Here is a 56859-nt window from a genome sequence, read left to right as displayed (position 1 = left end):
ACGAGCTTCTTCATGGCAATCCCCTCTATCGGTCTTTCCGACCGCCCGAAACAATCTCCGACGATTCGGTTTGTTCCACCGCCGCACCGGTCGGACGCCAGCGCGCGGTGGCACTACTCCCTCTGCGCCGGTCGCGCCCGCGCGCGGCGCGCGACACATAGACGCGACACCCCGCGCCAGGAGACAGCGCCATGACCGCCCCCTCATCCCTGCCGCGCCGGGCCGGCGTGGCGCTCAGCGGGCTCGTCGCCGCGGTGCTGCTGCTCGACGGCGCGGTGACGCTGTTCGCGCCCGCGGTCGTCGCGCCCGAGATGACGGCGACCGGCTGGCCCGCGGCGATGGCGCCGGTGATCGGCGCGAGCGCGCTGCTCGGCGCCCTGCTCTACGCGGTGCCGCGCAGCGCGGTGATCGGCGCGATCCTGCTCACCGGCTTCCTCGGCGGCGCGATCGCCACGCACCTGCGGCTCGGCGAACTCGGCTCGCCGCCGCAGCTCGTCTGCGTCGCGCTCGGTGCCGCCGCCTGGGCCGGGCTGTGGCTGCGGCGGCGCGGCGCCGCACGGCCGCTCGATCGCGCCTGACCCGCGCCCCTGCCCGGTCGCTGCAATGAAACTGCAACCCAAATCTCAGGCTACCGTCATAATTAACCCGCACAGACCCCCGGACAATCGAGAGCTTCGGGGGACTTATGAGAGCGATGACGGCGCGCACGCGCCTCATGCTGGGGGCGACGCTGCTGTGCGTCCCGGCACTGGCACAGGCCGGACAGGTGGCGGGCACCGTCTCGGACTCGAGCGGCACGCGGACGCTGCCCTCGGCGCAGGTGTCGATCGTCGAGCTCGGCCGCTCGGTCGAGGCCGACAGCGCGGGGCAGTATCGCTTCAGCGACGTACCCGCGGGCCAGTACACGCTGCGGGTGCGCTACATCGGCGCCGAGGTGGTCGACACCGCGATCACGGTCGACGCCGCCGGCATGGTGACCCAGGACGTCGCGGTCGGCGGCGGGGGTGACATCCTCGTCACCGGCCAGCGCGCCAATCTCGCCAGCTCGCTCAGCCGCCAGCGCGGGGCCGATGGCGTCGAGAGCGTGCTGACGCGCGACTCGATCGGCCAGTTCCCCGACCAGAACGTGGCCGAGTCGGTGCGCCGCGCCCCCGGCGTCAACGTGCTCAACGACCAGGGCGAGGGCCGCTTCGTCGCGGTGCGCGGGCTCGATCCCAGCCTCAACGCCGCCTCGATCAACGGCGTGCGCGTGCCCGCGCCCGAGGCCGACACGCGCTCGGTCGCGCTCGACGTGGTCGCGTCCGAGCTGATCGAGTCGATCGAGATCAAGAAGTCGCTCACCCCCGACATGGACGGCGACACGATCGGCGCCTCGGTCGAGATCAACACCACCTCGGCGTTCGACCGCAAGAAGGACCTGCTCGCGGGCTCGATCGAGGGCTCGTACAACCATTATTCCGGCGAGGTGACGCCCAAGGGCAGCGTCAACTTCTCGAAGAAGTTCGCCGACAATCTCGGCATCTCGGGCGGCGCGTCTTATTACCTGCGCAAGTTCGAGACCGACAATATCGAGATGGACGGGTGGACCACCGACGAGGCCGGGAACGGCTTCGCCGACTCGGTCGAGTATCGCGACTATGACGTGCGCCGGCTGCGCACCGGCGGCTCGCTCTCGCTCGACTGGCAGCCCGCGCCCTCTACCCGGCTGTACGCGCGCGGCATCTACAACCGCTTCTCCGACCAGGAGGACCGCCGCCGCCTGATCTTCGAGCTGGACGCCGACCCGGCCAGCTCCACCGCCACCGGCGCCAGCTTCGACAGCGCCGACGGGCGCGTCCGCGTCGAGCGCGACCTCAAGGACCGGTTCGAGAAGCAGCTGATCCAGAGCTACTCGGTCGGCGGCGAGACCGAGACCGGGCCGTGGCGGCTGCAATATAGCGCGGCCTGGTCGCGCGCCTCGGAGCTGGAGAACGGGTCGATCGACCCGATCACCTTCCGCCGCGACTTCGACGGCGAGGACGGCGACGATCTCAGCGTCGCCTTCGACTATGGCAATTACCTGCGCCCGCGCTTCGCGGTCGGCGGTGCCAGCGCGGCCGCGTTCGACGACGCGGCCGACTATGGCTTCGACAGTTTCGACCGCACGACGCTGAGCCGCTCGGTCGACCGCGAGTGGAACGTCCGCGGCGACGTCACGCGCAGCTTCGCGCTGGCGGAGGGCACGGTCGAGCTCCAGGCCGGCGGCAAGGCGCGGCTGCGCGAGAAGACCTATGACCTCAACGTCGACACGTTCGACGGCTATGACGGCGACTTCACGCTCGGCGACGTGGTCGGGCGCCAGACCTACCGGCTCGCCGCGCTGGGCCCGGTGGTGGCGAAGAAGGGCGAGCGCGGCTTCCTCGCCGACAATGCGGCGGGCTTCGAGCGCGACGACCTCGGCTCCGACTTCGCCTCGCTGGCCGAGGATTATCGCGTCGGCGAGGACATCTACTCGGGCTATCTGCTCGGCCGCTACCAGGCCGGCCCGCTGCGGCTGATCGGCGGCGTACGCATGGAGCACACGCGCAACGACATCCGCGGCAGCACGGTGACGCTGAACGAGGACGGCGAGGAGGGCGAGCAGCTGCTCGTCACGCCCAACCGGATCCGGCGCAGCTACACCAACTGGCTGCCGAGCGCGGTGGTGCGCTACGAGGCGACGCCCGAGCTGGTGCTGCGCGCGGGCGCGTTCCGCAGCCTGGTGCGCCCGAGCATCGGCCAGCTCGCGCCGCGATTCGCGCTGGAGCGCGACGGCGACGACCTGGAGGGCGCGTTCGGCAACCCCGACCTCAAGCCCTATCGCGCCTGGAACCTAGACGCCGGCGCCGAATGGTATTTCGCCACCTCGAGCGTGCTCCAGGCCGGCTTCTTCTACAAGGACATCCAGGATTATATCACCACGGTGACGTTCGAGGACGACGACGCGCCCTTTGACGGCGTGTACCGCGGGATCGCCTTCACCGAGGCGGACATCCCGCTCAACAGCGGCAGAGCGACCATCCGCGGCGTCGAGCTCGGCTTCTCGCAGCTCTTCACGATGCTGCCCGCGCCGTTCGACGGGCTGCTGACCAACCTCAACTACACCTTCACCGACGCCGATGGCGAGACCTTCGACGGCGACACCGACGGCCTGCGCAAGATCCCACTGCCGGCCTCGTCGCGCCACACGTTCAACGCGGTGCTCGGTTACGAGAAGGGGCCGGTCAGCGTCCGCCTCGCGGGGACCTATCGCGACAGATACCTCGATGAGGTGCAGGCGGTGGCCGACGAGGACCGCTACGTCCGCCAGCATTTCCAGCTCGACGCCAGCGCGCGCTACCGCATCACGCCCAACCTCCAGCTCTTCGGCGAGTGGGTGAACATCAACGACGCCAAATATGTCGCCTATCAGAACGCGCCGGTGACGCGCCGCCTGCTGCAATATGAGGAATATGGCTACACGCTGAAGTTCGGCGTGCGGGCGAACTTCTGATGCGCGCGCTGCTCTTTCTCGCCGCCGCGCTCGCCGCCGCCCCGGCGCTCGCCCAAGCCCCCGCGACGCCCGCCGCGGTGCCGCTCCCGCGCACGCCGGGCACGCCCTATGCGCCGCGCTCGATCCCCGACCGGATCGTGCTGACCGCGGGCGCCGACCCGTCGCGCGAGATGGCGGTCGCCTTCCGCACCGACCGCGCGCAGGCGAGCGCGGCGGCGCAGATCGTGCGCGCGGTCGACGGGCCGACGCTCGAGCGCGAGGCGCGCACCGTCACCGGTACGACGCGCGCGATCGAGAGCGCCAACGGCAGCGCCAACTACCATCAGGTGCGCTTCACCGGGCTCGAGCCGGACCGAGTCTACGCCTATCGCGTCCGGGGCGCGGCGGGATGGAGCGAGTGGTTCCAGTTCCGCACCGCCGCTCAGGGCTTCCGCCCGTTCCGCTTCCTGTACCTGGGGGACACGCAGAACGGCATCCTCACCTACGCCTCGCGCGTGATCCGCCAGGGTTTCATGGCGGGGCAGGTGGCGCTGACGGTCCATGCCGGCGACCTCGCCGCGCAGCGCGACGACCTCGACCACGACGACGAGTGGGGCGAGTGGAACCAGGCGGGCGGCTACAATTATGCCTCGACCCCGCAGCTGCCCGCGACCGGCAACCACGAATATGTCGACACCATGCTCCCCGACGGGCGCGAGAGCCGGAAGCTCGGTCCCTATTGGCCGCTCCAGTTCGCGCTGCCGGGCAACGGCGCCGATTCGGTCAAGGCGACGAGCTACTACGTCGACTATCAGGGGGTGCGCTTCGTCGTGCTCGACGGCACCGCCGCGCTCGACCTCGGCGCGCTCGACGCGCAGACGAAGTGGCTCGACTCGACGCTCGCGGCGAGCACCGCGCGGTGGAACGTGGTGCTCTTCCATCAGCCGATCTTCACCTGCGCGCGGCCCAAGGACACCGCGGTGCTCAAGGCGGCGTGGAAGCCGATCTTCGAGGCGCGCCGCGTCGACCTGGTGCTCCAGGGGCACGACCATTGCTACAGCCGGCTGACCGCCGAGGCGGGGCGCGACGCGGCGCGTGCGACGCATGCCCAGGGCGCGGTGCAGGGGCCGGTGTATCTCGTCTCGGTGACCGGCTCGAAGATGTACGGCCTCAACGACCGCGCGCTCAAGCAGCCCGACCGGGTCGCCGAGGCCACAGAGCTGTTCCAGATCGTCGACGTGGCGGCGCAGCGGCTGAGCTTCCGCACCTATACCGCGAGCGGGACGCTGTACGACGGCTTCGACCTGGAGCGCGGCGCCGACGGGCGCAACCGGCTACGCGAGCTGGGCGTGGCGCTGCCCGCGGAGCGCGTGTGCCGCGGCGAGGTGGGGCCGGATGGCGGGGCGTGCGTGTCGCGGGAGAAATAGCGGTCTCCATCCTCCCCGGCACGGGGAGGGGGACCGCCCGGCGCAGCCGGGTGGTGGAGGGGGCTCTCCTCGCGGCGCAGCCTGCGGCAACCCCCCTCCACCGCCGGCCTGCGGCCGGCGGTCCCCCTCCCCGCGAGCGGGGAGGATCCGCGCCCGCTACGCCGCCGCCTCCACCCGCCCGCCGAGCAGCGCCGCGAGCGCGCCCGCCGGCACCGCGGCGGAGAAGAGGAAGCCCTGCAGCTCGTCGCACCCGGCATGCTCGAGGAAGGCGCGCTGCTCGCGCGTCTCGACTCCCTCGGCGCTCACCGCCAGCCCCATCGCCTGCCCGAGTCGTACCACCGCCTGGATGATCGCGGCGGCGTCGTCGCTCTCGCCCAGCCGGCGCGTGAAGCTCCGGTCGATCTTGATCTTGTCCACCTCGAACTTGCTGAGATAGCCGAGGCTGGAATAGCCCGTGCCGAAATCGTCGAGCGCGATGCGGAAGCCCGCCGCGCGCAGCGCCGCCAGGGCGTCGCGCACGCCCTCGTCGTCGTCGAGCAGGATGCTCTCGGTCACCTCCAGCTCGATCTGCTGCGGGCGCGCGCCGGCGCGGCGCACGATGTCGATGAGCTCCGCCGCCACGCCGCGCGCGCGGAACTGCACCGGCGAGAGGTTGACCGCGATCGACAGCGACGGCCAGGCGCGCGCCACCGCGCAGGCGTCGCGCAGCACCCAGGCGCCGAGCTCGCGGATCAGCCCGGTCTCCTCCGCGATCGCGACGAAGGCGTCGGGGGCGAGCAGCCCGCGCTGGGGGTGATGCCAGCGCACCAGCGCCTCCAGCCCGATCACGCGCGTGCCGCCCGCGTTCATGCGCGGCTGATAATGGACCATCAGCTCGCGCCGCGTCGCGATCGCGCGGCGCAGGTCGTGCTCGATCGCGCGCCGCGTCTTGACGCTCTCGTCCATGTCCTCGGTGAAGAAGCGGTGGCCGTCGCGCCCCTCCGCCTTGGCGCGGTACATCGCGATATCGGCCATCCGCATCAGCTCGGAGCGGTCGCTGCCGCAGCGCGGGTGACAGGCGATGCCGATGCTCGCGCCGATGAAGACGTGCGTGCCCAGCACCGTGAACGGCTCGCGCAGCGCCGCCACCATCGCGCCGGCGAGCGCGCCGACCGCGGCCTCGTCGCCGCGCGCGCCGACCAGCACCGCGAACTCGTCGCCGCCGAGCCGCGCCACCACGTCGCCCGCGCCGACGAGCGCCTGCAGCCGCGCCGCGACGAGCTGGATCAGTTGGTCCCCGCCGAGATGGCCGAGCGTGTCGTTGACCTGCTTGAAGCGGTCGAGATCGATCAGCAGCACCGCGCGCACCCCCGCGGCGGGCGCGTGCGCGAACAGTTGGTCGCCCGCCTGGTTGAAGGCGGCGCGGTTGGGCAGGCCGGTCAGCGGGTCGTGATAGGCGAGGTGGTGCGCCTGCGCCTCCTTCGCCTGGAGCGCGAGATGCGCCGCGTTGAGCCGCGCGAGCGTGCGCGCGTCGCTGCGCACCAGCTTGAACACGCCGGCGATCAGCGCGGCGAGCGTCGCCAGCAGCGCGACCAGCGCGGCGAGCGCGCTCGGCGCCATCGTGCGCCACACCGCCGCGCCGGGCCGGTCGGGGCGCCACAGCAGATAGCCGACGCGCTGGCCGCGACTCGACACCAGCGCCAGCGCCTGCTCGTCGAGAGCGCGGTGCGGCGACGCGCTCAGCCGCGCGCCGGCGACGAGCTGGACTCGCGCCAGCCGCTCGACGAAGCCGGTGTCGAGGTAGCGCGCGCTCACCAGCAGCGGCTCGTGCCCCGCGGGATCGGGCGGGGTGCCCAGCTCGGGGATGATCCGCATCACGCTCATGATCGCGGGGCGGCCGCCGATCGCGACCAGGTCGGTGGCGTGGCGCGCGCGCGCCGAGGTGCGCACGGTCGAGCCGGCGGGCAGCGCGTGGCCGGGCAGGCGCTCGTGCGGGTTGGGCGCGGCGTCGCCGCGGCCGCGCACCGCGCGGATCAGCGGTGCCGCCGCGGCGCGCAGCACCGCATAGTCGGCGGCGCCGCGGCGCCGGCCGCCCCGCATCACGTAGCGCGCGCGCCCGTCGGCGGCGAGGATGGCGTCGGCGTCGTGCGCGTAGACGCCGCTCAGCCACTCGCCGACATTGTCGTCGACCCAGGTCCAGTTCGGCGTGGGACGGCGCAGCTCGAGCACCAGCGGCGTCCAGATCGCGACGCCCGCCTGGCTCTGCGCCAGTTCGTCGAGCGCGGCGTCGACCGCGAGCTGCACCTCGCGCTCCTGCCGCTCGACCGACACCCGATCGGCCTGTGTCGCGGCCGAGCGCAGCGCCGACGCGGCGAAGCCGGTGAGGCCGAGCGCGAGCAGCAGCACGGGGGCGAGTACCGCGGCGATGAAGCGCGGCCCGAGATGCCGTTCACGGCGGGAAGACGAGGGAAGATCGCGTGACGGCACTGCGCAGCTCCTCGCCCCGCCCTAGCGCCAGTATCATCGATAAACTGTTAACACGCATCAGGGATGCGGACCTAAGAAACTGGTTTTACTTCCACTTTGGGGTGATCACGGGGCGCTAAAGGCGCGGAACGGCGCGGCGCCTGTCCCGTTCGTCGGGGGATCGCACGGGGGAAAGCGGATGAGCACGGGCGCACGGCTGACGACATTGACGCGGGCGGGCTTCGCGGTACGCGGCGCGCTCTACATCGTGATCGCGTTTCTGATCCTGCGCGCCGGCCGCGCCGAGGATCCCGCCGGCGCGCTGGCCTATCTCGGCGAGGGCGGGGGGCGGCTGCTGCTCGGCCTGATGGCGGCGGGGCTGCTCGGCTATGGCATCTGGCGGCTCGCCGACGCCGCGCTGGACATCGAGCGCCACGGCAGCGACGGCAAGGGCGTGTTCGAGCGGCTCGGCGCGGCGGCGAGCGGCGCGGTGCACCTGTTCCTCGCCTGGCAGGCGGTGCGGCTGATCCAGGGCGTGGCGCTCGCGGGCGACGGGGCCGAGCGCGGCGCGCGCACCGCGCTGGCGCTGCCCGGCGGCAGCGCCCTGGTGATGCTCGGCGGCGCGCTGCTCGCCGCGGTCGGCGCGGTGCAGCTGGCGAAGGCGGCCAAGGGCAGTTTCCTGCGCTACCTCGATCCGGCGGTCGCGTCGCGGCCCTGGGCGCGCTGGAGCGGGCGCGCGGGCTATGCCGCGCGGGGCGCGGTGTTCCTGATCAGCGCCTGGTTCCTGGTGCGCGCCGGGTTCGAGGCGCGCGCCAGCGCCGCGGGCGGCATGGCCGAGGTGCTCGCCTGGCTGGAGCGGCCGTTCGACGTGATCGTGGCGCTCGGGCTGTTCGCCTTCGGGCTGTTCGGGCTGATCGAGGCGCGCTTCCGCCGCCTCCACGACGTGCCCGTGGACGGGCTGGTGCGCCGCGCCACCTCTCGCTGAGGCACGCTCGACTCTCCCGCCGAGTGGTGTGGCGGCGAACGGCGCGGCCGGGTGATCAGTCGAGCCGGCGCAGCGTCGCGTGGAGCAGGTCGATCCCGCGCCGCGCGCGCGCCAGCTGCGCCTCCAGCTCGCGCTCATAGGCGGCGAGCTCCGCCACCGAGCGGCGATCGTGCAGCATGGTCGCGACGCGGCGGACTCGGCGCAGCTCGCGGTCGAGCAGCGCGCCGGCGGCGAGCGCGTCGCGGGTGGGGACGGGGAGAGTAAGGGCGGGCACGTCGGGGTCTCGCATCGGGGGCCCGTCCGTCCTGGACCGCCTATGATGCGCGCGGATGGCGCTTTGTTGCAGCTTTGTCGCGCGATTGTCGCAGCCGACCCGTTGCGGCGATCCGCGCCGCCCGCCATCATGCGCGCTCCGGCGGCGGGAGCGAGGGCGATGGAGACGATCGGGCGCGACCTGCGCGAGATGCAGCGCGTGCCGCTCCACCCCGAGCATGTCGCCGCGATCCGCGCGGCCGGGCACGAGCGAGTCTATCCCGCGGGCACCGAGCTGGTCCGCCCCGGCGACGCGGTGGAGAGCTTCGTCTACGTCGAGGACGGCGAGATCGAGGTCGTCAACAGCTTCACCGGCGAGCGCCACCTGCCCTCCACGCTGGGGCCGACGCAGTTCATGGCCGAGATCGCCTTCCTCAGCGGCGGGAGCTGGTCGATGGCGATGCGCGCGGCGCGCGACACGCGCGTGGTGGAGGTGCCGCGCGCGCGCATGCTCGAGCTGATGGCGCGGGTGCCCGAGATGTCGGACATCATCATCACCGTGCTGGCGGCGCGGCGTCGGCGCCAGCTCGAGTCACACGACAGCTCGCTGGTGCTGCTCGGCGAGGAGCAGGACCGCGGGGTGCGCCGCGTCGCCGAGTTCGCCGCGCGCAACCGCATCCCCTACACCAGCCACGCGCTCGGCACCGCCGACGCCGCGACGGTGGCGACCAGCTGCGCGGTCGACGCCGACCGGCCCGCGGTGATCTTCGGGCGCGACCGCGTCGTCGCCGATCCCACGCCCGAGAAGGTGGCACGGCTGCTCGGGCTCAGCCGCGAGTTCGTCGACGACGAGGAGGTCGACGTGCTGGTGGTCGGCGCCGGGCCGGCGGGCACCGCGGCGGGGGTCTATGCGGGCGCCGAGGGGCTGGGCGCGCTGGTGGTGGAGGACACCGCGATCGGGGGCCAGGCGGGCACGTCGAGCCGGATCGAGAATTACATGGGCTTCCCGACCGGCATCTCGGGCGCGGACCTGGTGTGGCGCGGCGAGGTGCAGGCGATGAAGTTCGGCACGCGCTTCGCCATGCCGCTGCGGGTGGCCGCGCTCGACCGGCTCGACGACGGCCAGTTCTGCGCCACCTTCGACAACGGCCAGCGCGTCCGCGCGCGCGCGGTGGTGGTGGCGACCGGGGTGCAGTATCGCCGCCTGCCGATCGATCGGCTCGGCGACTTCGAGGGCAACGGCATCTATTATGCCGCGACCGAGAACGAGGCGCGCTTCTGCCGCGAGGCCGAGGCGATCGTGATCGGCGGGGGCAATTCGGCGGGGCAGGCGGCGATGTACCTCAGCCGAGTCGCGCGCCACGTCCGGCTGCTGGTGCGCGGGCGCTCGCTCGCCACCTCGATGTCCAACTATCTCACCAGCCGGCTCGACGCCGACCCGAAGATCTCGATCGACTATGGCGCCGAGATGGTGGCGGTGCACGGCGACCGCGCATTGGAGGCGGTGACGATCCGCCAGGACGGCGCCGAGCGTGTGATCGACACCTGCGCCGCCTTCGTGATGGTGGGCGCGGCGCCCAACACCGCCTGGCTCGAGGGCCTGGTCGCGCTCGACGACAAGGGCTTCGTGCTGACCGGCCGCGCGGCGGGAGGCGCGAGTTCCTACGCGACCTCCTGCCCCGGCGTGTACGCGGTGGGCGACGTGCGCGCCGGGTCGGTGAAGCGCGTCGCCTCGTCGGTGGGGGAGGGCTCGGTGGTGATCTCGCAGGTGTGGGCGCATCTCAACGGCTGACTGGTGAGCCGCTCTTCTCGATACCGCCCCCGCGACGGCCGGGGCCCGGGTGGGAAGGCCATCGTGGGACCCCCCGGCGTCCCCCCGGGCGTTCGCCGGAATGGACGCATCTCAGCCACGGCCACTCATCCCGATGCCCCGCTCACCCCGCGGCGCCGTCCCCCGCCACGCATGCCCGCAGCTGCTCCACCCGGTCGCCCCCGATGTCGCGGGTGAGCACCGAGAGCGCGCGGCAGGTGCGCGCGCCGTCCGGCTCGGCCGCGCCCGCGACCACGAAGCCGTGGGCGCCGCCGGGTTGCTGCCACTCGGTCATCGCGCCGCTGCGCAGTGCCGCCGCGACCGCCGCGGCGCGGGTCGCCGGGGCAGGGAGGCTCGGGGCGGGGAGCATCTCCGCCGCGGCCTCGTACGCGGGGCTCGGGCTCGCGCGTGGCGCGGGGGCGGCGTGGCGCACCGCGTGCGGCGCGGGGGTCGCCGGCGGGGCCGGCGCGGTGACGCGCTCGGGCACGGGCACGCTCACCGAGTAGCTCGCGCGCGGCGGCAGCCTGGTCGCGGCGACCGCGAGCCCGCCCACGCTGGTCGCGGCCGTCACGGCGAGCAGCGCGGGCCACAGCCGGCGGCGCGGGCGCACCAGCGCGGGCAGCGTCGTCGGCAGCGTCGACAGCGCGACCTCAAGCGTGATGCGCAGCGGCCCCAGCTCGATCGTGGTGCGCCGCACCAGCCCGGTCATCGTCGTCGGGGCGTGTCGCCAGTGAGGGTCGTGTGCCATCGCGCCACCATCGCGCGGTGCCGCCGCGGTGGCAAGCCGGACCGGCTCGGCCGCGGCGCGCGCGACAGCCCCCGCGCGGCTCAGCCGCGGCGCGCGCGATAGGCCTTGTACCACTCCACCCATCTGGGAATGCCGACCGCGATGGGCGTGGTCGGGCGGAAGCCGAGGTCGTCGCGGATCGCGGTAAGGTCGGCGTAGGTGGCGGGCACGTCGCCGGGCTGCATCCCCTTGTCGACGCGGATCGCCTTCTCGCCGCACGCCGCCTCGATCAGCGCGATCAGCGTCTCCAGCTCCTCGGCCTTGTTGTTCCCAATATTGTAGATGCGGTGCGGCGAGACGCTGCCGCCCGCCTTGACCTGGCCGTCGTCCGCGGGCGCCTCGTCCAGCGCGGCGACGATGCCGGTGACGATGTCGTCGATATAGGTGAAGTCGCGCCGCATGTTGCCGCCGTTGTAGACCTCGATCGGCACCCCCGAGAGGATCTTCTCGGTGAAGCCCCACACCGCCATGTCGGGCCGGCCCCACGGCCCGTAGACGGTGAAGAAGCGCAGCCCGGTCTGCGGGATGCGATAGAGATGCGCGTAGGTCTCGCTCATCAGCTCGTCCGCCTTCTTGGTGGCGGCGTAGAGCGAGATCGGGAAATCGACGCGCTGCTCGACGCGGAACGGCAGGTCGGGGCTGGTGCCGTACACCGACGACGACGAGGCATAGACCATCTGGTCGACCCGGCGCGCGCGCGCCAGCTCGAGCATGTTGACGTGGCCGGCGAGGTTGGACGCGACATAGGCGCGCGGGTTGCTCAGCGAGTAGCGCACGCCCGCCTGCGCGCCGAGATGGACGATGCGCTCGATATCGGTGGTGCCGAGCGCGGCGTCGATCGCCTCATGGTCGCTGAAGTCGAGGTGGTGGAAGGTGAAGCGTTCGCCACCACCGTCCGCCACGATCGCCTCGAGCCGGTCGCGCTTGAGCTGGACCGGGTTGTAGTCGTTGAGATTGTCGATCCCGACCACGGTGTCGCCGCGCGCGAGCAGCCGCCGCGCGACATGGCTGCCGATGAAGCCGGCGACGCCGGTGACCAGAACCTGCATGATCGTCCCCCAGAGACGTGTCGACGTGACCCGCGGCTGCCTTCACCGATAATCGGGCGGCTAGCAACTGCCCAGGAGGAGGACGCAAAAGAGAGGACCGGGCCGGCACGTGCCGACCCGGTCTCCCCCCCTCTCAGCGCGATCGGCTCACACGAAGTGGAAGCCGGTGTCGGTCTTGAGCAGGTGTGCCATGTCGAGCCCCTCGAGCAGCACCGAACTGCCTGAGTCGATCGTCACGAGCACGCCGTCATGGTCCTGCGCCACGGTCGCGACCTTGCCGCCCTTGAGCAGCGCGACGAGGTCGAGCGTGTCGCCGGCGCCGAAGTCGGTGATCGTGGCGTGGCCGGCCTTGGTGAAGACGAACGTGTCGCTGCCGCCCCCGCCGGTGAGCACGTCGGCGCCGCCCATGCCGTTGAGCACATTGTTGCCGCTGTTGCCGATCAGCGTGTTGGCCTGGCTGTTGCCGGTGGCGTTGATGTTGGCGGTGCCGGTGAGCGCCAGCGTCTCGACGAAGGTGGCGGCCAGATTGTAGCTCACCGAGGCGTAGACCGTGTCGTTGCCCTGCGCCTTGCCCTGCAGCTCGACCACCTTGTCGCCGACATGGTCGACATAATAAGTGTCGTTGCCCGCGCCGCCGGTCATCACGTCGGCGCCGCCGCGGCCGTCGAGCACGTTGTTGCCGGCGTTGCCGAACAGCGAGTCGGCACCGGCGCCGCCGAAGCCCGAGAGATCGGCCTTGCCGGTGAGGCGCAGCGTCTCGACGTTGGTGCCGGCGAGGTCGAAGGTGACCGAGGCGTAGACGGTGTCGTTGCCCTCGCCGACATTCTCGACGACGCGGTCGCCGAGGTGATCGACGTAATAGGTATCGTTGCCGAGCCCGCCCGCCATCAGGTCGGCGCCCGCCTTGCCGTCGAGCACGTTGTTGCCCGCGTTGCCGTACAGGGCGTTGTCCTGGCCGTTGCCGGTGGCGTCCAGGTCGGCGGTGCCGGTGAGGTGCAGCGCCTCCACGAAGGTGCCGGCGAGACTGTAGCTCACCGAGGCGTAGATCGTGTCGTTACCCTCGTACTGCGCCTCGATCACCTTGTCGCCGACGCTGTCGACGTAATAGGTGTCGTCGCCGAGGCCACCCGCCATCGTGTCGGCGCCGCCGCGACCGTCGATCACGTTGTTACCGGCATTGCCGGTGATCGTGTCGGCGCCGACGCTGCCATAGGCCTTGAGGTCGGCGGTGCCGGTGAGGCGCAGCGCCTCGACGTTGAGCCCCGCCAGGTCGAAGTCGATCGACGCCTCCACGGTGTCATAACCCTCGCCGGCCTTCTCGATCACCTTGTCGCCGACATGGTCGACTCGATAGGTGTCGTCGCCGGTGCCGCCGGTCATCACGTCGGCGCCCGTGCCACCGTCGAGCAGGTCGTTGCCCGCGCCGCCGTTGAGCACGTCGTTGCCGGCGCGGCCGTGGAGGAAGTCGTTGCCCGCGCCGCCCGAGAGCGTGTCGTTGCCGGCATGGCCGATCAGCATGTCGACGCCGCTGCCGCCGCTGCGGTTCACCACCGTCGTGTCGTTGGCGAAGGGATCGACGCCCTCACCGAAGATCGCCTGGAAGACCTTGCCCGCGTTCGGATACTGGCCGTCGGAGAGGCGACCCTTGAAGTCGGCGTTCGAGTTCCAGTAATTCTGGTAGGTGATATTGTGGTCCTCGAACCACTGCGCCGCCATCTCGATGAACGCGCCCGACGTGTCGGAGTTGACGCCCCACTCGCCGATCGCGGTGGGCTTGCCGTGCGCGTCGGCGAAGTCCTGCTGCCACTGCAGGCCATAGGGCTGGTTGACGAAATAGTTGAACGCCGCGACCGGGTCCTTGGGATCCCACTGCGTGTTGTAGTAGAAGTCGAGGCCGATCACGTCGACGTATTTGTCGCCCGGGTAGACCGAGGCGACGTCCATCCCCTGGCTGCCGATATTGGGCGTCCACTCGAACACGAACTTGTCCGAGACCGAGCGGAAGGTGTCGACGAACTGCTGGAACGCGCCGACATAGGCCTTCTCATGGCCGTTGGCCGACCAGGGGAACCAGCCGTTGCCGTTCATCTCCCAGCCGAGTCGCACGTAGATCTTGTCGTCGCCGCCGGCGTTCGCCACCATGTCCTTGGCGAGGACGAGATAGTTGCCGTTGTACTGACCCTTCGCGGCATTCTCCAGCGTGGCGCCCCAAGGGATGAGGCCGATCGACCATTTGATGTCGACGTCGGCACCGGCGACCTGCTGCGCGATCCACTTGGGCGATTCATTGAAGTCCCACCAGCTGCCGAAGCCGCCGACCAGCTGTATCGCGTCGAGGTGACTGTTGAGCCAGGCCGCGTTCTGCGTGACCGAGTTCATGCTGTTGTCGATGTACACGGAGTTCTGCATTGCCGTCGCCCAATCCAGAGGTGATCTGATGGGCTGGCTATTACGGGACAAGCTGGGAAGGCTTCGTCACCGAACGCGGTTAAGTGCAGATTATTGGTGAACGAGCGTCAATATCTGACGTTCGACTTCGTGACGTTAGTGCAACGGTGAGGGTCCGTCCAGCAGGAGGTGACCCGACGTGACGATCCGACCTCGGTCTTCTCAGATCACGTCACCGGCATAGAACAGGATGCCGATGCTGCTGGCCAACAGGAAGGCGAGATAGATCAGGCCGCCGCGGATCTTCACGCCCGACTTGCCGAAGGTCTGGTCGCCGTTGTCGTCGTGCCTCATGGTCGCTCTCCCGCGCCGGTTCGGCCTCGTAACTCGCTGTACGCGCTATCGATCCGTTCGGAGGGCAGCGGTGTGCAGCACGACGAAGCCGGCCACGCCCGCCAGCAGCGAGCCCGCCAGCACCCCCAGCTTGGCCTCGGCCTGGAGCAGCGGCGCGTCGGCGAAGGCCAGCAGGGTGATGAAGATGCTCATCGTGAAGCCGATCCCGCAGAGCAGCGCGACGCCGAGCAGCTGCGTCCAGCCGGCGTGCGCCGGGAGCTCGGCGAGGCGCAGCCGGATCGCCAGCGCCGAGAAGCCGAACACGCCCACCACCTTGCCGAGCAGCAGCCCGGCCGCGACCCCGAGCGTCACCGGCGCGGCGAGCGCGCCGGGCGGCAGACCGAGGACCGGCACCGCGGCGTTGGCGAGCGCGAACAGCGGCAGGATCACGAACGCGACCGGGGCGTGCAGCGCGTGCTCGAGCCGGTACAGCGGGCCGCGCTCATGCCCCGCGGCGGCGGGGATGGTGAAGGCCAGCATCACCCCGGCGAGCGTGGCGTGCACGCCCGAGCGCAGCACCAGCCACCACAGCAGCACCCCCAGCAGGAGATAGGGCGAGAGCCGGGTCACGCCGGCGCGGTTGAGCATCGCCAGCAGCGCCAGCACCGCGCCCGCCCCGGCGAGATACGGAAGCGCCAGCGCGCCGGTGTAGAAGAGCGCGATGATCAGCACCGCGCCGAGGTCGTCGATGATCGCCAGCGCGGCGAGGAAGACGCGCAGCGATGCCGGCACGCGCTCGCCGAGCAGCGCGACGACGCCGAGCGCGAAGGCGATGTCGGTCGCCGCCGGGATCGCCCAGCCCTGGGTCGCGCCGCCGCGGTTGACCGCCAGGTACAGCAGCGCCGGCGCCGCCATCCCGCCGGCCGCGGCGATACCGGGCAGCAGCCGCCGCGGCCAGGAGGCGAGCCGGCCGTGCAGCGTCTCGCGCTTGATCTCCAGTCCGACGAGCAGGAAGAACACCGCCATCAGCGCGTCGTTGACCCACGCCTCCAGCGCGAGTGGTCCCAGCCGGCGGTGGAGCAGCGCGGTATAGCCGGGGGCGAGCGGCGAGTTGGCGAGCAGCAGCGCGAGCGCGGCGGCAGCGATCAGCACCGTGCCGCCGGCGGCCTGGCTGGTCAGGAAGCGGCGCAGCGCGCTGGCGCGCGGGCGGGGCGGGTGCGGCGCGTGGGTGATGGCTCGGGCTCCGGGCAGGCGTCGGTGCGCTGGCGGCCCGACCAGCACCACACCCTGCCCGCACGCCGAACGGCGCGGGCACCCGCGGCGGGTATCGCATCGGGGGCGCGTCGGAGCAAGGGCGGGGTGAGGAGTGGGGCGAGGCGGGGTCGGGGCGAGGCAGGGTCGGGTCACTCGCGCCGTGGCCCGGCGATCGCCGGAGCCCAGGTGGCGCGGCCGCGCTCCGCGCGTGGCGCCGGCCTCCTGCGCGCGCGGGAGCACGTCGATGGCATCGACGAGATGATCGAGCGGCGACGGGCGCGGCGCTCTCTTCCTCTTCCGTCATGGATGGGGTCCGGGATCCAGCGGGCCGCAAACTCTTGGCCGGGTGCTCGTTGCACGGTGGATCGTGAGACGAGCTCGGGATGACGGCCGTAGGAGGAGCCGACGCGCCCCGGCTCCTCATGCCCGCTCAGGCGATCGCGGACACGAGCGCCTCGCCCGCCAGCCACGCGTCCAAGTTCGCCAGCACCAGCGCCTCCATCGCCGCGCGCGCCTCGCGCGTGGCGCTGCCCTGGTGCGGCGCCAGCACCACCTGCGGCAGCGCGCGCAGCGCCGCGGGAACGCGCGGCTCGTCGGCGAAGACGTCGAGCCCGGCGCCCGCGATCGTGCCGCGCTCCAGCGCCGCGACGAGCGCGGGCTCGTCGACCAGGCTGCCCCGCGCCACGTTGACCAGCACGCCTCCCGCGCCGAGCGCGTCCAGGACCGCGGCGTCGACCACCCGCTCGGTCGCGGCGCCGCCCGGCGCGGCCAGGATCAGCACGTCGCTCGCCGCCGCCAGCGCGGCGATGTCGGGCAGCCGCTCGTACGGCACGTCCTTCGCCGAGCGCGCGCAATAGCCGATCCAGCCGGCGAAGGGCGCCGCGCGCGCCGCGATCGCGCCGCCGATCTGGCCGAAGCCGAAGATGCCCACGCGCCGCCCCGTCGCGCGACGCGCCAGCGGCACCGCCCAGCCGCCGTCGCGCACCGCTCGGTCGTTGGCCACCACCGCGCGCTCCACCGCGAGCCACAGCGCCAGCGCGAGGTCCGCGACATCGTCGGTCAGCACGTCGGGCGTGGTCGTCACGCGCACGCCGCGCGCGCGGGCGGCGCCGAGGTCGACGCCGTCGTGGCCCACGCCGTGGATCGCGACGATCTCGAGCGCGGGCAGCCGGTCGCACGCCGCCGCGTCCCAGCGCAGCGAGCCGCCGCCCACGACCGCGCGCGTCGTCGTCGGCGCGGTGCCGCGGTGGAGCGTGAAGCGCTCGGCCAGCGCCGCCTCCAGCGTGGGTGACTGCGGTTGCGCGAGGAACAGGTCGGGGTTGGTCATGACGGCCGCGATAGCCGCTATCGATCGCCGCCGCAGCCCGCTCCCGCCTCCGCGGGCGGCCAGGATCGACGAAGCGTGCTGCCCACGACCCTTAAGGGCGCCCGCGCGCGCAGGAGTCCTTCAGCCGGCTCAGCCGCGCCGTCGCAGGCCCTGGCACGCCCGGCGGTATCTTTGCGGGCGCCGCCGCGCTAACGCGATCAGCGCATGATCTCCGCCCTCTACCGTGACCCGGCCGAGCTGCCCGCGGCGCTGCGCTTCCTCGCCGGGGGCGGGCGCGCGACCGAGCTGATCCTCGCGCGCGACTGGACCGACCACCCGCTCGGCGGCCCCGCCGACTGGCCCGAGGCGCTCAAGGCGACGCTGAGCACCGTCCTCAACTCGCCCGAGTCGATGATCCTGTGCTGGGGCGCGGAGGAGCTCACCTTCTTCTTCAACGAGACCTATTTCCCGCTGCTGGGCCCGCGCGTGAGCTGGGCCATGGGCGCGCCGTTCCGCACCGTCTGGGCCGACGCCTGGGCGCAGGCGCGGCCGATCATCGAGGAGGCCTTCGCCGGGCGCAGCCAGCGCTTCACCGACCTGCCGTGGAAGCTCGACACCGATCGCGGCCAGGCCGACACCTGGTTCACCTTCTCCTACTCGCGCGTGCTCGACTCGAGCGGCGCGGTGGCGGGGCTGTTCATCTTCACCAACGAGACCACCGAGCGCGTGCTCGGCGACGCCGCGCTGCGCCAGAGCGAGGAGCGGCTGCGCCTGGTGATCGAGGGCGCGAAGGATCACGTCATCTTCACCGCCGACCCCGGCGGCGTGATCACGAGCTGGTCGGCGGGCGCGCAGGCGGTGCTGGGCTGGGCGCCCGAGGAGGCGATCGGCCGGCCCGCGGCGATGATCTTCACCGCCGAGGACCGCGCCGTCGGCGCCGACGTGCGCGAGATCATCGGCGCCGCGCGCGACGGCTGTGCCCCCGACGAGCGCTGGCACCTGCGTCGCGACGGCACGCGCGTGTTCCTCAACGGCTCGGTCCACCCGCTGCCCGCCGACGCGCAGGGGCGCGAGCGCGGCTTCATCAAGATCGCGCGCGACGAGACCGCGCGCTGGCAGGCGCAGCAGGAGCTGGAGCGGCTCAACGCGACGCTCGAGCAGGAGGTCGCGGCGCGCACCGCCGACCGCAACCGGCTCTGGCAATTGTCGTCCGACATCATGCTCGTCGCCGGCTTCGACGGCACGATCGAGGCGGTCAACCCGGCCTGGACGCGGGTGTTGGGCTGGGCCGAGTTCGAGCTGCTCGGCCGCCCGATCTTCGGGTTCGTCCACCCCGACGACCTCGACGAGACGCGCGCCGCCGCGGCGGGGATCGGCGCCGGCCAGGCGTTCGCGCGCTTCGGCAACCGCTATCGCCACCGCGACGGCAGCTACCGCGACATCGTCTGGGCGGCGGGTCCGGGCGACGGCAAGATCATCGCGGTCGGTCGCGACGCCACCGAGGAGAAAGCGCAGGCCGCCGCGCTCGTGCTCGCCGAGGGGCAGCTGCGCCAGGCGCAGAAGATGGAGGCGGTGGGCCAGCTCACCGGCGGTCTGGCGCACGATTTCAACAACCTGCTCACCGGCGTGATGGGCAATCTGGAGCTCGTCCAGGCGCGGCTGGCGCGCGGGCGGCACGACGATCTGGAGCGTTTCGTCCTCGCCGCGCAGGGGGCGAGTCGCCGCGCCGCGTCGCTCACGCAGCGGCTGCTGGCCTTCTCGCGCCGCCAGACGCTCGACCCGCGGCCGACCGACGTCAACCGGCTGATCGCGGGGATGGAGGAGCTGCTGCGGCGCTCGATCGGCCCGACCAGCGCGATCGAGGTGGTGCCCGCACCGGGCCTGTGGACCGCGATGATCGACGCCACCCAGCTGGAGAGCGCGATCCTCAACCTCGGCATCAACGCGCGCGACGCCATGCCCGAGGGCGGGCGCGTGACGATCGCGACCGCCAACCGCTGGATCGACGAGTCGGACGCGCGCGAGCTCGAGCTGGCGCCCGGCCCGTATCTCAGCGTCGCGGTGAGCGACACCGGCACCGGCATGGCGCCGGAGACGGTGGAGCGCGCCTTCGAGCCGTTCTTCACCACCAAGCCGATCGGGCAGGGCACGGGGCTGGGGCTGTCGATGATCTACGGCTTCGCGCGCCAGTCGGGCGGGCAGGTGCGGATCGAGTCGGTGCCGGGCGCGGGCACCACGATCACCATCTACCTGCCGCGCCACGCCGGCGCCGCGCACGGCAGCGAGGAGGAACAGGTCGCCGACGCCGCCGCGGCGGTGCGCGGCGCGACCGTGCTGGTGGTCGACGACGAGACCACGATCCGCCACCTGATCGACGAGGTGCTGGAGGAGGTGGGCTATACGGTGATCGGCGCGGCCGACGGCGCGGCGGGGCTGAAGGTGCTCGGTTCGGACGCGCCGATCGACCTGCTGATCACCGACGTCGGCCTCCCGGGTGGGCTCAACGGTCGCCAGGTGGCGGACGCCGCGCGCGCGCTGCGCCCCGGGCTCAAGGTCCTCTTCGTGACGGGCTATGCCGAGAACGTCGCGGTCGGCGGGGGGCATCTGGAGCCCGGCATGGAGCTGCTGACCAAGCCCTTCACGATGCACGCGCTCACCGTGAAGGTGGCGGAGATGCTGGGCGCCATGGGCTGAGCGGATCGCGGACGGTGCCGGCCCGAGCCGCTCGCTATCACGGGTAGCGATGCGGCAAGCGCGGGGTTGATCCGCGAGGCCACAGGCGTATGGGCCACGCCATCGCGCGCCGCCGCGCGACTCGGAGAAACGCCCACCGATGCCACGATCTAGTCCCTTGTCCGACGACGGAGACAGTCGAAGCACCCGCTTCGCCGTCACCGCACGTCAGTGCACGGGGCCGTCGGTGGCTCGCGGGGTCGGCACGCGCTGACCTGAGCCGACCGCCGCCGGGTCCCGTCACCGGAACCCCGATGGAGGTCGCCATGACCCAGCATGACCCGCGCGCCGCCGCGCGCGCCAGAGAGTTCGATCCGTTCTCCGCCACGGCCCAGCGCGCTCCGGCGCACGCAGCAGCCCAGGGCCACGACCGTCATCCTCGCGGCCCTGGGCTCCGGCGTCCGCCGGCGCACGGCGCGGTCGCGATCGAGCAGGGGCCGGCGGTTCAGGCGCCGGACCAGCGCCTGCTCGACCTCCGCGCCGCCGCCCGCGCGCGCGGCGTCCGCGCGACGCTCGCCGCCGTCCCGCTCCATCGCGCGCGGCTGTTGCGCGCGATGGTCGCCGGCCGTCGCGCCGCCTGACCGGGAGCGGCGCATGATCCACCTCCCGCTCGGCCGCCCCACCACGCCGCCGGGGACCCGCCGGGTCGCGCTCGGCTGGCCCGACGTCGCGCTGTTCGCCCTGCTCGCCGGCGCGGGCGCGGCGGTGGCGGCGGGCGCGCACGACGCGGTCGAGCCGCTGCGTCGGCTCCAGCTCGAGCCGATCACGCTCGACCCGCGTGCGCTGCCCTATTACGCGCTGCTCACCACGCTGCGGCTGTTCGCCGCGCTGGCCGCCTCGCTGCTGTTCAGCGTGGTGGTCGCCACCGCCGCGGCCAAGAGCCGCCGCGCCGAGCTGGTGATCGTCCCCGCGCTCGACATCCTCCAGTCGGTGCCGGTGCTGGGCTTCCTCACCTTCACCGTCACCGCCTTCATGGGGCTGTTCCCCGGCAGCCGACTCGGCGTGGAGTGCGCCGCGATCTTCGCGATCTTCACCAGCCAGGCGTGGAACATCGCGCTGAGCCTCTACCAGTCGCTGCGCCAGGTACCCGACGACCTCGCCGAGGTGGCGCGCGGTTTCGGCCTGTCGCCGCTGCGCCGGCTGCTGCGAGTCGAGCTGCCCTTCGCCGCGCCGGGGCTGGTGTGGAACGCGATGCTGTCGATGTCGGGCGGCTGGTTCTTCGTCGTCGCCTCGGAGGCGATCAGCGTCGGGCGGACCCAGGTGATGCTGCCCGGCATCGGCTCGTGGCTCGGGCTGGCGATCGAGCGGCGTGATCTGAGCGCGGTGGCGCTGGCGGTGGCGGTGATGGCGGCCGTGATCCTGCTCTACGACCAGCTCGTGTTCCGCCCCGCGATCGCCTGGGCCGACCGGTTCCGCGTCGAGCAGACCGCGAGTGTCGCGCCGCCGCGCTCCTGGCTGTTCGAGCTGCTGCGGCGCGCGCGGCTGCTCCCCGCGCTGGTGGCGCCGTGGCGCGCGCTGGCGGGGGCGGTGCTGCTGCTCGATCCCGCGCCGCGCGCCGTCGCGCCGTGCCGCGCGTTCGGCGAGGGCGACGCGACCGAGCGCCGCGCCGCCCGGTCGCGGCGCGCGTGGCAGGTCGCGGTCGCGCTCGCCGCGATGGGTGCCGCGCTGCTGGCGGCGCGCTATCTGGCGGCGCGACTGAGCCTGGGCGACGCGCTGCTGGTCGTGCGGCTCGCTCTCTATACGCTGGTGCGGGTCGCGGTGCTGATCGCCGCGGCGAGCCTCGTGTGGGTGCCCGTCGGCGTGTGGATCGGGCTCCGCCCGCGCTGGACCGCGCGCGCGCAGCCGGTGGCGCAGTTCCTCGCGGCCTTCCCCGCCAACGTGCTGTTCCCGGTGGCGGTGGTGCTGATCGTGCATTGGCACGCCGACCCGGACATCTGGCTGACCCCGCTGATCGGGCTCGGCACGCAATGGTACATATTGTTCAACGTCATCGCCGGCGCCAGCGCGGTGCCGAGCGACCTGCGCGAGGCGGCGCGGCTGTTCGGGCTGCGCGGCTGGGCGTGGTGGCGGCGGCTGATCCTGCCCGCGATCTTCCCTTACTACGTCACCGGCGCGCTCACCGCGAGCGGGGGCTCGTGGAACGCCAGCATCGTCGCCGAGGCGGTGAGCTGGGGCGACACCCGGCTGACCGCGGCGGGGCTGGGCAGCTATATCGCCGAGGCCACCGCGGCGGGCGACGAGGCGCGCGTGCTGCTCGGCATCCTGGTGATGTCGGCGCTGGTGATCGCGATCAATCGGGCGCTGTTCCGCCCGCTCTACCGGCTGGCCGAGCGCCGGCTGCGGCTCTCGTGAAGGAGGCGCGCATGGCGCAGCAGACCCCCCCGCTCGTCACCGTCGAGGCGCTGAGCCACCGCTATGGCGGGAGCGAGGGGCCGCCGATCCTCGACGAGGTCGCGCTGACCGTCCACGAGCGCGAGGTGGTGGCGCTGCTCGGCCGCTCGGGATCGGGCAAGTCGACGCTGCTGCGCTCGATCGCCGGGCTGGTGACGCCGGACACGGGCACGCTGCGCTTCACCCCCGGCGCGGACGGACGCGCGCGCTCGGTGGCGATGGTGTTCCAGTCGTTCGCGCTGATGCCGTGGCTCACCGTGCTGCAGAACGTCGAGCTCGGGCTCGAGGCCAAGAAGGTGCCCGCGGCCGAGCGGCGCCGCCGCGCGCTCGCCGCGATCGACCTGATCGGGCTCGACGGCTTCGAGAACGCCTTCCCGCGCGAGCTGTCGGGGGGCATGCGCCAGCGCGTCGGGCTGGCGCGCGCCCTCGTGGTGGAGCCCTCGCTGCTGCTGATGGACGAGCCCTTCTCCGCGCTCGACGTGCTCACCGCGGAGACGCTGCGCAGCGACCTGATCGAATGGTGGGGCGACGGGCGGCTCGGCATCGCCGCGGTGCTGATCGTCACGCACAATATCGAGGAGGCGGTGCTGATGAGCGACCGCGTGCTGGTGCTCTCCTCCAACCCCGGCCGCATCGTCGCCGAGTTCCGCGTCGATCTGCCGCAGCCGCGCGACCGGCTCGATCCCGCGTTCCGCGACCTGGTCGAGCGCATCTACGCGCGCATGACGCAGCGCGTCGCTCCCGCGGCGGAGGAGGCGCACGCGCCCCCGCCGGCGCTCGGCCGCCCGCTCCAGCCGGTGTCGGTCACCGCGCTTGCCGGGCTGATCGAGGAGGTGGAGGCCGCGCCGTTCGAGGGCCGCGCGCCACTCGCCGACCTGGGCGACACGCTCCAGCTCGAGGTCGACGAGCTGTTCCCGATCGTCGAGACGCTCCAGCAGCTCGGCTTCGTGGCGCTGGCGGAGGGCGAGGTGGCGCTCACCGCGGCGGGCGCGGCCTTCGCGCAGGAGGACGTCGACCAACGCAAGGCGATGTTCCGCGCGGCGCTGCTCGCCCATGTGCCGCTGGCGGGCGCGATCCGCGCCGCGCTCGACTCGCGCGCCGGCCACCAGGCGCCGGCACGGCTGTTCCGCGAGGAGCTGGAGGAGGGGCTGTCGCCCGACTTCGCCGACGACACGCTGCGCGCGGTGACCGAATGGGGCCGCTACGCCGAGCTGTTCGCCTATGACGAGGCGGGTGACCTGTTCACGCTCGACGACCCGGGCTGAGTCACTTCAGCAGCGCGTCGACCGCCTTGGCGTAGATCAGCGCGAGCTTGCCCTGGCCGCCCGCGCCGTTGGCGCCGCCGTCGGTGGGGTGGAGCCCGTCCTTGTAGAGCGCCTTGTCGAGCGGCGCGGTGTCGGGGCCCATCACCGGGTCGGCGGCGAAGTCGATCACCGCGTCGATCTCATGGCCGACCGCGGCGCGCAGCTCGGCGTTGACGGTCTGGCGCCGCTCGTTGTGGAGGCTGGTGTAGCGCGGCTGGTCGGGCATGTTGACCGGCAGCAAGGTGCCCACCGCCACCGTGACGCCGGCGGCCTTGAAGCGCGCGGTGTAGCGGAACAGCTGCTCCAGCCAGGCGCGCGCGCCGCTGGCCGCCTGGAGATCGTTGGCGCCGATCAGCACGGTGAGCAGCCGCGGGTGGAGCGCGAGGTCGGCGTCGGCGCGCGCCTCCAGGTCGTTGACGCCCGAGCCGCCGACCGCCTTGCCGTAGAAGGTCACCTTGGGATGCGCCGCGGCGTAGAGGCCGGTGTGGCTGCCGCCCCAGAGGACCGAGATCGAGTCGCCCTCCGACAGCACGCCGCTGCCGCCGGTGGCGGGCGTCGGGGCCGGCGTCGGGGCCGGGCTCGGCATCGACGCGGGCTCGGTGACCGCCGAAGAGACCGGCACCGCGCTGGGTGACGCGCTCGGCGCGGGAGCGAGGGTCGGGCTGGGGAGCGGCGCCGCGACCACCGCCACCGGCGCGGCGAGCGAGGCGGCCGCCGCGCTGCCACCGCCGCCGCCGCAGGCCGAGAGCGACGCGACGGTGAGCAGCGCGGCGACGCGGCGGAGGGGGCGGCTGGCGGCGGGCGACGTCGCGATCGTCATGGCAAACTCTCTCCTGCGCCGCGCCGCGGCCGTCGGGCGACTGGTTACCGGCTCGTGGTTGACGAGAGGTAAATGGTTCGAGTCGTCATCGCGCCGTTACCGCCACGGTGGGGCACACCATCTCTGTCCAAAACTGGAGCAGATTGTACATTAAAGCAAATGTAAGCCGCTTCGTGCGAGGGTCGGCACGGTGATACGAATCGGTCTGCCGCCAGCGGAGTCTCTCATGATTGCGCCGGCCGCGCGGGGGACTGTAGCGAGCGGGGGCGACAACTTGGCGAGAGGTGACGGCGCGCCCGGCGCGCCGGTGGGACATATCGCGCCGCTCGACGGCATCCGCGCCTGCGCGGTGGCGATCGTGATGCTGTCGCACGCCGGGCTCGAGCGGATCGTGCCGGGCGGGCTGGGAGTCTCCGCCTTCTTCTTCCTGTCGGGCTATCTCATCACCACGCTGATGCGGGTCGAGCAGACGCGCACCATGGCGGTGAGCCTGCGCGGCTTCTACGCGCGGCGCGTGCTGCGGATCGTGCCGCCGATGTGGATCACGCTGGGGCTGGGGCTGCTGCTGGTGCTCGCCGGCGTGCTGCCCGCGAGCGGCGGCGCCGGGCTCGACGCGCGCGCGCTCGCCGCGCAGTTCCTGTTCCTCAACAACTACACCGACAGCTTCGGGCTGAGCGGCGCGGTGCCGGGGATGCCGGTCTGGTCGCTCGCGGTGGAGGAACATTACTACCTCGCCTTCCCGCTGCTGTACGTCGCGGTGCTGCGGCGGCTGCCCAACGCGCGCGCGGCGCAGCTGTGCCTGGGGCTCTGCGTGCTGGTGCTGCTGGTCCGCGGCGCGCACGCGCTCGCCGGCGACCCGATCGACCAGCTCTATTACTGGTCGCACACCCGCATCGACAGCATCCTGGCGGGCTCGTGCCTGGCGCTCCACCGCAACCCGGTGCTCGACCGCGCCGCGGCGTGGCGCCCGCGGCGGCGCGAGACTGTCCTGGCGGCGGCGCTGCTGCTGGCCACGCTGGCGATCCGCGACGAGCTGTTCCGCCAGACGATCCGCTACTCGCTCCAGTCGCTCGCCTTCTTCGTGCTGTTCGCGGCGGTGCTGCAGTCGCGCGGGCGCGTGGCGCGCTGGCTCTCCTCGGCGCCGATGAAGCTGGTCGGCGACTATTCGTACAGCCTGTATCTCTCGCACCTGCTGCTGCTCACGCTGGTGATGGCGCTGAGCGGTAGCGCGAGCCGCGGCGCGGCGGCGGTGGTCGCCTACCCGCTCGCCTTCGTCTATGCCGCGGCGATGTATCGCTGGGTCGACCAGCCGCTGGCGCGGGTGCGGCGCGCGCTCCACCGCGGCGGTTACCGCTTCCGCCCGACGGCGGCGCGCGCCGTGGTGGTGTGAGGGGTGGTGTGAGGGGATAGCCGATCCTCTCCGCGAGCGCGGCGGGAGGCCGACGCCGCGGGCCGGCGGTGGCGGCGGCTCTCCTCGCGGCGCAGCGCCCGCGGAAAGCCCCCTCCACCAGCCTGCGGCTGGTCCCCCTCCCCGTGCCGGGGAGGATGGGGCGGGCTGACCGAGATCCGCCTCACTTCGCCTTCTTCGCCGCGGTCGCGGGCACCACCAGCTTGACCACGTCGTCGGGCGCGTCGTGCAGCTTGAGGTACAGCGCGCCGCCGACCGGGTGCGGCACCGCCAGCTCGCCGGCGACGAAGCCGAGCGGCACGTTCTGCGCCTTGGCGAAGGCCGCGTCGTCGGCCACCTGCGCGATCAGGAACAGCTCCTGCCCGCGCAGGGTGCAGGTCGCGCCGTCGCAGCGCAGCTCGCTCAGCTCGGGCAGCCGCACCACGCGCGCCAGCGGCTGCCAGTCGCCGACCAGCTCGCCCTGCACCAGCCGCATCTTGAGCGGCCCCGTCGCCGCCGCGCCGAGCGCCTCGCGCGGGGTGAGGCTGGCGACCGCGACGTCGCCGCCGATCAGCTGGAGCTTGCCGCTCGCCACGCTGAGCTTGGCGCTGGCGCCGTCGTCGGCGGTGGCCACCTCGATCAGGTCGCCCGCGCTCAGCCGCGTGTTCACCGCGCGCGCCGAGAAGGTGAGCGTCGCCTCGGGCGCCAGCGCGAACTCGGGCAGCTCGAGCGCGAGCCGGTCGGGCACCGCGGGCGACGCGACGCTGCGGCTGACCAGCTCGAGCCGCGGCCGCGGCGGCGTGATCGTGGCGCGCACCGCGGTGGTCCGCCCGTCCTTGAGCGTCACCTTGGCGTCGCTCGTCCCGGTCGGCACCGTCTCGGTGTTGGCCTCGGTGGTGAGCGCGAGCCGGTCGCCCCCGCCCATGTCGCGCGTCAGCGCGCCCGCGGTGAAGGTGAGCCCCGCGACCTCGAGTGACGCGACCTGGTCGAGCCGCGCGCCGACCAGCCGCCCCTCCCTGTCGCCGGTGTAGAGCGTGAAACCCTCCAGCCGGCTGGCCTCGCTCTGGCCCTTGAGCGTCAGCTGCGCGGGCGCGCTGGCGCCGTAATGCGACACCAGCAGGGTGAGGTCGCCCGGGCGCGCGCGCTGGAGCGGCAGCGTCGCGGTGATCTCGTCGGGCGCGCTGGCCTTCCACTCGACCGGCCTGATCGTGCCCGAGCGGTCGCGCAGCGCGACCTGCTCGACGCAGGCGGCGGCGCCGCCGCGCAGCGTCAGCGGCGCGTCGCGGCCTACCACCACCGTGTCGTCGGGCCGCGGCTGCCACGCCGCGGGCGCGCCGTTCTGGAGCGGGAAGCGCGGGCCGGTGAAGCTCGCGAAGCCCCAGCGCCCGGTGAGCGTCGCCTCGCCGATCGCGCTGGCGCCCAGCTTCTGCGCGTCGGGCCCGACCACCAGGCCGCCGCGCTCGGCGTCGGCGGTGACGGGCAGCTCCACCGTGCGGCCGTCGGCGAGCGCGAGCCGCAGCGTCAGCGCGCGCGCATAGTCGGTTGCGAACACCAGCGGCGCGTCCTCGAGCGGCAGCACCAGGCCCGGCTTGGCGAGGCACACCGCGTCCTTGAGCGCGGCGCGCAGCGGCGGGGGCGCCGCCGCACCGATGGGGGGCAGCGGTGCGACCAGCACCGACTTGGGGTTCTGGAACGAGGGCGGCGTGTTGAGCTGGAGCCGCAGCCGCTCGTTCTGCCCCACCGCCAGCGCGGGGGCATATTGATAGTCGGCGCTGCGGAACACGCCGAACAGCCGCGCGAAGTCGCGCGCCAGCGAGATATAGGGGCTGAACTCGCCCGCGCCGCCCTCCTTGGTGGCGGCGAGGCTGTAGGCGAACTGGGTGGTGGTGCCGCCGATCACGTCGATCAGCGAGGCCGCGCCGCCGCCGGTCTGGAGCACCATGCCGTCGCGGTTCTGCGTCAGGCACGAGGCCTGGAGCGCGCGACTGCGCGCGAGACAGTCGGCGTTGAGCTTGATCCCCAGCGTGCCGGCGAGCGCGGTCGAGACCGGGACGAGCCGCTCGGGCGCGCTCTCCTCGACGCGCGCGACGCCGTTGATGAAGGTCTCCAGCCGGGCGCGGTCGAGCGAGGCCTGGTAGAGGTCCTGCGCGGCGCGGACGAACACGCCGGGGCGGCCGCGCACCGCCTTCACCAGCGCATTATAGCCCCCGCCGGTCTCGGGCGCCATCAGCGCGATCGCCTGCTGCGCGCCCTCGGGCACCTTGACGCTGAGCGTCGCTTTCTTCGGGTTCCACGTCTCGGCCTCGTAGAACCAGTTCTTGGGCGGCGGGTTGGTCGCGCCGCGCAGGAAGACGAGGACGAGCAGGTAGCGCGCCGCCTGGTCGGCGGGCAGGTCCGCCCTGAGCTCGAGCTGGTCGCCGACGCGTAAGGAGGGCACCTGGCCGATCGGCAGCGTCACCTTCTCGCGGGTCACCGACATGGTCAGCGCCGGGCCGGCGAGATCGAAGCTGTTGCCCTGCGCGCTCGCCACGACCGGCGAGAGCAGCAGCGAGGAGAGCGCCAGCAGCGCCAGCAAGCGTTGGAGAAGAAGCCGCATCACCCCTCGCTATAGCCCAGCCGCGCGCGCCCGCGCCACCGCCCGTTGGGTGGCGTGCGATCTGGGCGAGGATGCGGCGGCGGGGTGGGGATGATGGGGCGAGCGCGCCGGGTGGGAGGGGGCGAACGTTGAGGAATGTTGGAGCGAATGTTGCGAATGTTGAGCCGCCGGCGGGGTGCATCAGTGATGTCGAGGTATGACGCGAGGCGTATAGGCAGGTCAGGCGCACGGACACATGCAGCACTTGTTCCATAAACGCTTGATGTAGGACAGGGCAGAACCGTCCCCAAAGTTTTGATGTCTGGATGGCGAGGCGACCTCGCCATCCAGGGCGGCGTCAGTCAAAAGTCTTGCAATCACACTAAAAAAACAACCTGAACAACGGAAGAATGAGAAGATTGAAGGAGTATAAATATGTTACCGCCAAGTCCATGGGGAGATGGAAGGTACATCATGTCAAGCGGCTTTAATTTAGTTCGTAACATAACAATCAAACCACTTTTATGGAACAGGCTGAGTTTATACTCATTACCCTCATAAGTTACGGCGGCGAAGCTATTTCTTGCATAGGGTACACTAATTGGCTCACATAGCGCGTCATATGGTCTAGCGGTGGCTAAAGAAAAAGCGCTACACCTAGTCTTTATCCTGACATAATCGGCGCTGACAGGAACATACGTGGCGCCGTTTTTCTCATATCGTACCCCGGCCTGTGTGGTGAAGCCGGAGACGGACAGAGAAGCCTCCTCGATTGCGCATCCAGTAATAATTTGTTCTGCACTTTGTAGGCGGATTGTGGAAGTGCTTGTTTGAAGCGAGGCGTAGCTGCTAATATGTTCACGTAAATCAATAGAGTAAGCAGACTTATTAGAACAACTTGAGTTTTGTGCGTTCGCAGGATTTGCAAAAAGTGCTATAAGACCCAGAGAAAACGGCAGCATTGCTGTCTGCAACACCGAAGTCCGGCAGCAGCTTTTATGTAATATATATTTACGCATACAAATTCAGGGTGCCTCCAACCTTAGTCGTTTCAGTAGGCGATGGATTGACTGAAGCAGATGATGTAACTGCATTTCCATCGTATCCATAGGTCGGACTTGACAATGGTTTGAGGCCGACATCATCTTCGATTGCTTTGGCCAGAGAGTTAGCCAGAACTTCGTTCCCCAAATAGTATCCGTCTGCATCGTTTGTCCCGTTTTTTGTTTGCCATTCGTTTTCCGCTTTGCCCGCTTCTGTGTTATGCGCAAGTTCGTGCAAAATTAGGTAGTCAAATGACTTGTCCTTTTCTGAGCTGTCAGGGCTTCTTGCCTGATAGCCTGTAAGTGTGTCCATTGAAAAATGGGTCACTCCGTTAGCATCGGTTGACGCGCCATTTTTTTTACCATTTGGGTATGTCGTTCCTGGCTTATCAATCTGAAATTCATTGAGGCCCAGAGACTTTTTACCTCGGCTCCTGTAACATTCTTTTATGTTCCATCTGATATCTTGACTTTAAACACCTTTTCGTCTTTTATATTTTTTAAAGACTTATCAATCGCGTTTACCCTATCTCTAAGTTCTTTTACGGCGTCGGCTTGCTCCTTGTTAGGATATTCAACCATCGTCTTGACCTTGCTGACTGTCGCTCCTCCCGGCTTCTTAGGCGGATCGTCAGGGAACGTTTGACCTGTCGATGGGGGTACATTCGATCCCGGGGATGGATCCGCCCCATCGGTGGGCGGGCGCTTGCCGGTCACCGTAACCTCAGTGCCCGAGGGTGAGTCATCAGAATCCGCTGTTGGGCGGAGCATACGGCTGTTTAGCAACGCGTTACCGCTAAGTGATGAGGTCGAGGATAAGGTAGTCGTCATAATAGATCTCCCTGTACGATACGGTGAACTGCGGATCGTACATTCATATTTTAGATAAAAATGGGAGATTGAGCTGACGGAATCCTAGAAATGATCTTGTCTGATTTGGGATTTGACCTCGGTGTCGGTTACTGAGTTGCGGTGTGGTCCACAGCCAAAATCCCGGCTTATAAAGTAATTCCTCATTTTGTAATTTCTGACGGCGCACCCGTCGTTAACCACCCCTCAACCAAATTCCGTCATCCCCTCGCCATCACGGGTCACAGGATCGGGCGAGGGTGATGACGGCGATCGGCGCGACTTCTGCGGCACAGGCGGGCGAGACGGTGGACGTCGCGATCATCGGCGCGGGCCCGGCGGGGCTCACCGCCGCCTATCTGCTCACCCAGGCGGGCTATAGCGTCGCGGTGCTGGAGAAGGACCGGCGCTACGTCGGCGGGATCAGCCGCACCGTCGAGCACCAGGGCTTCCGCTTCGACATCGGCGGGCACCGCTTCTTCTCCAAGTCGAAGGACGTGGTGGATCTCTGGAACGAGATCCTGCCGCACGACTTCATCGAGCGCCCGCGGATGAGCCGCATCTATTACGAGGGCAAATTCTACAGCTACCCGCTGCGCGCGTTCGAGGCGCTGGGGCATCTCGGCATCGTCCGCTCGACTTTGTGCATGGCCAGCTTCGCCAAGGCGCGGCTGCTGCCGCGGCGCCGCGTGCGCAGCTTCGAGGACTGGACCGTCAACGCCTTCGGCCACAAGCTCTACTCGATCTTCTTCAAGACCTATACCGAGAAGGTATGGGGCATGCCGTGCGACGAGATGAGCGCCGACTGGGCGGCGCAGCGGATCAAGGGCCTGTCGCTCGGCAAGGCCGTGATCGACGGGGTCAAGCGCTCGCTCGGGCTCAACAAGCGCCCCAACGACGGGATGCAGGCCAAGACGCTGCTCGAGAACTTCCGCTACCCGCGGCTCGGGCCGGGGATGATGTGGGAGGCGGCGCGCGACCGCGTCGTCGAGCGCGGCGGCAAGGTGCTGATGGGCCACGCGCTGCGCCAGCTCCACCACCACGCCGCGACCGGCCGCTGGACGGTGAGCGCCACCACCGACGCGGGCATCGCCACGCTCGACGCCGCGCACGTGATCTCCTCGGCGCCGATGCGCGAGCTGGCCAGCCGGCTCCACCCGCTGCCCGCCGCGCTGCCCGAGGCGGCCAACCTCAAGTACCGCGACTTCCTCACCGTCGCGCTGATGATCCGCGCGCCCGAGCTGTTCCCGGACAATTGGATCTACATCCACGATCCCAAGGTGAAGGTGGGGCGGATCCAGAACTTCCGCTCCTGGTCGCCCGAGATGGTGCCCGATCCCGCGATCGCCTGCGTCGGGCTCGAGTATTTCTGCTTCGAGGGCGACGGGCTGTGGACGTCGAGCGACGAGCAGCTGGTCGCGCTGGCGACGCGCGAGATGGCGGCGCTGGGCCTGTGCGACCCGTCGCACGTCGTCGGCGGCACCGTGGTGCGCCAGGAGAAGGCCTATCCGGTCTACGACGAGGATTACGCGCAGAACGTCGACATGCTGCGGCGCGAGCTGGAGGGGCGCTACCCCACGCTCCACTGCGTCGGGCGCAACGGCATGCACCGCTACAACAACCAGGACCACGCGATGATGACCGCGATGCTGACGGTCCGCAACATCCAGGCCGGCGCGCGCGTGTACGATACCTGGGCGGTCAACGAGGACGCCGAGTATCACGAGAGCGGGCGCGAGGGCGAGGCCGCGGCGCTGTCCAGCCTGCGCCAGGTGCCCGGGCGGATCGGCGCGGACGTGCGCCGCGCGGCGTGACCCGATGACCCTGCGGCGGCATCCCGCCGCGGCGGTGCTCGCGGGCTGGCTGCTGACGTCGCTGCTGCTGGTGGCGGCGAGCTGGGACGCGATCCGCGTCCGGCTGTTCCTCGACGCCGACGACGCGATGCGGCTGCTCGAGGTGCGCGACTGGCTCGGCGGCCAGGGCTGGTTCGACGTCGCGCAGCACCGGCTCAACCGCGGCGACTTCCCGATGCACTGGTCGCGGCTGGTCGACCTGCCGCTGGCGGGCGCGATGCTGGCGCTGCGCCCGCTGCTGGGCGCAAGCGGCGCCGAGCGGGCGGCGCTGGTGCTGGTGCCGCTGCTGACGCTGCTGGCGGTGACCGCGCTCGCCGCGCTGCTGACGCGGCGGCTCGCCGGGCGCGCGCGCGTGCCCTACGCGGTGCTGCTGGTGGCACTCGCCTCGCCGCTGCTGTTCCAGCTGCGCCCGCTGCGGATCGACCATCACGGCTGGCAGGTCGCCGCCGCGCTCGCCGCCGCCGCCGCGCTGCTCGCGCCGCCGACGCGGCGGAGCGGCGCGCTCGCGGGTGCGGCGCTGGCGGTGCTGCTGACGATCTCGCTCGAGGGGCTGCCGATCGCCGCCGCCACCGCCGCGATCGCCGCGCTCGGCTGGGCGTGGCGGCCCGCGCGCGGGGCGATGGTGGTGGCGCTCGGCTGGACGCTGGCGGGCGGCGCGACCGCGCTCCACCTCGCCACGCGCGGGCCGCTGTGGGCGCAGCCGGCGTGCGACGCGATGGCGCCGGCGTGGCTCGCACTGCTGTGGGTCGCGGCGGCGGGGCTGACGGCGGCGGTGGCGATGGGGCGCGTAATGGGGAGCGGGGCGCTCGCCTCTCCCCCTCCGTCGTCCCGCACGTCCGGGATCCACGGTGCCGCGACCGCTCAGACGGCGAGAAGCGCGGCCGTATGGGCGTCGGAACCCGTCCGGGGTGACGGGGAGGATGACGAGCCGCCCCGTCCCGGCGGTGCTCCTGCGCGCGCGGGAGCCCGGCGTCACCACGCGCACCGCTCGCTGCCCTGGGTTCCCGCGTTCGCAGGAACACCGACGCGACTTGCCCTGCGCCTCCTGCTCCTCGCGCTCGCCGGCGCCGCCGCCGCGGCGACGCTGCTCGCGCTCGCCCCCGGCTGCCTCGCCGGGCCGTTCGCGACGCTGCCGCCGCTGGTCTATCGCTGGTGGTATCTCAGCGTGCTCGAGGGGCGTCCGCTGTGGGACCAGCCGCCCGCGCTCGCCGCCGCCGCCATCGGGCTGCCGCTCGCCGGGCTCGCCGGCACCGCGCTGCACCTGCGCCGGCTGCCGCCGCGCACGCTGGCCGACGCGGCGCGTGATCGCTGGTGGCTGTACCTGCTGCTGCTGCTCGCCGCGACCGCGATCGCGCTGTGGGTGAGTCGTGCCGCCGCCACCGCCAACGCGCTCGCGGTACCCGGTGCCGCGGTGTTGCTGGCGACGCTGCTGGCGCGCGCGCGCCGGCTGACCGCGCCGCTACCGCGCACGCTCGCCACGCTCGGCGCGCTGCTGCTCGCCTCGCCGGGTCAGGTCGCCGCGGCGGCGCTGCTGCTGGTGCCCGGCCCGGTCGAGCGCGCGCGCGACGACTCGCGCCGCCCGAGCTGCGCCGCCGCGACCGACGTGCGCGCGCTCGCCGCGCTGCCGCCGGGCATCGTCTTCGCCCCGCTCGACGTCACCCCCGAGCTGCTGGTGAGCACGCGCCACCGCGCGATCGCGGGCGGCTATCACCGCGGCGCGCGCGCGATGGAGCAGGTGCTGCTCGGCCTCACGCTGCCGCCAGACCGCGCGCGCGCGGCGGTGGTGGCGAGCGGCGCCGACTATCTGATCGCCTGCCCCGGCCTGCCCGAGCTGGCGCAGTATCGCGCCGCCGCGCCCCACGGCCTGTGGGCGCGGCTGGAGCGCGGCGAGCGGGTCGACTGGCTCGCGCCGCTGCCGGTGCGCGGGCCGGTGCTGGCGTGGCGGGTGGTGCGCGACCCCTTGCCCGCGGGGGCCGCGCGCCCGTAAGGCGCTCGCGATGCAGGCAGAGCGGCTCCATTGGTGGCAGACGCGGTGGTTCGTGCTCGCCGCCATGCTGGCGGCGTGCGTGCCGCTGCTGTGGCCCGACATCCCCCCGATCGTCGACCTGCCCGGTCACATGGGGCGCTACCGCGTCCAGCTCGACCGCGGCGCGCACCCCTGGCTGAGCGACTGGTACCAGTTCCGCTGGTCGCTGATCGGCAATCTCGGGGTCGACCTGCTGATCGAGCCGCTCGCGCCGCTGATCGGGCTGGAGCCCGCGGTCAAGCTGATCATCCTCACCATCCCCGCGCTCACTGTCGGCGGGCTGCTGTGGATCGCGCGCGAGGTGCACGGGCGCATCCCGCCGACCGCGCTGTTCGCGCTGCCGCTCGCCTACGGCTATCCGTTCCAGTTCGGCTTCGTGAACTTCGCGCTGTCCATGGCCTGGACGTTGTGCCTGTTCGGCCTGTGGCTGCGCTTGGCGCGGCTGGGGCGGCTGAGACTGCGCGCCGTGCTGTTCGTGCCGCTCTCGTGCGTCCTGTGGGTGTGCCACACCTTCGGCTGGGGCGTGCTGGGTGTGCTGGCCTTCTCGAGCGAGCTGATCCGCCAGCACGACCTGCGCCGCACGGGCGGCGGCGGCTGGCTGGAGACCTGGGTGCGCGCCGGGCTCGGCTGCGTGCCGCTGGCGCTGCCGATGCTGCTGATGGTGGCGTGGCGCTCGGGCGCGGACGTCACCGGCCAGACCGCCGACTTCTTCTTCTGGAACACCAAGATCGCCTGGATCGTGATGGCGCTCCGCGATCGCTGGATGTGGTTCGACGTCGCCAGCGTCGCGGTGATCTACCTCGTGCTGTTCAAGGCGGTGCGCGACCCGCGGATCGGCTACTCGCGCCACCTCGGCCTGTCGGCGCTGCTGATGCTGCTGGTGTACATCCTGCTGCCGCGGATCGTCTTCGGTTCGGCCTATGCCGACATGCGGATGGCGCCCTTCATGGTCGCGGTGGCGGTGATCGCGATCCGGCCCAAGCCGGGCGCCGACCTGCGCCACGCCGCGCTGCTCGCCGCCGCGGGGCTGAGCTTCTACGCGGTGCGCCTCGCCGCGACCACGATCAGCTTCGCGCGCTTCGACGCCGACTATGACGCGGAGCTCGCCGCGCTGCCGCACGTGCCGATCGGCGCGCGGCTGATCAGCTTCGTCGGCCACAATTGCTCGAACGCCTGGCGCATGTCGCGGCTGGAGCATCTGCCCGCGATCGCGCTGGAGCGGCGGCTGGCCTATACCGACGACCAATGGTCGATGGCGGGGGCGCAGCTGCTCACCGTCCACTATGGCGACGCCGGACCCTATGCGCACGACCCGACGCAGATCGTCACCTCGGTCAAATGCCCGTACGAATGGTGGCGCCCGGCCAATTACGCGCTGGCGCGCTTCCCGCGCGACGCCTTCGACTATGTCTGGCTGATCCGCCCGCCGGCGTACAACCCGCGCTTCACCGCCGGGCTGGTGCCGGTGTGGCGCTCGCCGACGAGCAACTCGATGCTGTTCCGCGTCGACCATGACGCGCCGATGATCGACGCGACCGACGAGGAGCTGGGCGTGCCGCGCTGGCTGATCGAGCGGATGCGCCGCCGCAGCGCACGGCTCGAGCGGCTGCGCGAGCGGCAGGAGCGCGAGCAGGAGCGGCTCGAGCGGCTGCGCGTCGAGCAGGAGCGCTGACCCTATGATCCTTCTCTGGAAGGGGAGGTGGCGCGCGCAGCGCGACGGAGGGGTGTCGCCGTTGGTGGGTCCATCGACACTCGCCGGCCGGATCACCCCTCCGTCAGTCCTGCGGCCTGCCACCTCCCCTGCAAGGGGAGGATTCGAACCAGTCACCCCCGGCGGAACGGGGTGAGCTCGCCGAGGAACTCCTGTTCCTGCACCACCGCGGCGCGCTCGCGCACGAGGAAGTCGGCCACCGCGCGGCGGAACGAGGCGTCGGGGATGTAATGCGCCGACCAGGTCGGCACCGGGACATAGCCGCGCGCCAGCTTGTGCTCGCCCTGCGCGCCGGCCTCCACCGTCCTCAGGCCGCGCGCGATCGCGGCGTCGATCGCCTGATAATAGCACAGCTCGAAGTGGAGAAAGGGCACCTCCTCGGTGCAGCCCCAGTAGCGGCCGTAGAGCGCGTCGTCCCCGATCAGGTTGAGCGCGCCCGCGATCGGCACGCCGTCGCGCTCGGCCAGGATCAGCAGCACGCGCTCCCCCAGCGCCTCCCCCAGCAGCGGGAAGAAGGTGCGCGTCAGATAGGGCCTGCCCCATTTGCGGCTGCCGGTGTCCTGGTAGAAGCGCCAGAAGGCGTCCCACTCGCGCCGCCCGATCGCGGCGCCGCTGAGATGGCGGATCGTCAGCCCCTCGACCGCGGCGGCGCGCTCCTTGCGGATCGCCTTGCGCTTGCGGCTGGCGAGTGCGCCGAGGAAGTCGTCGAAGGTCGCGTAGCCCTGGTTCTGCCAGTGATATTGCGTGCCCTCGCGGATCAGCCACCCGGCGCGCTCGAACGCCGCGATCTGGTCGGGCGCGACGAAGGTGGCGTGCGCGGAGGAGAGGTCGTGGCGGTCGGTCACCGCCTCCAGCGCGGCGATCAGCGCGGGCGCGGCATCGGGGTCGCGCAGCAGCAGCCGCGCGCCCGGCACCGGCGTGAACGGCACCGCGACCTGGAGCTTGGGATAATAGCTGCCGCCGGCGCGCTCCCAGGCGTCGGCCCAGCCGTGGTCGAAGACGTATTCGCCCTGGCTGTGGCTCTTGGCATAAGCGGGCGCGATGGCGGCGGGGGCGCCGTCGGCGCCGTCCACCACGACCGGGATCGGCTGCCAGCCGCTGCGCCCGCCGACGCTGCCTGACTCCTCCAGCGCGGCGAGGAAGGCGTGGCCGAGAAAGGGGTTGGCGGGGCCGGCGCAGGCGTCCCACTGGTCGGCGGGGATCGCGCCGACCCCATCGGCGATTCGCGCGGTGAGCGAGGTCATCGCGGCCTAGGTAGGGCGAGCCGGGCGGGGGTTAAAGGACGGAGCGGCGCCGCGCGCGGTTTCCGGGGATACGGCCGCTGGGTTCCGCACGATCTGCCTGCCTCCGCCGGCCCGTCCGTGTTCCGGGGGTCAGTGCGGCGTGCGCACCGCGGTACGGGCATGCGGCCCCGTGGCTTCCGGACCGAGGCCGGGATGACGGAGGGTAGCCGGACGAAGGCGTCGCGCTCCGGCCAGCCCCGCGTCAGAGCGAGGCGGCGACCTCGACGATCGCGTCGACCTCGACCGCGGCGCCGAGCGGCAGCGCCGCCACGCCCACCGCCGAGCGCGCGTGGCGCCCCGCGTCGCCGAACAGCTTGACCATCAGCTCGCTGGCGCCGTTGGCCACCTTGGGCTGGTCGGTGAAATCGGCGGTGGAGTTGACGAACACGCCGAGCTTCACGATCCGCGTGACCTGCTCGAGCGTGCCGAGATGCGCCCTGAGCTGCGCCACCAGCATCAGCGCGCAGCGCTGCGCCGCGTCCTGCCCCTGCTCGAGGCTCACGTCGTCGCCGAGCCGCCCGGTGACGACCGCGCCGTCCTTGAACGGCAGCTGGCCCGAGACGTGGAGCAGCCCGCCCGCGGCGACGACGGGGACATAGGCGGCCACCGGGGCGGCGGCCTGGGGCAGCGTCAGGCCGAGCTCGGCGAGCGCGCGGTCGATACGATCGGTCATGCGCTCCCCCTGCGGCGCGTTCCCGCGCCGGTCAAGCCTGAGGCGGCGCGTTCCCGCGCCGGTCAAGCCTGAGGCGGCGCGTTCCCGCGCCGGTCAAGCCTCGGCCGGCGTCGCCTCGACCGCGGGTGCGGGCACGCCGTCTTCGAAGCGCGCCGCGATCCACGCCTCGGCCGCGGGCCAGTCGTCGATGCGCGCGTGCGCCCGGGGCGCGGGGGGGACGCCCGCGGCGAGCGCGGGCTCGGCGATCATGTGGAGCCGCCACACGCCGGGCGCGTGCTGCGCCACCGATTCATGGTGGTGCGGCAGATCGTCGACGAAGACGGTGACGGGGTCGCCGTATTCGGCCACCAGCCGCGCCACCGGCGCGCCCTTGCCGCCCTGGTTGCACTCGACGCGGTGCGCGATGCCGAACCGCTCGAGCTGCGCCACCCGGTGCGTGCGGCACTGGTCCTCGAGGTTGGTGAGGATGACGATGTCGGCGCGCTCGGCCAGCCGCGCCAGCGCCGCGCCGGCGTGCGGCACCAGCGTCTGGCGCGCCATCTCGGCCGGGAAGAAGCCGCCGAGATAGCCGAACATCTCCGCCTGGGTCAGCGGCGCGCCGCCGCGCCGACGCATGTTCTTGGCCAATTCCCAGCTATCGTAGCGGAACTCGATGTCGTGCGCTTCGTCGAGCCAGGTGGCGAAGTGGCGCACCATGTGGAGTAAGACCTCGTCGCAGTCGCTGATCAGCAGCGGTCGAGTCATCGTGGCGCTTCCTCCAGTCGGGCGCGTGCCGCGACGAGCGCGGCGGGCGTGGTGCCGATCGCCGCGGCGCAGGCGAGGAGATCGGGCTCGTGCGCCTCGAGGAAGGCGAGGCACGCGGCCAGGACGGCGGGTTCGCGCAGGCGCGCGCGCAGATCGTCGGGTGCGAGCCCCGTCACGCCGATAAGTCGTTCGGCGCGCAACGGTTCGTTAAGCGTCCAGGCGAGAGCGTCGAGCGCGATCGTGGTCGCGTCGGACTGGTTTGGATCGGTTCGGACCATTATCTGTCGATGCGTCAGAGGAGAAAGTGGCGCGTGGCCAAACGGGTGCTCGTTGTCGAGGACAATGAACTCAATCTCAAGCTGTTCTGTGACCTGTTGCGGGCGCACGACTTCGCCGTCGAGCCGGTGCGCGACGGGCGCGAGGCGGTGGAGCGCACCCGCGCGTTCATGCCCGACCTGATCGTGATGGACATACAGATGCCGCACGTGACGGGCTATGAGCTGATCCTCGAGCTCAAGGCCGACGCGGCACTGCGCCACATCCCGGTGATGGCGGTGACCGCCTATGCGGGGCGCGAGGACGAGGAGCGGATCCGCGCCGCGGGGGCGGACGCCTATATCTCCAAGCCGATCACGCTGGCGCGCTTCATCACCGCGGTGGGGTCGCTGGTGTGAGCAGCGGCGCGGTGCCGCTCGCCCGCGGCTGAGCGATAGCGCCTGCCTCTTGCCTGTTCCCCAACGGACGCCGGGGCCCAGTTGGGGGACGCTGGCGAGACCCACCGCCGCTCTCTCACCTGGACCCCGGCTTCCGCCGGGGAACAGGGTCGTGAGGGAGGGTCGAGGTCCACGACCGCCCGCCATCGTCCCTACCCTATAGGTCGAGCGCCCAGCCGTCGCGCCCGCGCGGGTCGGGGGCCTGTTCGGGGACGTGGCGGGTCGCGCCCGCGGCCAGCCGCAGGATCGTCCAGTCGCCGCGGCGGTCGACCGCCTCCAACGCGCAGCCGAAGCGCTCGAACGCCGCCACCACCTCGGCGCGCTGCGTCTCGAGCAGTCCGGCGAGCACGATCGCGGCGCGCGGCGCGGCGATCGCCGCCACCTCGGGCGCCATCGAGATCAGCGGCCCGGCCAGGATGTTGGCGATCACCAGGTCGTAGGGCGCGCGCGCCGCGATCGACTCGGCCAGCGCGCCGTCGGCGACCACCAGCGCGATGCCGTCGACCGCGTTGGCCGCCATGTTCGCGCGGGTCACCTCGATCGCGGCTGGGTCGATGTCGGTCGCGGTCACCCGCGCGGCGGGCCAGAGGTGGCGCGCGGCGAAGGCGAGCAGCCCGGTGCCGGTGCCGAGGTCGATCGCGTTGTCCACCGCGCGGTCGGCGAGCGAGTCGAGCATGGCGAGGCAGCCCGAGGTGGTGGCGTGATGACCGGTGCCGAACGCCTGGCCCGCGTCGATCAGGAAGGCGCGCCCGCCCGGCGGTGCCTCCGCCGGGTGCGCGCTGGTGTGGACGACGAAGCGCCCCTCGCTGATCGGCTCCAGCCCGGCCTGGCTCAGCGTCACCCAGTCCTGCGCGGTGAGCGCGGTCACCGCCGGCTCGGTCCCCCCCGCGCTCGGCACCAGCGCGCGCAGCGCCGCGAGCATCGCCGAGTCGGGCGCGTGCTCCATATAGGCGTCGAGCCGCCAGCGCTCGCGATCGTCCTCGACCTCCTCGCTGGTCATCAGCACCGCGTCGATCGCGAGATCGTCGGCGGCGTCGATCGCCTCGGCTTCGGCGCGGGTGCAGGGCAGGGTGACGCGCCAGCTGTCGATCGCCTCAGCGGACATAGCTGGCCCCGTTCACGTCGAGCACCGCGCCGGTCATCGACGCCGGCGCCTCGAGCGCGAGGAAGCGTGCCACCGCGGCCACCTCCTCGGGCTGGGCGACGCGACCGAGCGGGATGTCGGCGAGGAGCTTGTCGCCGCCACGGCTGGCGAGATAGTCCTCGGCCATGCCGGTCATGGTGAAGCCCGGGCAGATCGCGAAGGCGAGGATCTCGTCGCGGGCATAGCCGCGCGCGATCGTCTTGGTCATCGCCACCATGCCCGCCTTGGCGGCGGCATAGTGCCAGTGCGCCGGGCTGTCGCCGCGATAGGCGGCGCGACTGGCGACGTTGACCAGCCGGCCGCCGCGCCCGCCCGCCTGCCAGTGGCGCACCGCCAGCCGGCTCAGCTCGGCCGCGGCGGTGAGGTTGATCCGCAGCGTGCGCTCCCAGCCGGCGACCCAGTCGTCCGAGTCGAGCGGGTTGGCCTCGAACACGCCGGCGTTGTTGATCAGCACGTCGACGCGGCCGCCGAGCCGGTCGAGCGCGGCGTCCCATAGGAGCGCGGGCGCGGCGGGGTCGGCGAAGTCGGCGGCGAGGCCGCTCGCGGTGGCGTGGCGCGCGAGCGTGACGCCGGGGGCGGCGTCGAGCGCGGCGGCGACGGCGGCGCCGATGCCGCGGCTCGCCCCGGTGAGGAGGATGTTGACCATGCGCGCCGCGATAGGACGGGAGCGGGCGCTGGGCCAGAGGCGTCGCGTGGAGGTGGTCCGACCGGCGGGTCGCTCACGCCTCATCCGCCCCTCGCGGTGGAGGATCGCGATCGAGAGAGCCGCAGGGAAAGCGCGCCGCGACCCCGCCCGCTCCCGCTCCGCTCATCCCTCGCTCGCGGAGAAGCTCTCCGCCGAGGCGCGCAGCGTGTCGAACCGGTCGCCGATCTGCTCGAAGGCGTGGCCGAGCGACTCGATCTCGCCGGTGACGTCGTTGGTGTCCTCGCGGATCGCCGCGATGGTGTGCGACATCGAGTCGGCCGCCAGCGCGGTCTCGTCGACCGCGGCGGTGATCGCGGTGACGGTCTGCGCCTGCAGCTGCATCGCCGCGGTGACCTGCACCGCCGAGCGCCGCACCTTGCCCACCGTGTCCTTGATCGAGGCCGAGGTGTCGACCGTGACCCGCGTGGCGGCCTGGATCGCGGCGATCTTGGCGGCGATGTCGTCGGTGGCGCGCGCGGTCTGGCTGGCGAGGCTCTTCACCTCCTGCGCCACCACCGCGAAGCCGCGCCCGGCGTCGCCCGCGCGCGCCGCCTCGATCGTGGCGTTGAGCGCGAGCAGGTTGGTCTGGCCCGCGATGTCGCGGATCAGCCCCAGGATCGACTCGATCGACTTGGCATGGTCGCTCAGCGCCGCGCTGGCGCTCACCGCGTCCTCGGCCTGCGCGTTCGCGTCCTCCAGCGTGGTGGTGCAGGCGCGCATGTCGCTCTGCACCGAATCGATCGCGCGGATCAGCCCCGCCGCGGTGGAGGCGGCGTCGCGCATCGCCACGGCGGACTGTTCGGCCGCGGTGGCGACCTCGCTCGTCTTGTCGAGCATGCCGCGGGTCGAGCCCGCCACGGCGCGCGCCTTGTCGCGCACGACCTGGCCGCGAGTCGCGATCACGCCGATGCCGTCGCTGATGCTGGTGCGGAACGCCGCCGCACGCTCGGCGCGCACCGCGCGTGTCGCGCCCAGCGACAGCTCGCCGAGCCGCGACGCCATCAGGTCCGATTCCATCATCGCCAGCCGCAGCACGACGTTGCTCAGTCGCTGCAGCCTCGCGGCGTCGCCCGCGCAGCCGGTGCCGAGCAGCTCCAGCGTGTGGCCGTGCGCGCGCGTCAGCGCGGCGAGCAGCAGCGTCAGCGGCACGCCATTGGCCTGCGAGACGTCGACCTGGCCGATCACCATCGCGTGCCAGCGCGCGCTGAACGGCTCGGTGTAGCGCAGCCGCATGTAATGGGTCGCGCGGCCGAGCTGGTCGGCGAGCCGCTCCGCGCCGATGCCGCGCGTCGCCGCGGGCAGCGTCGGCAGCGCGAGCAGATGGTCCCAGAAGGTCTGCGCCACCTGGCGCCAGCCGTCGGCGGCGTCGAGCAGCGCGGCGATCTCCCCGCACGCCGGCAGGATGCCGCCGTCCCAGTCGAAGTCGCCGACGCGGTCGGTCAGGCCGCGCTCATCGTGGTGCACCATCCGCATCGACGCTCACTCGCACCCGAAGGAAAAGATCAGGCCGCGACCTTGCTGGCGAAGTCGCCGGCGTGGCCGTCCAGCGCGCCGAGACGGCCAGCCAGCGAGTCGAAGCCCGCCCCGAGCCGGTCGATCTCGGTCGCCACCGTCTCGGTGTCCTCGCGGATCGCGGCGATCGTGTGCGACATCGAGTCGGCCGCCAGCGCGGTCTCGTCCACCGCCGCGGTGATCGCGGTGACGGTCTGCGCCTGCGACTCCATCGCGTGGCGGATCCGCGTCGCCGAATCCTGCACCTCGGCGACGGTGGTGCGGATCGAGGCCGAGGTGTCGACCGTGACCCGCGTGGCGGCCTGGATCGCGGCGATCTTGGCGGCGATGTCGTCGGTGGCGCGCGCGGTCTGGCTGGCGAGGCTCTTCACCTCCTGCGCCACCACCGCGAAGCCGCGCCCGGCGTCGCCCGCGCGCGCCGCCTCGATCGTGGCGTTGAGCGCGAGCAGGTTGGTCTGGCCCGCGATGTCGCGGATCAGCCCCAGGATCGACTCGATCGACTTGGCATGGTCGCTCAGCGCGCCCGAGACGTTGACCGCGTCGCCCGCCTGGCCGGCGGCGCGCGTGGCGATATCGGCGGCGACCTCGACCTCGGCGCGCGCGTCCTCGATCGCGCGGATCAGCCCCGCCGCGGTGGAGGCGGCGTCGCGCATCGCCACCGCCGACTGTTCCGCCGCGGCGGCGACCTCGCTGGTCTTGCCCAGCATGCCGCGCGCCGCCGAGGACGCGTGGGAGGCCTGGGCGCGGAGGTTGTCGCCCTCGCGCGTGGTGTCCTCCACCGTCACCGCGATGCCGTCGCGGAACTCGGCGGCGAGCCGGTCGCGCGCCACCTGCGCGCGGTGCTCGCGGTAGGAGGCGTACATCTCGACCGTGATCTCCCCCTCCAGCGCGGACAGGCGCATCAGCGTGTCGACCAGCTCGGGCAGCCGCGGATCGTCGCGCGCCACCGTCGCCATCAGCACGTCGAGCGCGGCGCGGTCGCTCGCGCTGATCATCGACAGGAGCGCCATCGGCGTGACGTCGGCGGCATAGGCGCCGGCGACCGAGCGCTCGATCGACTCGATCCAGGCGCGCTCGCGGGTGCGCAGGAAGCGGTTCTCGAGGAAGGTGCAGCCCAGGTCGATCATCCGCTCGGTCTCGTGCGTCGCCCACGAGCGGCGGTCGGCGAAGCAGCGCTGCCACTGCTCCCAATAGGCGTGCGCGATCTCCCGGACGCGCGGTGCCAGCGCCTCCCACACGTCGCGCGACGCCTGGGTCAGCCGGCCGTCGACGTCGAACACGCGGAAGCGGGCGGTGAGGTCGAAGGTAGCGGCGACCGATCCGATCGGCGGCAGGTCGTGGGGCAAGGAGCGGCTCCCGGGATGGTCAGAGTCGACGCTCTAGCTAGCGCTCCCGGGTTAACAGTGGGTTAGGCAACGCTCGCCGATTCGACGCCGCGCACCCGGCACCAAGCTTGCATCACGCCGCGGCTGGACGCATAGACCGCGCCAAATCTGTCCGCCGTATCGTCACCCGAGGAACCCAGCGCTTGGCCTCCAAACCCGCCCGCCCGCGCAGCCCGCATCTGTTCAGCGGCCCGCTGCGGCTGCACTATCGCTGGTCGCCGGCGATGACCGCCTCGATCTTCCACCGCGTCACCGGCGACGGCATGGCGACGGTGGGGACGCTGCTGCTGGTGTGGTGGCTCGCCGCGATCGCCGCCGGACCGCAGGCGTACGGCGTGTTCCTCGACGTGTTCACCACCGCGAGCGGGGCGCTCAACCCGCTCGGCTGGATCGTCGGCGTCGGGCTCACCTGGTCGCTGTTCCAGCACATGATGAGCGGCATCCGCCATCTCATCCTCGACACCGGCGCGGCGTTCGAGCTGAAGGTCAACCGCACGCTGGCGCTGCTCACCTTCGTCCTGTCGGTGCTGCTCACCGCCGGCTTCTGGTTTCTCCTCCTGGGGCTCAAGTAATGACGACCGAGATCGGCCGCGTCCGCGGGCTGGGCAGCGCGCACGCCGGGGCGCATCACTGGTGGCACCACAAGATCACCGCGGGCACCAATTTCCTGCTGCTGGTGTGGTTCCTGGCGTCGATCGCGATGCTGCCCTCCTATGACCACACCACCGTGCGGCTGTGGCTCTCCTCGGCCTGGGCGGCGGTGCCGATGGCGCTGCTGATCGCCTCGGTCTTCTATCACTTCCGCCTCGGGCTGCAGGTGGTGATCGAGGATTACTCGCACAAAGAGAACCGCTTCGTGCTGACGATCCTGCTCAACCTGTTCACCGCCGCGACCGCCGGGGTCGCCATCTTCTCGATCCTCAAGGTCGCCTTCGGAGCCGCCGCCTGATGTCCGACGCGTACAAGATCATCGACCACACCTATGACGCGGTGGTCGTCGGCGCGGGCGGCTCGGGGCTGCGCGCGACCATGGGGATCGCCGAGAGCGGGCTGAAGACCGCCTGCATCACCAAGGTGTTCCCGACGCGCAGCCACACCGTCGCGGCGCAGGGCGGGATCGCCGCCTCGCTCGGCAACAACTCGCCCGACCATTGGTCGTGGCACATGTTCGACACCGTCAAGGGCTCCGACTGGCTCGGCGACCAGGACGCGATCGAGTATATGGTGCGCGAGGCGCCGGCCGCGGTCTACGAGCTGGAACATGCCGGCGTGCCGTTCAGCCGCAACGACAACGGCACGATCTACCAGCGCCCGTTCGGCGGCCACATGCAGAACATGGGCGAGGGCCCGCCGGTGCAGCGCACCTGCGCCGCGGCGGACCGCACCGGCCACGCCATGCTCCACGCGCTGTACCAGCAGAGCCTGAAGTATGACGCCGACTTCTACGTCGAATATTTCGCGCTCGACCTGATCATGGAGAACGGCGCCTGCCGCGGCGTGATCGCTCTGTGCATGGAGGACGGCTCGATTCACCGCTTCCGCGCGCACGCGGTGGTGCTCGCCACCGGGGGCGGCGGGCGCGTCTACCAGTCGGCCACCTCGGCGCATACCTGCACCGGGGACGGCAACGGCATGGCGCTGCGCGCCGGCCTGCCGCTGCAGGACATGGAGTTCGTCCAGTTCCACCCGACCGGCATCTACGGCGCGGGCGTGCTGATCACCGAGGGCGCGCGCGGCGAGGGCGGTTACCTCACCAACTCCGAGGGCGAGCGCTTCATGGAGCGCTACGCCCCCAGCGCCAAGGACCTCGCCAGCCGCGACGTGGTGGCGCGCTCGATGGCGATGGAGATGCGCGAGGGCCGCGGCGTCGGCAAGGAGAAGGACCATATCTTCCTCCACCTCGACCATATCGACCCCAAGGTGCTGCACGAGCGGCTGCCCGGGATCACCGAGACGGGCAAGATCTTCGCCGGCGTCGACCTGACGCGCCAGCCGCTGCCGGTGACCCCGACGGTCCATTACAACATGGGCGGCGTGCCGTGTAACTATCACGGCGAGGTCGTGCGGCTGAGGGACGGCGACCCTGACTCGGTCGTCCCCGGGCTGTTCGCGGTCGGCGAGGCGGCCTGCGTCTCGGTCCACGGCGCCAACCGGCTCGGCTCCAACTCGCTGATCGACCTCGTCGTGTTCGGCCGCGCCACTGGGCTGCGGCTGAAGGAGACGCTCAAGCCCAACACGCCGCACAACCCGCTGCCCGCGGGCTCGGAGGAGATGGCGCTGAGCCGGCTCGATCATTTCCGCCACGCGAGCGGCGGTACGCCGACCGCCAAGCTGCGCGGCGAGATGCAGCGGACGATGCAGCGCCACTGCGCGGTGTTCCGCGACTCGGCGCTGCTCGCCGAGGGCGTCGAGAAGATCGAGGCGATCTACCAGGGCGTGCAGGACGTCGGCGTGACCGACCGCTCGCTCGTCTGGAACACCGACCTGATCGAGACGCTCGAGCTCGACAACCTCATCGGCCAGGCGGTGGTGACGATGAAGAGCGCGGCCAACCGCAAGGAGAGCCGCGGCGCGCACATGCACGAGGACTTCCCGGAGCGCGACGACGCCAACTGGATGAAGCACACGATCACCACGTTCGAGGGCTGGGGCGGCAAGAGCGGCGCCACCGCGATCGACTATCGCCCGGTCCACGACTACACGCTCACCGACGACGTCGAGTACATCAAGCCGAAGAAGCGCGTCTACTGATCAGCGGACCTCGACCAGGCGCTCGCCGGCGGCAAGGGCCTGGTCGATCATCGGCCAACGCGGTGTCAGCCAGGCCACGAGGCCACGGTTGCTGGCATTTCCGACGCGAAGCCACAGTAGGGCGAAGCGATCGGGCAGGCGAAGGTAGCGGAAGTCCTCGTCCTTGGTGACGAGCACCGCCTGGATCCGCTCGGCTTCCCTCGCGATGACGGCGTCGGGCGCGGCGGCAAGACCCTGGTCGCTGACATGGTGAGCGATGTGATCGCGCACCCGGAGGAAGTCGCACAGCCGCGGCGGCAGCTGCGCGTCGACCAGGAAGATCATCCCTTCGCGGTAACGACCGGGTGGTCCGTGTCGCGCGCGGCGAAGGCGAGCGCGGCGGCGACGTCCTCGGCGCTGACATAGGGGAAGTCGGCGACGATCTCACCGACGCTCGCCCCGCCCGCTAGCATGTCGAGCACGTCGCTGACCCGCACGCGTGTGCCCGCGATGACGGGGCGTCCGCCGCAGACCGCCGGATCGACGCTGACGCGCGGATGAATGAGCGAGGCCATGGCGGCCAAGATCGGGCGCCGCGACAGAGCGGTCAAGCGGGCATCGACTTTATCGACCCACGACAGGGAACCCTCCTCCTCCCTGTCGCTTACCGCCGCCATGACCGACAGCAACGCGGCCCGCTACCCGCTCCTCGCCAACCCGCACATCCAGCTCCACGGCACCGTGGACGATTCCATGTACGCGCGGTTCAAAGAGCAACTCGCGCTGGCTCCGGCCGACGGCCCGATCGTCGTCTCGCTCACGACGCTCGGCGGCGACCCCGAGATGGCGCGCGCGATGGGCGACTCGATCCGCCTGCTACGCGAGTATACAGGCCGCGAGGCGCTGTTCCTCGGCAAGGTCGCTGTCTATTCGGCCGGAAGCACCTTCATGTCCGCCTTCCCGGTCGAGTGCCGCTTCCTCACGCGCAACTCCCGGCTGATGATCCACGAGCGCAGCATGACCAGCACGCTCCAGCTCTCCGGCCCGCTCAACACCATCCCGCCCGTGCTGAAGGCCAAGCTCAACGAGATCGCCGACTCGATCCGAATCCAGGAGGAGGGGTTCGCCGACCTCGTCCGCGGCAGCCGGGTGACCCTGGACGAACTGAAGCGCCGCGCCCCTGACAATTGGTACATCGAGGCGAACGAGGCGCGCGAACTCGGGCTCGTCCTCGACGTCATATGACGCCCGCGCCGCGCCGTCAGCCCCCGCGCTGACCCGTCCCGGCGAGCGTCAGGCGAAGGCCGGCGCCTGGCGGAGCTGGTGGTAGGCGCCGATCACCTTGGCCAGCATCGCCTCGTGGCTGCGATCGCCGCCGTTGCGGTCGGGATGGTAGCGGCGCACCAGCTCGGAATAGCGGCGGCGCAGCGCGGCGCGATCGGCGTCCGCCGCCAACCCGAGCGTCTCGAGGTTGCGCCGGTCCTCGCCCGACAGCGGCCTGCCGTCCGCCCGCTCGGGCGCGGCGGTGCGGCGGAAGCGCGCACCGATCGCGTCGAGCGGGTCGGTGAAGTCGGCCCAGCGCGGGCCCTGGTCGCCCGCGGCGGCGCGCGCGAAGGCGCGGGTCTCGCGCTCCCACCCCGCCAGCGGGCGCTGCGCGTGGTGGATCTCCTCCGCGGTCATGCCGTCGAAATAATTGTAGCCCGCGTTGAACGCGCGGATATGGTCGAGGCAGAACCAGCGGAAGCGCGGCGGCCCCTCGGCGTTGGCGGGGCCCTCCAGCGGCGGCGCGCGGAACTCGCCCGCCTCGGCGCAGCCGGGATGCGCGCATTCCTGGGCCGCGCCCTCCACGCGGCCGTGGAAACGCGTCTGTGGTCGATCCTTGTTGAGCTTCACTGGACTGCCGTCGCTTCCCCGACAAAGCGCTGTATATGGGGTGGATGACCGACGCTTCCACCGGGCCGATCGCGGCCGAGATCACCGCCCGTCTCACCGCCGCGCTCGCCCCGTCGCACCTCGAGGTGATCAACGAGAGCGCGCTCCACCGCGGCCATGCCGGCGACGACGGCAGCGGCGAGAGCCATTTCCGCGTGCTGGTCGAGAGCCCCGCCTTCGCCGGCCGGTCGCGGGTCGAGCGGCAGCGCCTCGTCAACCGCGCGCTCGCCGCGCTGCTCGCCGACCATGTCCACGCGCTGGCGATCCGCGCCACCGCGCCGGGCGAGCCGGCGTGAGCGGCGTCTACAAGCTATGGTATTGGCCGACGATCCAGGGGCGCGGCGAGTTCGTCCGGCTCGCGCTGGAGGCGGGCGGGATCGACTATGAGGACAGCGCGCGCGTCCACGGCGTGGAGGCGATGCTGGCGGACATGACGGCGCGCCAGCCGCGCGCGCCGTTCGCGCCGCCCTATCTCGCGCTCGACGGCCACGCGGTGGCGCAGGTGGCGGACATCCTGCTGTACCTCGGCGACCGTCACGGGCTGGCGCCCTCCAGCATCGCCGAGCGCTACTGGGTCCACCAGCTGCAGCTCACCGTCGCGGACCTGGTCGCCGAGGCGCACAACGTCCACCACCCCGTCGCAGCGATGGCCTATTACGAGGAGCAGAGACCCGAGGCGGCGCGCGCCGCGGCGCCGTTCCGCGACGAGCGGCTCCCCAAGTTCCTCGACCATTTCGAGGCGGCGACTCGCGCCTCCAGCGGCGAGTGGGTCACGGGCGGTCGCTGGAGCTACGTCGACACCTCGCTGTTCCAGGTGATGGCGGGCCTGCGCTACGCCTTCCCGCGGCGGATGGCGACGCTGGCGCCGCGCTACCCCGGGCTGGCGGCGCTGCACGACTCGGTCGCCGCGCTCGCCGGGGTGAGCACCTACCTCGCCGGCGCGCGGCGGCTGCCGTTCGGCGAGGAGGGCATCTTCCGCCACTATCCCGAGCTCGACGCGGCGTAGGGCGATCCTCGCCGGCACGGGAAGGGGGACCCGCCGCAGGCTGGTGGAGGGGGCGCCCCGCGAACGCCGCGCCCGCGGGGAGAACCACTCCACCACCAGTCCCGCCGAGCGGGATGGGGCCAGCCCCTCAGTCGCGCAGCGACGCTGGCACGGTGCCGCCGTTCTTCTCCAGCTCGCGCATCACCGCGCGGTGGAGCCAGATGTTCATCTCGGCCGAGCCGTCGAGCGGGCCGGTATAACCGAGCTCGGTGGCGAGCTCCTTGCGGTTGGACAGGTTCGAGTCGATGTCGAGCAGCTTCATCAGGTCGACGATCGAGGTGCGCCAGTTGAGGTCGGGGTTGCCCTTGCGCTGCTGGATGCCGGTGAGCACCTGCTCGACGTCGACCGGGGCGGCGGGCGCCGCGGGAGCGGCCGGTGCACCGGGCGTCGCCGGTGTCGCGGGAGTCGCCGGAGTCGCGGGCGGTGCGCCCGGGGCAGGGGACGGTGCGGCGCCCGCGGGGGCGTCCTTGTGCCCGCCGAACTGGCCGCCGAGCGGGCCCTTGTCGCCGAAGATCGCCTTCTTGATCGCGCCGAAGATGCTCATCTCATCGTCTCCCATCGTGTCCGGATCGTCCCCGGCAACGTCGCGCCGCGGCGAAGGTTCACCCGTGCACTCGATCATGAAGGCGGCGGTGTCGTCGGCCTCGTCGTCCCACGTGTCCGCCTCCTGCCACAGCGCCCAGGCGCTCTCCTCCTGCGGCGACCGCGGCGCACGCGCGGCGACCCGCAGCCGGTGGAGCAGCTCGATGCTCGCCGGCCCGAGCGGCTTCCCGCCGCGGCGCGCGTCCCACGCGCCCGCGGCCTGCTCGGCATGGGTGCTGCGCGCGGTCGGCGGGGCGGGGACGTCGGCGCGCGCGGCCGCGGCGGTGAACCAGGCGTCGCGCGCCTCGACCAGCGAGTCCCACTCGTCGTCGCCGATCCGGTCCGGCCCGGGCCCCATCACGCGCGCCTCCGCCGGGGTGAGCGCGCGCGCATAGGCGCGGTCGCCGGGGACGCCCTGTTCCTCGCCGGAGAAAGCGTAGGGCGGCGGGAAATGCGTGCGCCAGTCGCGCGCCCCCGCGTCCCACCACACGCCCGAACGTTGCGAATGTTGAGCCTCGGGCGACGTCTCCGCCGATGTCGGATCGGGCGCGGGCGGGGCGAGCACCACCAGCCCGGCCGCCTCGGCGCGCGCCCATTGCGCCGCGCTCCACGCGTGGCGCGCCGCGGCGTCGAGGTCGGCGACGTCGACCTCCGCGGCGCGCGCGGCGCCGCCCTCGGCCGCGACGAGGTCGAGGAAGGCGTCGAACTCCTGCGCGACCAGCCGCGCCGCCTGCGCGTCCGCCTCGGGCGCGGACTCGACCTGGCGGTCGAGCCGGTGGAGCAGCCCGAGCGCGAGCCGGTTGTCGTGGCGGTGGCGCGTGACGGTGGAGCCGTCGGCGCGGACATAGGTGTCGGTCTGGCCCTCGATCGCGCGCGCCATCAGCGTCTCGGCGACGGTCTCGCGCGCGACCAGGGTGGCGGCGCGCCAGCCGAGCGCGAAGGCGCTGCCCTTGGCCGAGCGGCGGAAGGCGAAGGCCGAGGTGGCGGAGAGGCCGACGCGCGCGGCGGCGCGTTCGACGCCATGGCCCTCCGCGATGGCTTCGAGGAAGGCGCGCTGGCGCTCGGCGGACCAGCCGTCGGCGCGGCGCGAGGGGATGAACGGGGTGGCGAGCGGGTCGGGGGCGGGGGTGGGGGGCGTCTCGGCCCGGCGTGCGGGGGCGGTGATGCCTTCCATCGGTGACATGACGGTCATGGGGCGCGGCTCGCTGCGGCTAGGGGAGGCGGCGAGGGTGCGCGGTGTTGGACGGTGTAGGACAGGGGGGCGCGCGCCGGCTGACCGGAGGAGCGTCGCCGCTCGCCAGATCGGGTCAGCGCGGACGATGGCAGGCGGACGGCACCGCGCTACGTTAAAGGCGGCGGTCTTGCCTCGATTGCCCCCTCAGCCGGAGCGAAACGCAAGATGGGCTGCTGCCGCGGGGTTGGCGGTCATCCTGACACCCGAAAACCGCCACTCTCACCCGAGATGCTACTCAGAGCGCTGTTGTATAAGTGCTGACAAAATAGAGCGTTGGCTGCTCGTAATTTCATGTAATTCGCGTTCAACGACGACAAGTCGCGCCTCTACGTTACGTTCATAACGTTCGAGAACCGCAGCCATACGGCTGACCGCATTGTCTAACTTCAAATCCGCCTGTTTTGTTAAGCTGCAGTCGTCTCCATTTGCAAGCGCGCGTTCTGCAGCTTCCCTCATACGAAGGGAGACCCAGCTGCCGATTTTCATTCCTTCCTTATTTGCCGCCGATCGCATTAGCGTGACTGTCTCGGCTTCTATGCCTTTGACGGTATACTGGCGCTTCTCGGGGGACCGATCGTCCCCATGATCGTATGTCCCAACGCCCGTACCCCCCGAGCCTGCGTGAAACATGTGATTCTCCCAGATACAAAAACGCGAGCTGACGCAATCAACGCCAACCCAACGAGATTGTTTACCTATGGGCATCCTATTGGGGTCCAGTGTCAACGTTATCGCCGGGCGTTCTGCGTCGAATGGAGCGTGAGGAGCGGCAAACCGAAGGTTGGAACTTCTTTGGCACGGTTGCGACAGGAGTGCTTAACGGGTACCTAAGGATCCCGAGGGAGGCCGGGGACAAACATTTGAACAGGGGGCTTTATGCCGGTCAGTGAGACATTCCCGGACGTTCAGATTGACCTACTGGGTCGCCTTGAGGATGGGGCAGCGAAAGCGTGCGCCAAGCTCACGAGTTACACCTGCGGCGATGGTGCGCACGCTGCCGAGTTAAATGGCAAATTCTACGATGCAGTCGCAAGCGTCGGTTCTGTGACGATCAAGTCGCTCGCCGCATCTGCTGGCGCGTTTATGCTCAACGGCGGCGTTCTGGCGATTGACGAAGAGCCAGTATCCCGCATTCTTAGTGCTGTCGTAGAGGTTGTGCGGCGAGAGTTCGACGAACGGGGTGAGGTCTTGGACGTATCCGAGTTACCTGCCTTGCTGGAAAGAGTGTTCGTCACTTATCTGTTTCACGAGATCCGCCACACCTCGCAAGGCCTTTCACTCCATGGGAACGTGAAGGAGCTCAAAAGTATAGCTGGTCCAAGCGTCATGGCCGAGTATGACGCTTTGGCCGACCGCGATGCCGCACTCGCGTTCTCCGCCATCTATGCGGAGAGTGATACGCGCGAAAGTCTCCTTGCTACTCTTCGCGAGGCTCTATTTTACTCTACTCAGTTTTTCTTCCGGGCTTTTCCTGTTCCGGAAAATAGGCCGGACAAGATAGCGCGTGCGATGGCTGTGCTCTTCATGGCGGCACGCTTAGTCGACGAGAAATCTTCCGGGATCCCTGAGGAGAATAGCGAGTTTCCGCTTGATTCGCCCTTATATGTAACGCTCTCAGCGTGCAGGCGGAAACTCGCAATTCACCGCGGCGAACCGTTTAAAACCCTTATTGGCTTTGCGAACGACGAAGAGGGGGTGAGCGCTCTCTCTTCTCATATTTGCAAGGGTGAAATGGTAGCGGCTCTCGCATTGGCTACTGAGATAATGAAGAAGGTAGAGTTCGAGACAGCATAAGCTATTCTGACTGTCTACCTCACTCCGCCGCCTCGGCCTCCGCCTTCACGGCCACCCCGCGCTTCCCCAGCAGCGGCGCGAGATACCGCCCCGTATAGCTCCGCGTCTCCTTCACCACCTGCTCCGGCGTGCCCTCGGCGACGATCTCGCCGCCCTTGACGCCGCCCTCCGGCCCCAGGTCGATGATCCAGTCGGCGGTCTTGATCACGTCGAGGTTGTGCTCGATCACCACCACGGTGTTGCCCTGCTCCACCAGAGCGTGAAGCACCTCGAGCAGCTTGCGCACGTCCTCGAAGTGCAGCCCGGTCGTCGGCTCGTCGAGGATGTACAACGTGTTCCCCGTCGCGCGGCGCGACAGTTCCTTGGCGAGCTTGACGCGCTGCGCCTCGCCGCCCGACAACGTCGTCGCCTGCTGGCCGACCTTGACGTAGCCGAGCCCGACCTCGACCAGCATCGCCATCTTGTCGCGGATCGGCGGCACGTTGGCGAAGAAGCCCGCGGCGTCCTCCACCGTCATGTCGAGCACGTCGGCGATCGAGTGGCCCTTGAACTTCACCTCCAGCGTCTCGCGGTTGTAGCGCGCGCCGTGGCACACGTCGCAGGTGACGTAGACGTCGGGGAGGAAGTGCATCTCGATCTTGAGCACGCCGTCGCCCTGGCACGCCTCGCAGCGCCCGCCCTTGACGTTGAAGCTGAACCGGCCGGGCTTGTAGCCGCGCGCGAGCGATTCCGGCAGCCCGGCGAACCAGTCGCGGATCTGGGTGAAGGCGCCCGTGTACGTCGCCGGGTTCGAGCGCGGGGTGCGGCCGATCGGCGACTGGTCGATGTCGATCACCTTGTCGAGGTGCTGCAGCCCGGTGATCTTGTCGTGCTTGCCCGCCAGCACGCGCGCGCCGTTGAGCTGGCGCGCCGCCCCCGCGAACAGCGTGTCGATGGTGAAGCTCGACTTGCCCGAGCCCGACACGCCGGTCACGCAGGTGAAGGTGCCGAGCGGGATCGACGCGGTCACGCCGGTGAGGTTGTTGGCGCGCGCGTTGTGCACCGTCAGCTTCTTGCCCGAGCCCTTGCGGCGCTTGGGCGGCACCGGCACCGCGCGCACGCCGTTGAGATAGTCGGCGGTCACCGAGCCGGTGCTGGCGAGCAGCTCGGGCAGCGTCCCCTGCGCCACCACCTCGCCGCCGCGCACGCCCGCGCCCGGCCCCATGTCGATGACGTAATCGGCGGTGCGGATCGCGTCCTCGTCATGCTCGACCACCAGCACGGTGTTGCCGAGGTCGCGCAGCCGGCGCAGCGTGGCGAGCAGCATGTCGTTGTCGCGCTGGTGCAGCCCGATCGAGGGCTCGTCGAGCACGTACAGCACCCCCGACAGCCCGCTGCCGATCTGCGAGGCGAGGCGGATGCGCTGGCTCTCGCCGCCCGAGAGCGTGCCCGAGGTGCGGTCGAGGTTGAGATAGTCGAGCCCGACGTTGTTGAGGAAGCCGAGCCGCTCGATGATCTCCTTGAGGATCCGCTCGGCGATCGCGCGCTGCTGGTCGCCGAGATGGTTCGGCAGGTCGGTGAAGAAGGCGAGCGCGTCGACCACGCTCAGCCGCGTGGCGTGGCTGATGTCCTCGTTCGCGATCTTCACCGCGAGCGCCTCGGGCTTGAGCCGCGCGCCGTGGCAGGTCTCGCACGGCTGCGACGACTGATACTTGCCCAGCTCCTCCTTGATCCACGCGCTCTCGGTGGAGAGCATGCGGCGGTTGAGGTTGCCGATCACGCCCTCGAACGGCTTCCTGACGTCGTAGCTCTTCTTGCCGTCGATGAAGGTCAGCGTCACCGGCTGCCCCTCGGTGCCGTAGAGGATCTTGTCCGCCACCTCGGGGTGGAGCTCGCCCCAGGGCGTGTCGAGCGAGAAGCCGAGCTCGCGCGCCAGGCTCGCCATCACCTGCATGTAATAGGGCGAGGGCGGGTTGCTCTTGGCCCAGGGCACCACCGCGCCCTTCTTGATGCTGAGCTCGTGGTTGGGGACGATCAGGTCCTCGTCGAACACCAGTTTCTCGCCGAGCCCGTCGCACGCCGGGCAGGCGCCCTGCGGCGCGTTGAACGAGAACAGCCGCGGCTCGATCTCGGCGATGGTGAAGCCGCTGACCGGGCAGGCGAACTTCTCCGAGAAGACGATCCGCCCCGGGGGCGCGTGGTCGCCCAGCACGACGCTCTCGGGCGTGCGCGGCTCCACCGCGTCCACCGGGTCGACATAGGCGAGCCCGTCGGCGAGCTTCAGCGCGGTCTCGAAACTGTCGGCGAGGCGCGTCGCGACGTCCTCGCGCACGACCAGGCGATCGACCACCACCTCGATGTCGTGCTTGTACTTCTTGTCGAGCGCGGGGGCCTCGTCGATCTCATGCACCGCGCCGTCGATGCGGACGCGGGTGAAGCCCGCCTTCTGCCACTCGGCCAGCTCCCTGCGATACTCGCCCTTGCGCCCGCGCACCACCGGCGCGAGCAGGTACAGCCGCGTCCCCTCGGGCAGCGCCATCACGCGGTCGACCATCTGGCTGACCGTCTGCGCCGCGATCGGCAGCCCGGTGACCGGCGAGTAGGGCACGCCGACGCGCGCCCACAGCAGGCGCATGTAATCGTAGATCTCTGTGACGGTCGCCACCGTCGAGCGCGGGTTGCGGCTCGTCGTCTTCTGCTCGATCGAGATCGCGGGGGAGAGGCCCTCGATATGGTCGACGTCGGGCTTCTGCATCAGCTCGAGGAACTGGCGCGCATAGGCCGAGAGCGACTCGACGTAGCGGCGCTGGCCCTCGGCGTAGATCGTGTCGAACGCCAGGCTCGACTTGCCCGAGCCCGACAGGCCGGTGATCACGGTGAGCGTGTCGCGCGGGATGTCGACCGACACGTCCTTGAGATTGTGCTCGCGCGCGCCGCGGACGGAGAGGGTGGTGAGGGCCATGCGGGTGTCTGTTCCAGATTTGTTCGAGCAGGTCCAGCGCGGGGCGCTTGCCCGCGCGATGTGGGACGCTAGGCTGCGCGCGACAAGGCGCGGCGGGGCACGCGCCGGCAGGGGAGCAAGCGATGGGGCGGGGCGGGCGGCGGGGCGGGCGGGGGCGCGGGCGAGCGGACGGAGGTGAGCGGCGACGCGGGATGATCGCGGCGGCGCGCGCGCTGGCCGGCGCGGCGCTGGCCGGCGCGGCGCT

The 56859-nt window shown here is 71.2% G+C and carries 49 protein-coding genes (1 of these 49 only partly in view); 21 read left to right on the top strand and 28 right to left on the bottom strand.

The features are described 5' to 3' along the window. Positions 1 to 14, bottom strand: the start of a protein-coding gene (locus KZ813_RS10355) for a hypothetical protein (protein WP_219754919.1). The gene continues 256 nt to the left of window position 1, outside the view; only the first 14 of its 270 coding nucleotides appear in the window; it begins with the start codon at positions 12 to 14; its stop codon lies off the left edge, out of view. Between the two features lie 177 nt (positions 15 to 191). Between KZ813_RS10355 and KZ813_RS10350 the strand changes: the two genes are divergently transcribed. The 3 genes from KZ813_RS10350 (at position 192) to KZ813_RS10340 (ending at position 4917) form a co-directional block, all read left to right on the top strand. Continuing rightward, positions 192 to 578 carry a DoxX family protein gene (locus KZ813_RS10350; RefSeq protein WP_219754918.1) on the top strand — a complete coding sequence of 129 codons (387 nt, stop codon included), beginning with the start codon at positions 192 to 194 and terminating at the stop codon, positions 576 to 578. 116 nt (positions 579 to 694) lie between these two features. Beyond that, the gene (locus KZ813_RS10345; RefSeq protein ID WP_308461854.1) at positions 695 to 3511 is read left to right on the top strand and encodes a TonB-dependent receptor; all 2817 of its coding nucleotides are present in this window, start codon (positions 695 to 697) and stop codon (positions 3509 to 3511) included. Next, on the top strand, positions 3511 to 4917 hold the full coding sequence (locus tag KZ813_RS10340; RefSeq protein WP_219754916.1) for a purple acid phosphatase family protein: 1407 nt from the start codon (positions 3511 to 3513) through the stop codon (positions 4915 to 4917). The genes KZ813_RS10345 and KZ813_RS10340 overlap by 1 nt, the downstream gene beginning before the upstream one ends. Positions 4918 to 5073: 156 nt before the next feature. On the opposite strand, the gene KZ813_RS10335 is transcribed toward KZ813_RS10340, so the two are convergent. Beyond that, the gene (locus tag KZ813_RS10335) at positions 5074 to 7383 is read right to left on the bottom strand and encodes a putative bifunctional diguanylate cyclase/phosphodiesterase (protein ID WP_219754915.1); all 2310 of its coding nucleotides are present in this window, start codon (positions 7381 to 7383) and stop codon (positions 5074 to 5076) included. Between the two features lie 178 nt (positions 7384 to 7561). On the opposite strand from KZ813_RS10335, the gene KZ813_RS10330 reads away from it, so the two are divergent. Continuing rightward, positions 7562 to 8347, top strand: a complete 786-nt coding sequence (locus KZ813_RS10330) for a DUF1206 domain-containing protein (protein ID WP_219754914.1) — start codon at positions 7562 to 7564, stop codon at positions 8345 to 8347. Between the two features lie 55 nt (positions 8348 to 8402). On the opposite strand, the gene KZ813_RS10325 is transcribed toward KZ813_RS10330, so the two are convergent. Next, positions 8403 to 8636, bottom strand: a complete 234-nt coding sequence (locus tag KZ813_RS10325; RefSeq protein ID WP_219754913.1) for a hypothetical protein — start codon at positions 8634 to 8636, stop codon at positions 8403 to 8405. A gap of 144 nt (positions 8637 to 8780) precedes the next feature. On the opposite strand from KZ813_RS10325, the gene KZ813_RS10320 reads away from it, so the two are divergent. Then, positions 8781 to 10391, top strand: coding sequence for an FAD-dependent oxidoreductase (locus tag KZ813_RS10320; RefSeq protein WP_219754912.1), 1611 nt, complete (start codon positions 8781 to 8783; stop codon positions 10389 to 10391). A 142-nt stretch (positions 10392 to 10533) separates the two neighbouring features. Here KZ813_RS10320 and KZ813_RS10315 read toward each other — a convergent pair whose 3' ends face one another. The 6 genes from KZ813_RS10315 to KZ813_RS10295 all read right to left on the bottom strand — a co-directional run bounded on the left by KZ813_RS10315 (position 10534) and on the right by KZ813_RS10295 (position 17547). Then, positions 10534 to 11157 (bottom strand): hypothetical protein, encoded by a 624-nt coding sequence (locus KZ813_RS10315; protein ID WP_219754911.1) that lies wholly within the window; start codon positions 11155 to 11157, stop codon positions 10534 to 10536. Between the two features lie 80 nt (positions 11158 to 11237). Continuing rightward, positions 11238 to 12245, bottom strand: a complete 1008-nt coding sequence (locus KZ813_RS10310) for an NAD-dependent epimerase/dehydratase family protein (RefSeq protein WP_219754910.1) — start codon at positions 12243 to 12245, stop codon at positions 11238 to 11240. Positions 12246 to 12392: 147 nt separating this feature from the next. Beyond that, complete coding sequence (locus KZ813_RS10305) at positions 12393 to 14654, bottom strand: glycosyl hydrolase (RefSeq protein WP_219754909.1); 2262 nt, start codon at positions 14652 to 14654, stop codon at positions 12393 to 12395. 201 nt (positions 14655 to 14855) lie between these two features. Continuing rightward, a complete protein-coding gene (locus KZ813_RS20110) occupies positions 14856 to 14987 on the bottom strand; it encodes a hypothetical protein (protein ID WP_258046644.1) in 132 nt (43 codons plus the stop codon). 45 nt (positions 14988 to 15032) lie between these two features. Further along, the gene (nhaA, locus tag KZ813_RS10300; protein ID WP_219755131.1) at positions 15033 to 16199 is read right to left on the bottom strand and encodes a Na+/H+ antiporter NhaA; all 1167 of its coding nucleotides are present in this window, start codon (positions 16197 to 16199) and stop codon (positions 15033 to 15035) included. Positions 16200 to 16650: 451 nt separating this feature from the next. Continuing rightward, positions 16651 to 17547 (bottom strand): NAD(P)-dependent oxidoreductase, encoded by an 897-nt coding sequence (locus tag KZ813_RS10295; RefSeq protein ID WP_219754908.1) that lies wholly within the window; start codon positions 17545 to 17547, stop codon positions 16651 to 16653. A gap of 204 nt (positions 17548 to 17751) precedes the next feature. Here KZ813_RS10295 and KZ813_RS10290 point away from each other — a divergent pair, with 204 nt between their 5' ends. The 4 genes from KZ813_RS10290 to KZ813_RS10275 all read left to right on the top strand — a co-directional run bounded on the left by KZ813_RS10290 (position 17752) and on the right by KZ813_RS10275 (position 23915). Then, a complete protein-coding gene (locus tag KZ813_RS10290) occupies positions 17752 to 20220 on the top strand; it encodes a PAS domain S-box protein (protein WP_219754907.1) in 2469 nt (822 codons plus the stop codon). Positions 20221 to 20525: 305 nt separating this feature from the next. Then, positions 20526 to 20840, top strand: coding sequence for a hypothetical protein (locus KZ813_RS10285; protein WP_219754906.1), 315 nt, complete (start codon positions 20526 to 20528; stop codon positions 20838 to 20840). A 13-nt stretch (positions 20841 to 20853) separates the two neighbouring features. Next, a complete protein-coding gene (locus tag KZ813_RS10280; protein WP_219754905.1) occupies positions 20854 to 22611 on the top strand; it encodes an ABC transporter permease in 1758 nt (585 codons plus the stop codon). A gap of 11 nt (positions 22612 to 22622) precedes the next feature. Beyond that, the gene (locus KZ813_RS10275; RefSeq protein WP_219754904.1) at positions 22623 to 23915 is read left to right on the top strand and encodes an ABC transporter ATP-binding protein; all 1293 of its coding nucleotides are present in this window, start codon (positions 22623 to 22625) and stop codon (positions 23913 to 23915) included. A 1-nt stretch (position 23916) separates the two neighbouring features. Here the strand turns inward: KZ813_RS10275 and KZ813_RS10270 are convergent, their stop codons facing one another. Further along, positions 23917 to 24774, bottom strand: a complete 858-nt coding sequence (locus tag KZ813_RS10270; protein WP_219754903.1) for an SGNH/GDSL hydrolase family protein — start codon at positions 24772 to 24774, stop codon at positions 23917 to 23919. A gap of 274 nt (positions 24775 to 25048) precedes the next feature. Between KZ813_RS10270 and KZ813_RS10265 the strand changes: the two genes are divergently transcribed. Next, complete coding sequence (locus tag KZ813_RS10265; RefSeq protein WP_219754902.1) at positions 25049 to 26164, top strand: acyltransferase family protein; 1116 nt, start codon at positions 25049 to 25051, stop codon at positions 26162 to 26164. Positions 26165 to 26345: 181 nt separating this feature from the next. Here the strand turns inward: KZ813_RS10265 and KZ813_RS10260 are convergent, their stop codons facing one another. From KZ813_RS10260 to KZ813_RS10245, 4 genes are all read right to left on the bottom strand, one after another. Continuing rightward, complete coding sequence (locus tag KZ813_RS10260; RefSeq protein ID WP_219754901.1) at positions 26346 to 28757, bottom strand: hypothetical protein; 2412 nt, start codon at positions 28755 to 28757, stop codon at positions 26346 to 26348. A 356-nt stretch (positions 28758 to 29113) separates the two neighbouring features. After that, positions 29114 to 29713, bottom strand: a complete 600-nt coding sequence (locus tag KZ813_RS10255; RefSeq protein ID WP_219754900.1) for a hypothetical protein — start codon at positions 29711 to 29713, stop codon at positions 29114 to 29116. Between the two features lie 34 nt (positions 29714 to 29747). Then, a complete protein-coding gene (locus KZ813_RS10250) occupies positions 29748 to 30107 on the bottom strand; it encodes a hypothetical protein (protein ID WP_219754899.1) in 360 nt (119 codons plus the stop codon). A 119-nt stretch (positions 30108 to 30226) separates the two neighbouring features. Next, positions 30227 to 30610, bottom strand: coding sequence for a hypothetical protein (locus KZ813_RS10245; RefSeq protein WP_219754898.1), 384 nt, complete (start codon positions 30608 to 30610; stop codon positions 30227 to 30229). A 281-nt stretch (positions 30611 to 30891) separates the two neighbouring features. Between KZ813_RS10245 and KZ813_RS10240 the strand changes: the two genes are divergently transcribed. Genes KZ813_RS10240 through KZ813_RS10230 form a run of 3 tightly spaced genes read left to right on the top strand, consistent with a single transcriptional unit; the run spans position 30892 to position 36179 of the window. Then, the gene (locus tag KZ813_RS10240; protein WP_219754897.1) at positions 30892 to 32442 is read left to right on the top strand and encodes an NAD(P)/FAD-dependent oxidoreductase; all 1551 of its coding nucleotides are present in this window, start codon (positions 30892 to 30894) and stop codon (positions 32440 to 32442) included. A gap of 4 nt (positions 32443 to 32446) precedes the next feature. Next, positions 32447 to 34468, top strand: coding sequence for a hypothetical protein (locus KZ813_RS10235; protein WP_219754896.1), 2022 nt, complete (start codon positions 32447 to 32449; stop codon positions 34466 to 34468). A gap of 10 nt (positions 34469 to 34478) precedes the next feature. Continuing rightward, complete coding sequence (locus KZ813_RS10230) at positions 34479 to 36179, top strand: hypothetical protein (RefSeq protein ID WP_258046643.1); 1701 nt, start codon at positions 34479 to 34481, stop codon at positions 36177 to 36179. 152 nt (positions 36180 to 36331) lie between these two features. On the opposite strand, the gene KZ813_RS10225 is transcribed toward KZ813_RS10230, so the two are convergent. The 4 genes from KZ813_RS10225 to KZ813_RS20475 form a co-directional block, all read right to left on the bottom strand. Beyond that, on the bottom strand, positions 36332 to 37462 hold the full coding sequence (locus KZ813_RS10225) for a GNAT family N-acetyltransferase (RefSeq protein WP_219754895.1): 1131 nt from the start codon (positions 37460 to 37462) through the stop codon (positions 36332 to 36334). Between the two features lie 241 nt (positions 37463 to 37703). Further along, complete coding sequence (locus KZ813_RS10220) at positions 37704 to 38174, bottom strand: RidA family protein (RefSeq protein ID WP_219754894.1); 471 nt, start codon at positions 38172 to 38174, stop codon at positions 37704 to 37706. Between the two features lie 93 nt (positions 38175 to 38267). Beyond that, positions 38268 to 38918 (bottom strand): HAD family hydrolase, encoded by a 651-nt coding sequence (locus KZ813_RS10215; RefSeq protein ID WP_219754893.1) that lies wholly within the window; start codon positions 38916 to 38918, stop codon positions 38268 to 38270. Next, a complete protein-coding gene (locus KZ813_RS20475) occupies positions 38915 to 39403 on the bottom strand; it encodes a DUF3572 domain-containing protein (RefSeq protein WP_373369271.1) in 489 nt (162 codons plus the stop codon). Before KZ813_RS20475 ends, KZ813_RS10215 begins: the two co-directional genes overlap by 4 nt. Here KZ813_RS20475 and KZ813_RS10205 point away from each other — a divergent pair. Then, positions 39293 to 39592 carry a response regulator gene (locus KZ813_RS10205; RefSeq protein ID WP_373369270.1) on the top strand — a complete coding sequence of 100 codons (300 nt, stop codon included), beginning with the start codon at positions 39293 to 39295 and terminating at the stop codon, positions 39590 to 39592. The genes KZ813_RS20475 and KZ813_RS10205 overlap by 111 nt on opposite strands. A gap of 196 nt (positions 39593 to 39788) precedes the next feature. Here the strand turns inward: KZ813_RS10205 and KZ813_RS10200 are convergent, their stop codons facing one another. The 4 genes from KZ813_RS10200 to KZ813_RS10185 form a co-directional block, all read right to left on the bottom strand. After that, entirely contained in the window at positions 39789 to 40736 is a 948-nt protein-coding gene (locus tag KZ813_RS10200; protein WP_219754890.1) for a 50S ribosomal protein L11 methyltransferase, read from the bottom strand. Next, positions 40726 to 41421 (bottom strand): SDR family NAD(P)-dependent oxidoreductase, encoded by a 696-nt coding sequence (locus KZ813_RS10195; protein WP_219754889.1) that lies wholly within the window; start codon positions 41419 to 41421, stop codon positions 40726 to 40728. The genes KZ813_RS10200 and KZ813_RS10195 overlap by 11 nt, the downstream gene beginning before the upstream one ends. Positions 41422 to 41583: 162 nt before the next feature. Beyond that, a complete protein-coding gene (locus tag KZ813_RS10190; RefSeq protein ID WP_219754888.1) occupies positions 41584 to 42933 on the bottom strand; it encodes a methyl-accepting chemotaxis protein in 1350 nt (449 codons plus the stop codon). A gap of 29 nt (positions 42934 to 42962) precedes the next feature. Continuing rightward, the gene (locus KZ813_RS10185) at positions 42963 to 44318 is read right to left on the bottom strand and encodes a methyl-accepting chemotaxis protein (protein WP_258046641.1); all 1356 of its coding nucleotides are present in this window, start codon (positions 44316 to 44318) and stop codon (positions 42963 to 42965) included. A gap of 182 nt (positions 44319 to 44500) precedes the next feature. On the opposite strand from KZ813_RS10185, the gene sdhC reads away from it, so the two are divergent. The 3 genes from sdhC to sdhA are packed head-to-tail and all read left to right on the top strand — an operon-like array spanning position 44501 to position 47108. Continuing rightward, a complete protein-coding gene (gene sdhC / locus KZ813_RS10180) occupies positions 44501 to 44929 on the top strand; it encodes a succinate dehydrogenase, cytochrome b556 subunit (RefSeq protein WP_219754887.1) in 429 nt (142 codons plus the stop codon). Next, positions 44929 to 45306 (top strand): succinate dehydrogenase, hydrophobic membrane anchor protein, encoded by a 378-nt coding sequence (gene sdhD / locus KZ813_RS10175; RefSeq protein ID WP_219754886.1) that lies wholly within the window; start codon positions 44929 to 44931, stop codon positions 45304 to 45306. Before sdhC ends, sdhD begins: the two co-directional genes overlap by 1 nt. Then, positions 45306 to 47108 carry a succinate dehydrogenase flavoprotein subunit gene (gene sdhA, locus KZ813_RS10170; RefSeq protein ID WP_219754885.1) on the top strand — a complete coding sequence of 601 codons (1803 nt, stop codon included), beginning with the start codon at positions 45306 to 45308 and terminating at the stop codon, positions 47106 to 47108. Before sdhD ends, sdhA begins: the two co-directional genes overlap by 1 nt. Here the strand turns inward: sdhA and KZ813_RS10165 are convergent, their stop codons facing one another. Together KZ813_RS10165 and KZ813_RS20105 are read right to left on the bottom strand one after the other, a co-directional pair. Beyond that, entirely contained in the window at positions 47109 to 47432 is a 324-nt protein-coding gene (locus tag KZ813_RS10165; protein WP_219754884.1) for a DUF5615 family PIN-like protein, read from the bottom strand. It abuts the gene before it with no gap. Next, positions 47429 to 47776 carry a DUF433 domain-containing protein gene (locus KZ813_RS20105; RefSeq protein ID WP_258046640.1) on the bottom strand — a complete coding sequence of 116 codons (348 nt, stop codon included), beginning with the start codon at positions 47774 to 47776 and terminating at the stop codon, positions 47429 to 47431. The genes KZ813_RS10165 and KZ813_RS20105 overlap by 4 nt, the downstream gene beginning before the upstream one ends. Here KZ813_RS20105 and KZ813_RS10155 point away from each other — a divergent pair. After that, positions 47763 to 48332, top strand: a complete 570-nt coding sequence (locus tag KZ813_RS10155) for an ATP-dependent Clp protease proteolytic subunit (protein WP_219754883.1) — start codon at positions 47763 to 47765, stop codon at positions 48330 to 48332. The two genes, KZ813_RS20105 and KZ813_RS10155, sit on opposite strands and share 14 nt — an antisense overlap. Before the next feature lie 48 nt (positions 48333 to 48380). On the opposite strand, the gene KZ813_RS10150 is transcribed toward KZ813_RS10155, so the two are convergent. Further along, positions 48381 to 48980, bottom strand: coding sequence for a DnaJ domain-containing protein (locus tag KZ813_RS10150; RefSeq protein ID WP_219754882.1), 600 nt, complete (start codon positions 48978 to 48980; stop codon positions 48381 to 48383). Between the two features lie 44 nt (positions 48981 to 49024). Here KZ813_RS10150 and KZ813_RS10145 point away from each other — a divergent pair, with 44 nt between their 5' ends. Then, on the top strand, positions 49025 to 49315 hold the full coding sequence (locus tag KZ813_RS10145) for a BolA family protein (RefSeq protein ID WP_219754881.1): 291 nt from the start codon (positions 49025 to 49027) through the stop codon (positions 49313 to 49315). Continuing rightward, positions 49312 to 50025 carry a glutathione S-transferase gene (locus tag KZ813_RS10140; protein WP_219754880.1) on the top strand — a complete coding sequence of 238 codons (714 nt, stop codon included), beginning with the start codon at positions 49312 to 49314 and terminating at the stop codon, positions 50023 to 50025. The genes KZ813_RS10145 and KZ813_RS10140 overlap by 4 nt, the downstream gene beginning before the upstream one ends. Before the next feature lie 127 nt (positions 50026 to 50152). On the opposite strand, the gene KZ813_RS20375 is transcribed toward KZ813_RS10140, so the two are convergent. Both KZ813_RS20375 and KZ813_RS10130 read right to left on the bottom strand, forming a co-directional pair. Further along, entirely contained in the window at positions 50153 to 51838 is a 1686-nt protein-coding gene (locus KZ813_RS20375) for a DUF3597 domain-containing protein (protein ID WP_308461853.1), read from the bottom strand. Positions 51839 to 52111: 273 nt separating this feature from the next. Beyond that, positions 52112 to 52510, bottom strand: a complete 399-nt coding sequence (locus KZ813_RS10130) for a hypothetical protein (RefSeq protein ID WP_219754879.1) — start codon at positions 52508 to 52510, stop codon at positions 52112 to 52114. 246 nt (positions 52511 to 52756) lie between these two features. Here KZ813_RS10130 and KZ813_RS10125 point away from each other — a divergent pair, with 246 nt between their 5' ends. Continuing rightward, positions 52757 to 53674, top strand: coding sequence for a hypothetical protein (locus KZ813_RS10125; RefSeq protein ID WP_219754878.1), 918 nt, complete (start codon positions 52757 to 52759; stop codon positions 53672 to 53674). A gap of 19 nt (positions 53675 to 53693) precedes the next feature. Here KZ813_RS10125 and uvrA read toward each other — a convergent pair whose 3' ends face one another. After that, the gene (gene uvrA, locus KZ813_RS10120) at positions 53694 to 56615 is read right to left on the bottom strand and encodes an excinuclease ABC subunit UvrA (protein ID WP_219754877.1); all 2922 of its coding nucleotides are present in this window, start codon (positions 56613 to 56615) and stop codon (positions 53694 to 53696) included. Positions 56616 to 56859: the final 244 nt, after the last annotated feature.

It is taken from the genome of Sphingomonas folli, assembly GCF_019429525.1.
GTDB classification, from domain to species: Bacteria; Pseudomonadota; Alphaproteobacteria; order Sphingomonadales; family Sphingomonadaceae; genus Sphingomonas; species Sphingomonas folii.
Note: the sequence above shows the minus strand (reverse complement) of the source record. Positions and strands in the feature narration are given on the sequence as shown.

Coding starts and splice junctions, on each gene's coding strand:
- KZ813_RS10350 (WP_219754918.1), top strand. CDS start 192: ATGACCGCCCCCTCATCCCTGCCGCGCCGGGCCGGCGTGGCGCTCAGC.
- KZ813_RS10345 (WP_308461854.1), top strand. CDS start 695: ATGACGGCGCGCACGCGCCTCATGCTGGGGGCGACGCTGCTGTGCGTC.
- KZ813_RS10340 (WP_219754916.1), top strand. CDS start 3,511: ATGCGCGCGCTGCTCTTTCTCGCCGCCGCGCTCGCCGCCGCCCCGGCG.
- KZ813_RS10330 (WP_219754914.1), top strand. CDS start 7,562: ATGAGCACGGGCGCACGGCTGACGACATTGACGCGGGCGGGCTTCGCG.
- KZ813_RS10325 (WP_219754913.1), bottom strand. CDS start 8,636: ATGCGAGACCCCGACGTGCCCGCCCTTACTCTCCCCGTCCCCACCCGC.
- KZ813_RS10320 (WP_219754912.1), top strand. CDS start 8,781: ATGGAGACGATCGGGCGCGACCTGCGCGAGATGCAGCGCGTGCCGCTC.
- KZ813_RS10315 (WP_219754911.1), bottom strand. CDS start 11,157: ATGGCACACGACCCTCACTGGCGACACGCCCCGACGACGATGACCGGG.
- KZ813_RS10310 (WP_219754910.1), bottom strand. CDS start 12,245: ATGCAGGTTCTGGTCACCGGCGTCGCCGGCTTCATCGGCAGCCATGTC.
- KZ813_RS10305 (WP_219754909.1), bottom strand. CDS start 14,654: ATGCAGAACTCCGTGTACATCGACAACAGCATGAACTCGGTCACGCAG.
- KZ813_RS20110 (WP_258046644.1), bottom strand. CDS start 14,987: ATGAGGCACGACGACAACGGCGACCAGACCTTCGGCAAGTCGGGCGTG.
- KZ813_RS10295 (WP_219754908.1), bottom strand. CDS start 17,547: ATGACCAACCCCGACCTGTTCCTCGCGCAACCGCAGTCACCCACGCTG.
- KZ813_RS10290 (WP_219754907.1), top strand. CDS start 17,752: ATGATCTCCGCCCTCTACCGTGACCCGGCCGAGCTGCCCGCGGCGCTG.
- KZ813_RS10285 (WP_219754906.1), top strand. CDS start 20,526: ATGACCCAGCATGACCCGCGCGCCGCCGCGCGCGCCAGAGAGTTCGAT.
- KZ813_RS10280 (WP_219754905.1), top strand. CDS start 20,854: ATGATCCACCTCCCGCTCGGCCGCCCCACCACGCCGCCGGGGACCCGC.
- KZ813_RS10275 (WP_219754904.1), top strand. CDS start 22,623: ATGGCGCAGCAGACCCCCCCGCTCGTCACCGTCGAGGCGCTGAGCCAC.
- KZ813_RS10270 (WP_219754903.1), bottom strand. CDS start 24,774: ATGACGATCGCGACGTCGCCCGCCGCCAGCCGCCCCCTCCGCCGCGTC.
- KZ813_RS10260 (WP_219754901.1), bottom strand. CDS start 28,757: ATGCGGCTTCTTCTCCAACGCTTGCTGGCGCTGCTGGCGCTCTCCTCG.
- KZ813_RS10245 (WP_219754898.1), bottom strand. CDS start 30,610: ATGACGACTACCTTATCCTCGACCTCATCACTTAGCGGTAACGCGTTG.
- KZ813_RS10240 (WP_219754897.1), top strand. CDS start 30,892: ATGACGGCGATCGGCGCGACTTCTGCGGCACAGGCGGGCGAGACGGTG.
- KZ813_RS10235 (WP_219754896.1), top strand. CDS start 32,447: ATGACCCTGCGGCGGCATCCCGCCGCGGCGGTGCTCGCGGGCTGGCTG.
- KZ813_RS10230 (WP_258046643.1), top strand. CDS start 34,479: ATGCAGGCAGAGCGGCTCCATTGGTGGCAGACGCGGTGGTTCGTGCTC.
- KZ813_RS10225 (WP_219754895.1), bottom strand. CDS start 37,462: ATGACCTCGCTCACCGCGCGAATCGCCGATGGGGTCGGCGCGATCCCC.
- KZ813_RS10220 (WP_219754894.1), bottom strand. CDS start 38,174: ATGACCGATCGTATCGACCGCGCGCTCGCCGAGCTCGGCCTGACGCTG.
- KZ813_RS10215 (WP_219754893.1), bottom strand. CDS start 38,918: ATGACTCGACCGCTGCTGATCAGCGACTGCGACGAGGTCTTACTCCAC.
- KZ813_RS10200 (WP_219754890.1), bottom strand. CDS start 40,736: ATGTCCGCTGAGGCGATCGACAGCTGGCGCGTCACCCTGCCCTGCACC.
- KZ813_RS10195 (WP_219754889.1), bottom strand. CDS start 41,421: ATGGTCAACATCCTCCTCACCGGGGCGAGCCGCGGCATCGGCGCCGCC.
- KZ813_RS10190 (WP_219754888.1), bottom strand. CDS start 42,933: ATGCGGATGGTGCACCACGATGAGCGCGGCCTGACCGACCGCGTCGGC.
- sdhD (WP_219754886.1), top strand. CDS start 44,929: ATGACGACCGAGATCGGCCGCGTCCGCGGGCTGGGCAGCGCGCACGCC.
- sdhA (WP_219754885.1), top strand. CDS start 45,306: ATGTCCGACGCGTACAAGATCATCGACCACACCTATGACGCGGTGGTC.
- KZ813_RS10165 (WP_219754884.1), bottom strand. CDS start 47,432: ATGATCTTCCTGGTCGACGCGCAGCTGCCGCCGCGGCTGTGCGACTTC.
- KZ813_RS10155 (WP_219754883.1), top strand. CDS start 47,763: ATGACCGACAGCAACGCGGCCCGCTACCCGCTCCTCGCCAACCCGCAC.
- KZ813_RS10145 (WP_219754881.1), top strand. CDS start 49,025: ATGACCGACGCTTCCACCGGGCCGATCGCGGCCGAGATCACCGCCCGT.
- KZ813_RS20375 (WP_308461853.1), bottom strand. CDS start 51,838: ATGACCGTCATGTCACCGATGGAAGGCATCACCGCCCCCGCACGCCGG.
- KZ813_RS10130 (WP_219754879.1), bottom strand. CDS start 52,510: ATGTTTCACGCAGGCTCGGGGGGTACGGGCGTTGGGACATACGATCAT.
- KZ813_RS10125 (WP_219754878.1), top strand. CDS start 52,757: ATGCCGGTCAGTGAGACATTCCCGGACGTTCAGATTGACCTACTGGGT.
- uvrA (WP_219754877.1), bottom strand. CDS start 56,615: ATGGCCCTCACCACCCTCTCCGTCCGCGGCGCGCGCGAGCACAATCTC.